Here is a 56,785-nt window from a genome sequence, read left to right as displayed (position 1 = left end):
GCCCTGCGGATCAGGTAGCCCACAACGATCAGCACGATGGACAGCAGGAACGGTACCCGCCAGCCCCAGGCGCCAAAGTCTTCCCTGGACATGCCCGAGTTCAGGAAGTACAGGAGTCCGGTGGCGAGGATCATCCCAATGGGAACTCCGATCTGGGGGTAGGCGCCGAACAGGCCGCGTTTGTTCAGGGGTGCGTGCTCCACTGCCATGAGTGCCGCACCGCCCCATTCACCGCCTGCGGAGAATCCCTGGACCACGCGGAGCGTGATCAGGAGGATCGGAGCCCAGACACCGATTTCGTTGTACGTGGGAAGCATGCCTATCAGGGCCGTCGCCGCACCCATCATCACCAGCGTGAACACCAGCATCGCCTTCCGGCCCAGCCTGTCGCCCAGGTGGCCGGCCACCACGGCGCCGAGGGGGCGGAAGAGGAAGCTGATGCCGATCAGGGCAAATGAGAGGATCTGCGCAAGCCCGGGGTTGGACGCCTGCAGCGGCGTCAGGAACAGGGGCGACAGCAGCGTGGCCGTGAGCTGGGCGAAAATAAAGAAGTCGTACCATTCGATGGTGGTGCCCACGAGCGTCCCGGCGAGGACCTTGCGTTCCTCTCTCCGGGTGCTGGGTCCGGCGACTGAATCCACCGCGGAGGGTGTGGTCATTGAAACTCCATTGTTTAAGGCAGCATGCTGCAGGTTGAAACGCCTTCATGATTACCGACAGAACGGTCAGTTAGTAAGTAGGGTACTACGGGATGTGAGTCAAAACACAGCTGATCGGGAATCTTCGTTCAATTTCCCTTGAAATACGGGCTCCGGAGACAGAGCGAATGGCTCTTTATCAGTCCTCGCGGGCAAGGAACTCCCGGACCCTGGCGCGGACAGGCCCGCGGTCATAGGAGTTCACCAGGGCACCGGCCATGCGTACGGGATCGCCGAAGAAGAAGTACTCATACAACCCCTGGCGCCCTGAGAACGATGAGATGCTGGCGTCGAAGGCCAACTTGAACAGGCGCACGCGTTCGGGGCCCGTGAGGGTCTTGGCCTGCAGGTACAGCTCAATGTCCGGGAGTGCCTCGCCGGCCACATCGGCCTCGCCCGGCAGGGCCATGAGGCCGGAGGCGGAGAATTTCCGGATGATCTGCGGAAACCGCTGGGCCACTTTGGGATACCAGTTGCGGGCGGCATTGAGCGTTGACCACTTGGGCAGCATCACGCCGTCGTCATTGACAGCCGCTTCAGCCTCCGACGCCGCCATGAGCGCCTTGCCGATCTCAACGGTCTGGATCAGCTCGGCAAGGTCCTCCTGGATATGCTGGAATCCGTCGATGCCGATCGAATCCGCAATTTCGGACGCGAGACCCAGGTAGAACTCGCTCTTGGCGATGGTTCGTGTGACCACCTGGTGCGTCATCAGGGCGCCGGCACCGGTTTCGGAGTAGAAGCCGTTGCAGAGTTCGGGATGGCCCAACATGAAGATGCGCTCGTTCGGGACAAAGACGTTGTCAAAAACCACGACGGCGTCCATCTCCTCGAAGCGGCTGGCGAGCGGTTCGTCGTGCCTGCTTCCGCCGTGATGCAGCGATGTCCTGCAGAGGTAGCGCACACCGTCGGCATCATTCGGCACCGCGAACGCATAGGAGTAGGGCGCATCCTCCGGCGTTCCGCGCAGGAGTGTGGACGGGAATACCAGCAGCTCATCGGCGATGGGGGCGATGGTGGCCAGCATGCGGGCGCCCTGGACCACGATGCCGTCTTCGCGCTCCTCTACCACGCGGGCCGAGAGCTGGCCGCCCATCTGCTGCGAGCCGGACACTGAGCGGTTTGCCTGCGGCGGGATCAGGGTGTGCGTGGCCAGCAGGTCATTCTCGCGGCAGTGTTCGTAGTACCGGCGGATGTTCTCGCCGAACATCGGATCCGCCTGCGCAAACCATTTTTCCGCTGCGGCCAGCGCCGTGAGCGCGCTGTTCATGTAGTCTCCGGTGCGGCCGAGGAATCCGTGGGAGTACTCCGCCCAGGTCCGGATCGCTGCCCTGCGGTGCGCCAGGTCCTCCTTGGTGCGTGGAACCAGGAAGGATGCACTGACCTTGTCCCCCGTGGTGGGCGAGTCATACGTCAGCGCGGCGGCATGCTCGGGCTCGTGCTGCATGTCGAAGAGCCTGGCGTACGTCCGGGCAACGTTGGCAAACGACGGATGGTCGGCGATATTTTCGCTGACCATCTCGCCATCGATCATGACATGGGGTTTCATGGAATTTAGCTTGTCCAGATACTGCTGGCCGGTACGGATGCCCATCGTGTTTTCTCCAGTCGTCTCGAGCTGATGTGGGTGGGTGCTGCGGTGAGCGGGGAACGGGCATCACAGAAGGTCCTCGATGCCCAGCTGACTCTCCGGAATGGTTGTGAAGCCGCTGTTGGCGAAGGCCAGGGCATCGCCGTTGCGGTAGTTGAAGTCGGCCACCTCGCCGAGGTACAGGGTGTGGTCTCCGCCGTCGTAGGCCGCCCAGGGGGTGCACTCGAAGTAGGCCAGGACGCCGGCGAGGCGCGGCGCCGTCTCGCCTTCCACCCACGCGGGGTCCTGACCGGGCCGGCCGGCAAAGTGCATTGCCAGCTGGCGCTGCTCGGCGCCCAGGATGTTGACGGTGAAGGGCCGGCCAGCCAGTTCGTCGTGGGCCTTGGTGTTGCGCGCGATGCTGACCAGCACCAGCGGCGGTTCCATGGACACCGACGTAAAGGAATTGACGGTGATGCCGCGGCGCTTGGTGGCGCCGTCAAAAGTCACAATCGCCACACCCGTGGCGAATCTGCCCAGACTGCCGCGGAAGTGGTGGGACCGAGGAGCTGAGGTCCGGCTGGCGACAGCGGGCCCGGCCTGGCTCCGGGGCTTGGAATTCATCGTTGATCCTCCACCTCGGGTGCGTGGCCACCTTGAGTTCTGGACTCACGACCCGACGTAGTTCTATATTTGAACTATCAATTCGTATATAGGACGCTACTCGGATGTGAGAGACAACACAAGACCCGCCAGCTGCCATGGCGCAGCCGCCTAGGATGGACTCCATGAACCCCACCGCCGCCGCCCCCGCAGGAGCAGCGCCAACGCAGGCTTCGCCGTCGCAGACCCTTTCCCGGGGAATCCGCGCCCTTGAAATCCTGGCCGCTGCCCAGAACCCGCTCACGATTGCCGAGCTCGCCGACGCCATGGGCGTGCATCGCTCAGTGGCGTACCGGATCCTGCGCACGCTGGAAGACCATTCACTGCTGGTGCGGGACGATGCAGGCCGGGTGCAGCCCGGACCGGGGCTCGCCGTGCTGGCGCGGGGCGTCTCCCGGAACCTGCAGACCGCGGCCCTGCCTGAGCTCACCCAGCTGGCCAACTCGCTGGACATGACGGCCTTCGTCACCGTTTGGGACCACCAGGACTGCATCACCCTGGTCACCGTGGAACCGCGGCATTCCGGGGCCACAGTGGCCCAGCATCCGGGCACGCGGCATCCGATCAACGCCGGCGCCCCCGGCATCGCCATCCAGTCCGCGCTGACCGAAGCTGAATGGAACCTGCTGGCCACCGGCATCCCCTACCGGCCCGAAGCCGCAGAAGCGCGCCGGACAGGGTACTCCTCCAGCCATGATGAGGTCATTGCAGGGGTTTCATCGCTGGCAGCGCCTGTGCGGGTTCCGGGCGGACGGCCTGCTGCGCTCGCCGTCGTCTATATCCGTTCGGTACATGACCCCGCCACGGTGGGCGCGGCCCTGGCCGAATGCGCGGCCAGGATCGAACGCCAACTGGCCTAGCGGCCATGGTGGCCCAGGTTCTGTTCTTAAGTCACGTTCCTCAGCCGCGGTTCCGGCGGATTACGACGGCGGATGCCACACCCAGCACTGCCAGGGCATTGAGGACGGCCGCGACGACGAGGACCGGGCGCTATGACTGTTCGCCTGGATCAGGACAGCGGTGATACGGCGTCGGAGATGTGGAGCGTGGACCCGCTGCGGCCCTTGACCACTTGAAGCTGGGCTCCGATGCGCTGTTTCATCTCACCCACGTGGCTGACCAGTCCCACGACCCGGCCGCCGTCACGCAGGCCTTCGAGCGCGTCCATCACCTGTTCGAGGGACTGCTCGTCCAGGCTTCCGAAACCTTCATCCACGAACAGCGTTTCGATCTGGATTCCCCCCGATTCGTGCTGAACAACGTCGGCCAGTCCAAGCGCCAGGGAAAGCGACGCCATGAAGGATTCACCGCCGGAGAGTGTCGCCGTATCCCGGCGGTGCCCTGTCCATTGGTCCACCACTTCCAGGCCCAGCCCGGATTTGGCGCCGCGGGCAGCCCTGGCATCGGTGTGCTGAAGAAGGTACCGGCCGTCGCTCATGGCCACAAGGCGCTCTGAGGCCGCCAGGGCCACCTGTTCGAGCCGCGCCGCGAGGACATAGCTGTTCAGGCTCATGCGGTAGTTGTTGTCTCCCCGTCCGCCGACAGCATCGGCCAAGGCGGTGAGCATTTGCGCGCGCTCCCGCGGCCTCCGTCCAGACTCGGCCAGTTGCTCGTAGTCCTGCATGATGGCGCTCAGCGTCTCCAGGCACCGCGCAGCCATGCCCGCCGCCAGCCCCGCCTCGCGGGCGTGCTGTTCGGCCTGTTCGGCATCTGCACGGACCTCTGCCAGCCGGATGTCACTTGGAACAAGGTTTGCCGCCTGTTCCTCCAGCGCCAGTATGAGCTCTTCGGAAGTGAAGAGTTCCGCAACACGGGCCTGCTCATCGTGGCCTGCCCGGATCTTGGCCTCAAGGGAGGCCGCTTCGGCCGTTCCCAGCAGCTGGGCCCGGGCGTCCTCCGCCGTTTCGAAGCCGGCCTCAGGCAGGGCCGCGTCCAGCTGTTTCCGCGCTTCGGCGGCCCGCGCCCCGGCCTTGTCCAGCTGTGTCTGTGCCTCTACAGTCTTCTGGAGCGTGCCCGCGGCCTCCTGCAGGGACCGCAGCCGCTGTGCGAGGCTACGCCGGCCGCCCCGGAGCCCGGACAGGGACTCGTCCAGGCTGGCAATCTGGTCCAGTACCTCAGAGAGCGTGGACTTCACCTGGGCGAGCTCAGCTTCGGCAGCGGTCCTGGCTGAGCCGACGGCGGCGATGCGGGTCTCAACGTCCTCGAGCCGGAACCGTACTCCGGTCAGCTCTTCGGCTGCCTGTTCCGAACGTGCGGCGGCCTGGCGGGCAGCGCCGGCGGCCTGGAGCGCTTCCTGCTCCGGAGTGTCGCCCCCTTGAGTGGCCAGTACGGCGACCAACTGGTTTGCCTCGGCCAGGTCCGTGCTGTGCCTGGCCAGCTGTGCCTCTGCGGCTTCGAATGCCTGGTGGGCGGCTTTTTCCGCCTGGCCCAGTCCCAGGGCTGAAGGAGCTGCCGCGGCCGGAGCCGGGTGCTCCTGGCTTCCGCAGACGGGACACCGCCCGCCGTCTGTCAGCTGCGCGGCAAGTTCAGCCGCGGCATTCGCGAGCCTTTCTTCCCGCAGGTCAAGCCAGTGGCGCTTGCTGTCCAGATGCTCCTCGCGGGACACCTCATGGCGTTTCCGGGCCAGTTCCAGTGTTGTCATGGCTGATTGGTGGCGACGGACAACGTCCAGCAGCTCATCGGCTGCGGCGGCTTCCTTGGTGTGCAGGACAGCGGCCGTTGCCAGCTCCGCCAGTGGCGCCAGGGCGTCGCAAAGGGCATCACGCTCCGCATGCAGGGCACTGAGGCGGTCAGCAAGTTCAATGTCGCTCTTCGCGAGTTCTTCCTGCTTTTTACCAAGGGTGACGCGTCGGGCGGACAGCGAGTGGAGCCGCTCTTCGTCCGGCAGCCTCGCTTCAACGACGGCCAGCAGTGACCGGAGACGGTTCAGTTCAGAGGCGGCGTCCAGGTCTACATCCAGCTGGCCCAGTTCGGAGTCCTCCTCCGCCGCCATCCGCAGCAGGGTGTAGGCCGATTCCATGGCTTCGTGTGCAGTGCGCAGCTGGGCATCACTATTTTCCACAGCGCGCAGCTGCCCGCCCAGCACTTCCGCCTGGCGGTGCCGTGCAAGACGGGCTCCGTGTGCTTCGAGGACGGGGGCCGCCGCTTCGGCCGCGGCCTTCCTCGTCGTGGCGGCCGCCAGCCGTCGGTGCCGGTCCGTCCGCGCCATCTCGCTCTGGAGCTGCCGTGTACGGGCCAGGCTCAGGGCCGATGCCGTATCTGCACTGCCGGCCAGTTCCGCGGCGCGGCCGCTCACAGCTGCTTGCAGCCACCCGATCCGGCTGAGAGCGTCATCCAGGGGCGGTGCCCCTGATTCGTCGAGGCCCAGAGCTGATGCCTCGGCCTCGGCCCTGGCTGCCAGCAGCTCCAGTTGCCTGTTGAGCCGTGATACATCATTCCTGGCCGCCTGGGCCAGGAGTGCCAACTCCTGTTCCACTGCTTCAAAGCGCTGAGTACCGAAAAGTTTCTGCAACAGCTCCAGACGGTCCGTTGCCTTGGACCGGAGGAAGGCCGCAAAATCACCCTGCGGCAGCATCACCACCCGGGTGAATTGCTCCCGGTCCATACCCAGGAGGCCGGTGATCTCCGCGCCGGCCTCATCGTTGCGGCCGGATTTTTCGATCCAGTCCCCGGCCACCCGTTCCCGGAGGAGGGTCTTGGCCTGCTGTGTGGTGAAACCATTCTTGCCCCGGGCACTGGGTTTCTCCCAGGCAGGAGAACGCGTGACTTCGAAGTGACGTCCCTGAGCCGAAAACTCGCAGCTGACAGCGGGCTCAAGGCCGGGCTCCGCATGATCGCTGCGAAGCCGTTTGCCGTCCTGGCGCGCACCGGGAACGGAGCCGTAGAGTGCGTAGCAGATGGCATCCAGCACGCTGGTCTTGCCGGCGCCGGTGGGCCCGTTGAGAAGGAAGAGGCCATGGGCGCTGAGTCTGTCGAAGTCGATTTCCTGCGTACTCGCGAAAGGTCCGAAAGCGGTGATCTTCAGCCGGTGGATCCTCATAGTGACGCCTCCTGGAGGCGGACGTTCTCCAGGGCCGCGGCCAGGGCCGCCCGTTCCGAACCATCAGGCTCCCGCCCGCGAACGTGTTCCAGGAATCCGCAGCACACGGACAGGTCATCCTCGGCTTCGGCCAGCCTGCTGCTGTAACTCGATGCAGCCTTCACAGCCCCGCCCTGCGGATCGAACCCGAGGACCAAGGTATCCGGGAAACGGGCCCGCAGGCGTTCCATGGCCTGGGCCGGCCGCTGGGCATCAGTCAGCGTGACCTGGCAGTAGGCGTCCTCCGCCCAGGCGTAGTCGCTTGATTCCAGCAGCTCTGCGATATTTCCACGCAGCACTGCCAGTTTCCGGGGTGCTTCCCAGAGGAGTTCGGCCACCTGGGTGACCCCGTCCGGGCCGACGTCGATAAGCCAGCTGCCTTTCTGGTGCTTGGCTTCGGAAAAGGAATACGCCAGCGGAGAACCGGAATACCGCACTTGGGGTGACAGGGACTGCCGGCCGTGAAGATGGCCCAGCGCGGTGTAGCTAAAGCCGTCGAACAGATCGAGCGGCACTGCCCCCACTCCCCCGATGCTGAGGTCCCGTTCGCTGTCGGAGCTGATGCCGCCGCTCGCAAAGGTGTGGGCCAGGACCACGGAATGGACGGCGCCATGGACGGCGCGCCGCTGCAGGTCCGCACGGATGAGATCCGTGGCTGCCCGCGTGACGTCGAAGTGGCTGGCTGTGTCCACACCCAGCTGTTCTGCCACCAGCCGGGGTTCAAGCCAGGGAATGCCGTAGATGGCCAGAACGGCACCGGGAACGGCATCACCCGATGGGGATTCCTCCAGTGGCAGCAGCAGCGGCTGGTCCAGGTCAGCCAGTCTGGTGCGCAGAAGCACACCGCCCCGCTCCAGGAGGCGGGAGGCAAAGCCCAGCCTGATGGCGGAGTCGTGGTTGCCGCTGGTCAGCACCACTTTGGCACCCGCGGCGGTCAGTCGGACCAGGGCATCGTCCAGCAGACCGACCACGTCCACGCCCGGCAGCGCACGGTCGTAGACGTCGCCGGCGATCAGGACCACATCAATGGCGTGCTCGGAGATAGAGCCGACGAGCTGGTCAACGAATGACCGCTGCGCGTCCAACATCCCGACGCCGTGGAACGACCGGCCCAGATGCCAGTCCGATGTGTGCAATAACCGCATATTCCTACGCTATCGGCAGCCACTGACAGTTTGGGCAACCGCCGCAGCAGGCAGTCTCAGTTGCGCTTTCCGTCGAAGAAATCCTGCGCCTCGTTGCGGCCACCCTTGCGGTCGGCGTCCGGCGCATCCGCGGGAAGGTCGGCCGTGGGCGCCGCGCTGCCGTCAGGACCGGCCGCAGGCACGGAGGTATCATCATCGTCGTCGGACTCCTCGTCAGCGCCCCCATCGGCAAAGTCTTCGGTGACGGCGACAGGGCCCGGAGTTTCGGCAAATCCGCGGAAGACCAGGCCGGCAATGGCTGCACCCACCACCGGAGCCACCCAGAACACCCACAGCTGCTCCAGTGACCAGCTCGAGCTGAACAAGGCAGACGCAGTGGCACGGGCAGGATTGAACGGGGCATTGCCCACCGACTGGCCCAGCTGCAGCAGCACCGCAAACGCGAGGCCCACGGCAACCGGTGCGGCGGCTTTGTTCACGTTGTTCCGCGCCGTGCTGCCCAGGAATACCGCCACCAGTACGGCGGCGCCGAGTACTTCCAGCAGGAGGACCCCGGCGAGTGGAGCCTGGATGACGGAATGCTCACCGAAACCAGCGGTCACGGTATCGAAGGCTGTCCGGCTGTCCTGAATGCTGGGCAGGGTACGCAGGATGCCGAAGAGCGCCAGGGCGCCCAGCAGCCCGCCCAGCAGCTGGGCACCGACGTAGGCCGCTGCATCACCAAGGCCGATCCTGCCGGCGATGGCGTTGCCCACGGTCACGGCGGGGTTGAAGTGGCCGCCGGAAACGTGGCCAAAGGCCAGCATGGCGGCGGTGACGGCCAGGCCTGCGGCGAGCGCGGCCGGCAAGGGACTGGACTGCGGAATCGTGAACAGCGGCACTCCCAGCCCCGCGACCACCAGGAACAGGCTGCCGAACGCTTCTGCCGACAGCCTGGACACCAGTCCGTGGCGGGCGTCGGCAGCACTGCCGGATAACAGCTCGGCATTGTGTGCGGGGTGGTCGGGCAAAGGCGTGGTCATATTCGGGCGGTCCTTTTCGTAGGGGGTGGCACAGACGAGGACGAAAATGCTCACCTGCAGCCTTGCATTCTGCCAGCGGAGTCTGGGCGTTGGCTGATCCGAGCTTATCGCCCGGTTCGGGCGGTGGTGCCCGCCACGGTAAATTTACTGTCATGAGCATTGATCCGGGCGCCGTTGGCGTCCCTTCGCTGGAGTCCCGCATCCATGGCTGTCTCCTGGGCGGGGCCTTGGGAGACTCGCTCGGCTACGCCGTCGAGTTCGATTCGATCGAGGCAATCCGTCGCCGCTTCGGCGCCAGCGGGCTGACGGACTTTTCAGCGCTCGACGGCGGCAGCCACTTTTCGGACGACACCCAGATGACGCTATACACGGTGGACGGTCTGGTGGAGGCGCTCGAGTGGGCGAACTCCGGCGTCGGTGCGGACGTCAACGCCTGCCTGTGGCTGGCCTATCTTCGCTGGCTGGCCACCCAAGGTGTGGCCGCGCCGCCCTCAGCTCCCGTACCGCAGCCCCGGTGGATCGACAGCCATGAGGTGCTCAGGCACCGCCGGGCCCCGGGTAACGCCTGCCTCAGCGGACTGGCCACCGGCGAAATGGGCACGCTCTACCGTCCGGTGAATCCGGAGTCCAAGGGCTGCGGCACTGTGATGCGGTCCGCACCGTTCGGGCTGGTCCCGCACATTACGCCCGACGCCGTCTACAAGTTGAGTGCGGATGCCGCCTCGCTGACGCACGGACATCCGTCCGCCCGGCAGAGCGCCGGCAGTTTCAGCCTGCTGATCCACCGCCTGGTGTCCGGCGACAGCCTTCAGGGGGCCGCGGCGGCGGTCCTGGCGGAAGTCCACAGCCTCGACGGCGTCGCTCCCGAACTGCCGGAACGGCTGGAGGCTGCGGTCCGCCTCGCTGGTGCGCAGGTCCTGGGCCCGGAGGAGCTGGTGCGGGAGCTCGGTGAGGGCTGGGTCGCAGAGGAGGCGTTCGCCGTCGGGCTTTACGCCGTCCTGGCCACAGCATCCGGTCCCGATGCCGCAGCGACCGCAGCTGCTGCGGAAGAGCACTTCCGGGCGGCCGTTACCCTGGCCGTCAACCACAGCGGGGACAGCGACTCCACCGCTTCCATCGCCGGAAACATTTTGGGAGCGTTTTACGGCGAATCGTGCCTGCCGGCCGCCTGGCTGGACGCACTGGAAGCGCCGGACGTCATCCGGGGCATGGGAGATCTGCTGGTGGGTGTTACGACTTCCTGAGTGAGACGTTGTTGCAGGCCTCGCAGACATCGTCGGGAATCAGTCCCCGGCGCTGCAGCAGGCCGAAAATGACACAGCCCAGGCAGAAGCCGGCAAATGCCTCCAGCGACGCCGCAGCGATCAGCACCGCCAGCACGATCCAGGCAGCCGGAACAGCCCCTGCAATAAAAAGGACCAAGGCCGTGGTGGAAACAAACGCCCCCATTCCCTGGGCAAAGCGCTTGGGCGGTCCCGGAACCAGGCGTGTCCGTCCCAGGCGTGGTGCCAGGACTTTGACTGAGAGCAGTGCCAGAGGCGATACCCGCGGCCCGAACAGCACCCGCAGCCAGAATCCTGCAGCAATTACCAGCAGCCCCCAGCCGGAACCGGATAAGAGCGTGGCCGCCGCCAGCAGCACCACCAGGCCCGCGGTAATCCGTGCGGCATATTCGTTGACCGGATTGGGAAAGGCAAACACGGCGCGCCAATCCACGCCGGAGCGGACCGGCGCGGGACTGTCCTTGACGTCGGCTGGTTGGAGGCTGGTGGATTCGCTCATCTTGCAAGGCTAGGAGCCTGCCTCCCGACTGGGAAGGATTGTTGCGCCAGATGAATAGGGGCAACGTTCGCAGTGCGGTGGCCCTAGGCGCTCCCGGCGGCGGCGTAACCGCCCACCATCTGCAGGAACTCCCCTTCTGAGAGGACCTCGATGGGCTGGCCGCGGTCGTGGAGTTCCAGGACGCGCCGTGCCTTGCCCGTCAGTCTCCCGGAGCGGAGATCCGAGGCCACAAACCCGTCGCCCACCACCAGCACGGTGGTGCGGGCGGTGACCCGGCTTTCCGGGCGGGCGCCCACTTCGGCCGAGCGGACTTTCGCTTCGGGCCGCGCCATGGAGAGCTGTCCGGTGAAGACAACCGTCTGGCCATACAGCGGATGGCCAGGCTCGGCGTCGGCGTTGGGCAGGGGGTTGGACCCTTCCTCAGGCCAGCCGGACTGGAAGGCCCGGACCGGGGCACTGTTGGCGCCGACGGCGGCACCGGCAAGAGCCGTGAGGCTGGACTTGGACAGGGCATCACGCGCCGGATCAAAGGCCTGCTGATGGGGCAATGCCAGGCCAAGCGACAGGTACAGCTCCGCAATGCTGTTGGCACCGTTTCTCCCAGCAATGTCGACCAGGATGCCGGCGCACGCACGGGCGTCCTCGGCGGCGTCGTGGTGGTTTACCAGCGGGACGCCGGCTTCCTCGGCGGCAAACGGCAGGGAATTGGAAACCAGCGAGTAGCAGCGCCGGGAAAGCATCACCGTGCAGACGTAGTCGTAGGCCGGACCGGGCAGGCCGGAGACTTCAAGACCGGAACGGATGACGCCCAGATCGAAAGCGGCGTTGTGGGGCCGCCAGGATGTCATTCCCAATGAAGGCGCCGATCTCGGGAAAGAGTTCGCCGAACCGGGGACGGCCCGCAACGTCCTCGGCCCTGATGCCGTGGATCCTGACGTTGTGGTGGTCAAAGTGGTCGTGGTTCCGGGGTGGCCGCATCAGCCAGGATGCTTCCTCCACCACCCGTCCGCCACGGACCTTGGTCAGGCCCACCGCGCACGGTGAACCCCGGAAGCCATTGGCGGTCTCAAAGTCGATCGCCGTAAAGTCCAAACCCACGGCCCACACTTTACCGCCGAAAAGCGCCCACCCCGGTCAAGTACCCTAGGTAAGTGAACTTTCTTGCGATCAGCGACCTTGCCGTGCCCATGCTGGGCGGCGCAGGACCGGTCCAGCCGCAGCTGGCCTCCTTCCTGCCCGACTGGCTGAACCCCCAGGTCTTCCTGGCCGACCCCGCACTGGCACCCTGGGTGGTGCTGCTGGTGTGCGGCATCGTCTTTGCCGAGACGGGACTGCTGGTGGGGTTCTTCCTCCCCGGTGATTCGATGCTATTTACAGCTGGCCTGCTGGTGGCAACGGACACCATCAAATTCAACGTCTGGCTGCTGTCACTGCTGATCATCGTCGCGGCCATCATCGGCAACCAGACCGGCTACCTGATCGGATCAAAGGCCGGCCCTGCGATTTTCAACAAGCCGAACTCCCGCCTGTTCAAGCGCGAAAATGTCGAAAATGCACATGCCTTCTTCGAAAAGCACGGCGGCAAGGCCCTGATCCTGGCCCGCTTCGTCCCGATCATCCGGACCTTCGTTCCGGTGATCGTCGGCGTTGCCCAGATGAACAAGAAAAAGTTCTTCCTCTTCAACGTTATCGGCGCGGTCCTGTGGGGCGGCGGTGTCACACTCCTCGGGTACCTCCTGGGCGACAGGGTGCCGTGGGTCCGGGAGAACCTGGACATCATTTTCATCGCGATTGTGCTGGTCTCCGTGATTCCGATCGGCATCGAGGTGCTTCGAGGCATTTCGGCCAAGCGCCAGGCGGCCGCCTTCGGAACAGATCCTGTTGAGGAGTTCATCGAGGAGCACGAACCCGAGGCCGAGCGGAAGACCCCCCGGGACAACTGATTCCCCCAAGAGTCTTTGTCCAGATATCGCCCTCTAAGGCCGCTTTTGGCCGCGATATCTGGACAAAAACTCCAGGTTGGCGGGGCTTGCTACGTGAGGGCCTCCACGATCGCAGGGAGGAGCGCCCTGAAGGCTTTGCCGCGATGGCTGATGGCGTTCTTCTCAGCCGGTGACAGCTCAGCGCAGCTGCGGACATCACCCGCCGGCTGCAGCACCGGATCGTAGCCAAAGCCGCCGTCGCCGCGCGGTTCCCGCAGGAGCATCCCCTCAAGCTGGCCGTACTCCACCACCTCGCGGCCAGCGCCGCCGTCGCCGTGCGCGGGAACGGCCAGCGCCGCCGCGCAGACAAAGGCAGCGCCCCGGTGCGCATCCGGTACATCGGAGAGCTGGTCCAGCAGGAGCCTGAGGTTGGCGGCATCGTCACCGTGCCTGCCGGCCCACCTTGCGGAGAAGATTCCGGGGGCTCCGCCCAGGACGTCGACCGCCAGCCCCGAATCGTCGGCGATCGCAACCAGTCCCGTGGCGTCGGCCACGGCACGGGCCTTCAGGAGCGAGTTTTCGGCGAACGTCACGCCCGTTTCGACGACGTCCGGCGCACCGGCCGCCGCGGCATCCACCACCTGGGTGTCGACGTCGAGCCCGGGGACCTGCCCGCGCAGGAGTTCACGCAGTTCCTTTAGCTTGCCCTTGTTGTGAGTGGCGAGGACCAGGCGGGGAGCCGTAAGGCCCTGAACCGCCCCTTCCGGCGCGGGCAGGTTCACAGGGCGTCCGCAAGGGTTTCGCGCTGGATGGCGGCCAACTGGGTGGTTCCCAGCAGGGCGAGGTCCAGGAGTTTGTTGAGCTCGTCCCGGTCGAAGGGCGCCCCCTCGGCGGTGCCCTGCACTTCCACGAACTTTCCGGAACCGGTGACAACCACGTTCATGTCCGTCTCGGCACGCACGTCCTCGACGTACGGCAGGTCCAGCATGGGGACGCCGTCGATGATGCCCACGGATACAGCCGCGATGGTGTCGATAAGGGGTTGGGCGCTCTTGGCGATCAGCTTGTTGTCCCGCGCAAACCGGATGGCATCGGCCAAGGCAACGTAGGCCCCTGTGATGGCCGCCGTGCGTGTGCCGCCGTCGGCCTGGAGGACGTCGCAGTCCAGCACAATCGTGTTCTCACCCAAGGCCTTGGTGTCAATGATGGAGCGCAGGGAGCGTCCGATCAACCGGGAGATCTCGTGGGTGCGGCCACCGATTTTCCCCCTGACCGATTCACGGTCGGACCGTGTGTTCGTGGCCCGGGGCAGCATCGCGTATTCGGCGGTAACCCAGCCGCGGCCTTCGCCCTTGAGCCAGCGCGGCACACCTGCGGTGAGGGAAGCCGTGCACAGGACCCGGGTATTGCCGAACTCGATCAGGGCCGATCCCTCGGCCTGCTTGGACCATCCGCGTGTGATGCTGATGGGGCGGAGCTGGTCGGGGGCCCGGCCGTCGCCGCGCACTACGGGAACTGCGGTTGCTTCAGAAGTCATGCCTTTAGCTTATCGACTCACTGGCCGCCGGCAGCCCCGGCCGCTCGGATGGAGCCGCTCAGATCGTGTAGTGCACCCCGGCCACGGCAACTGCAACGTCGCCTGGGAACACCGGCCGGGCCTCGGCCATGACCTTCGCCTGTGATGTCCAGACGGGAATGTGGGTAAGAAGCAGCCTCCTTGCACCGGCCGCTGCTGCCGCCTCCCCCGCCCGCTTGCCCGTCAGGTGCACGTCCTTGATGTCGTCGTCCCGGCCTTCCTCAAAGGCGGCCTCGCAGAGGAAAAGGTCCGAATCCTTGGCGGCTTCCTCCAGCCCTGTGCAGGAGTCAGTGTCCCCCGAATACGTCAGGACACGCGTCACCCGGTTGCCGTCCTTGTCGGGCTCTGTGACTTCCACACGGAGGGCGTAGGCCTCCTCCACCGGATGGTTCACCGCGAACGGGGTCACGGTGAACGGGCCAAACGCCACGGATTCCCGCTCGGCCCAGTTGGTGAAGTCGAATTCCTCGTGCATGCCAGGATCGAGTTCCAGGCCGTAGGCGGTGGCCATTCGGTCTGCCGTTGCCGCTGGTCCCCATACCGGGATCCTGCCGCGCCCCCAGCCGCCGGGCTTCCAGCGGACGGCCACGTGCAGGCCGCAGAGGTCCATGCAGTGGTCCGGGTGCAGGTGCGTCAGGAAGATGGCGTCAATGTCCTCAAGATCCGTGTATCTCTGGATCGCCCCCAGAGCACCGCTGCCCAGGTCCATCACGATCTTCCAGGTCCGCTCCCCGTCGTCGGCCGTCAGGAGATAACACGACGCCGGCGAGCCCGGGCCAGGGAAGGAGCCCGTGCAGCCCACGACGGTGAGCTTCACAGGACAGGACCCCCGGACCGGTTACCGCCCACGAAATTGGAGATCCGCGGCCCCGCCGCGGCGTTCCGGGCTGTTGCGCCTTGCGCGGCGGCGATCATTTCGGGGGTGATCCGGGCCAGACTGCCGGTGGGGTACTGGGCGGAGACATGGTCCACGTGCCTGACGGACAGGACCTCGGGCCCCAGGAAGCGGCGCGCGAGGGCCTCGAACTGGGAGGCGTCGCCGGTCGCGATGAAGTGATACTCCGGCGGCGTTGCCGTGGTGCGCTGCAGGTCGTGGGTGGCGAGGGCCCGGTAGACATCCTTCGCTGTCTCCTCAGCGCTCGAAACCAGCGTCACGTCCTCGCCCATCACGTAGGAGATGACCCCTGTCAGCAGCGGATAGTGCGTACAGCCCAGCACCACCGTGTCCACTCCGGCGGCCTTCAAGGGGGCCAGGTATCCCTCCGCTACGGCCAGCAGCTCCGGCCCCGTGGTGATCCCGGCCTCCACGTAGCTCACGAATTCCGGACAGGCCACGGACGTGATCTCCAGGTCCGGAGCTGCTGCAAAAGTGTCTTCATAAGCCCTGGAACCCACTGTGGCGGATGTCCCGATGACCCCCACCCGGCCGCTCCGCGTGGCCGCGACGGCCCGCCTGACGGCCGGCTGGATCACTTCTATCACCGGGATCCCGTACCGCGCGGTATACCGTTCGCGGGCGTCCCGCAGGACAGCGGCCGACGCCGAGTTGCAGGCGATGGTGAGCAGCTTGACTCCGGAATCGACCAGTTCGTCCATCACTCCCAGGGCGTTCGCCCGGACTTCCGCAATGGGCAATGGGCCGTATGGCCCGTGGGCGGTGTCCCCCACGTACAGTATTGACTCGTTGGGGAGTTGGTCGATGATGGACCGGGCAACAGTCAGCCCGCCAACGCCCGAATCAAAGACGCCGATTGGCCGGGATCCCATGTGGCCGCCGGTGGTGGTGCTGGTTGCGGACTCCGCTGCAGCTGCCGCTGACGGATCCATGCTCGAGGCTGTTGTCATGATTATTCGAGGATAGGTCTTCCCTGTGGCCGCAGCCATCACATTGTGGCGCCCGACTCATGTCAAATTTGTCACAGTGCGCAACGGCCCGAAGGGTCAAGCACAGGTCAGGGCCGGGACAACGGCCGGAGTCAGGCGCGTGAATCCAATGACTGGAGCATCGCCTGGACCAATGACTCCTGCAGCCAGGTGGCAAAGTTGTAGACCAGTGCGAGGTAGCTTTCCACGTCCTCGGCCTGGGACCAGTCCTGCATGAGGTGGACGTGTTCGGCGTCCTCTTCATCCTGGATGTCCAGGCGCTCCGCGAGCACCAGGCGGACGTCGTTGAGGGCCATGGACCAATGCCTGGCGCCCTCGGGACTGAGGATGATTTCGTCCTTGTCGAGGTCCAGCGCGGCTGCCCGCAGGGCGCCGATCTTTGTTTCCCGCAGCGAGCGTTCGGTGAGCTGGCGGAACTCCAGGGACGCGCCGTCGTCGTTTTTCACGACGTTGGGCAGGAGGCGTTTAAGCGCCCGGTCTGAAGGCTCGCGGACATCCATGTCCAACCCGATCATGGCCGCCAGCGGATCCTGGTTGGCCCGTTCCTCCGGCTGGAGCATGGAGATGACGTCGTGGATGAGGCTGCGGAGCAGTTCGCGCTCGGCAGGTTCGAGGAAGCCGGTGATGCCCTTGAGTCCGTTTTTGAATGCCTTAGCCACGTTTCCCATTGCCCTGCCCGGGTCCGCCGGACTTGCCGGAGTTGCCGCCCGGCCCGCCGCTTGCTTTCTCCACCGTTGCCCACAGGCCGAAGCCGTGCATGGCGACGGCATGCCGTTCAACCTGCTCCTTGCTGCCATGGGAAACAATGGACCGGCCCTTCTTGTGGACCTCCATCATGAGCTTGTTGGCCTTGCTCTCGGAATAGCCGAAGTAGCTCTGGAACACGTAGCTAACGTAGCTCATCAGATTGACGGGATCGTTCCAGATCACCAGGTTCCAAGGGATGTCCGGTGCGGTCAGGGAGTCCGTGGACGTCTCTGTTCCGGTCCGGGTACCCTCCTGTGTATCGGGGCCGAGCGCAACGCTTAAGGTCATCTGTCCATTCTATGGGGATGCGCACTAGAGTGAATTTGTGAGTACCTCTGCCGGCTGGGAGCATCCCCGCGCGTCCTTTTATACAGACCACTATGAGCTGACCATGCTGCAGGCCTCGCTCCACTCCGGCGCCGCGCACCGCAGGTCGGTCTTCGAAGCGTTTGCCCGCCGCCTGCCCGACGGTCGGCGGTACGGGATAGTGGCCGGTACGGGCCGGCTGTTGGAAGGCATCGCCGATTTCCGTTTCGGCGAAGCCGAGCTGGACTTCCTGGGACGGACGGGAGTGGTCAACCAGGACACCCTGGACTATCTGGCGGGCTACCGGTTCTCCGGGGATATCTGGGGGTACCCGGAGGGTGAAGCGTACTTTCCCAATTCGCCCATCCTGATTGTGGAGTCCACGTTCGCGGAGGCCTGCATGCTGGAGACCTACCTGCTTTCCGTCCTGAACCACGACAGCGCCATCGCGTCGGCCGCGTCACGGATGATCACTGCCGCTGGCAACCGGCCCTGCATCGAAATGGGCTCCCGCAGGACACACGAAGAGGCAGCACCGGCCGCCGCCAGGGCCGCCGTCATCGCCGGATTCGACAGCACATCCAACCTTGAGGCGGGCATCCGGTACGGCATCAAAACGGTGGGCACCGCCGCGCACTCCTTCACCCTCCTGCACGATACCGAGCAGGACGCCTTTGAGGCGCAACTCGCCTCGCTGGGGAAAGGGACATCATTGCTGGTGGACACTTACGACGTCGAGGCAGCGGTCCGGTCGGCCGTGGGGCTGGCCGGCCCCAAGCTCGGCGCGGTGCGCCTTGACTCCGGCGACCTGGTGGCCCAGGCCCAGTGGGTCCGCCAGCTCCTGGACCAGCTGGGCAATGAGAACACCAAGATTGTGGTGACATCGGATCTGGACGAATTCGCCATCGCGGCGCTCCAGGCCGCGCCGGTTGACTCCTACGGCGTTGGCACATCGCTGGTTACCGGCTCCGGTGCCCCCACGGCCAGCATGGTCTACAAGCTCGTGAGCCGGACCGACGACGCCGGCAACTTCGTCTCGGTCGCGAAGACCGCCAAGAACAAAGCCAGCATGGGCGGCCGCAAATACGCGCTTCGCCGGCTCAACGAGCACGGCATCGCCACCCAGGAAATCGTGGGAATCGGCCGCCCGCCGGAAGACGACGGCAATGACCGGCCCCTGCTGCAGCAGTTCATCAAGAACGGTGAGCTGTTGCCGGGCTGGACCGGCCATGAAGGCGTGGTCCGTGCACGCCAACGGCATGCGGACACCATGGCGGAACTGCCCTCCGTGGTCAACCGGCTCCAGCGCGGCGACGCCGCCATCCCCACCATCTATGAGGAGAACTGATGTCCCGTGCCCTGATCATCGTTGACGTCCAGAACGACTTTTGTGAAGGCGGTTCCCTTGCCGTAGCAGGGGGCGCCGACGTCGCCGGGGCGATCAGTGAGTATGTTGACGCCCACCACCTTGAGTTTGACCACATTGTTGCGACCCAGGACTGGCACATCGATCCCGGCGCGCATTTTTCGGACACCCCCGATTTCACCGACAGCTGGCCTCGGCACTGCGTGGCAGGCACCCGTGGCGCGGAGCTCCACCCGGACCTGGACACCGAATACATCCAGGCCTATTTCCGGAAGGGACAGTTCGCCGCGGCCTATTCGGGCTTCGAGGGCCTTCTGGCCCCGGAGGATGCCGTTCCCACCGGAGACCGCCAGCCGGGAGTCCTCCCTGCTGGAGGTGACCCCGCGGTCACAGCCGATAGCGCCGAAACCTATGCGCCCTCCGATGACGCTATCGGCCTGGACGACTGGCTGCAGAGCCACGATGTCGAAGACGTGGTGGTGGTGGGCATCGCCACGGACTACTGCGTGATGGCGACGTCCCTTGATGCAGTCCAGGCCGGCTATTCGGTGACCGTCATCCGCTCACTCACGGCCGGAATAGCCGACGACCTGGAAGATGCCATTGCCGAGATGGAACTCGGCGGAGTGGACATCACCTGATGGATCCTTCGGCCTACTTCCGCCCGATGAACCAGTCCTGGAGCTTCCGCAGCCTGGACTGGAGCTGCTCTTCATTGGCCTGAGCCACGGGAGGACCGCCGCAGACCGTCCGCAGCTTGGTGTGGACCACACCATGCGGAGTCCCGGTCCTCGCGGACCAGGCCGCAACATTCTTGGCCAGCTCGTTGCGCAGGTCCATGAGCATCCGGTGGTCCGGTACGGCGGGTGCTGCGCTGAGAGGAGCAGCGGCCGGGGATCTCCGGTTCTTCCTGTTGAGCTGCTCATGCTGACGTTGCCGTAGCAGGGTGCCCACCTGCTCGGCATCCAGCAGCCCCGGAATGCCAAGGAAGTCCAGCTCGTCCTCGGAGCCCACTTCTCCCCCGGTGCCGAACTCGCCGCCGTCGAACAGCACCCGGTCGAAGGAAGCCTGCGAGTCGAGTGCCTCGAACTTGCCCTTCGTCAGGCTGTCTGAAGCCTTGTCCTCCCGGTTGGCCTCTGCCATGAGCGAATCTTCGGGGTTGAAGAGGCCGTCCCCGTCCTCTTTCTCGGGACGGTCCAGTGCGTGGTCGCGTTCGGCCTCCATCGAGTTGGCCAGGGCCATCAGCTGCGGCACGGACGGAAGAAACACAGAGGCCGTTTCACCCCGCTTGCGGGCACGCACAAAGCGGCCCACGGCCTGGGCGAAGAACAGCGGCGTGGACGTTGACGTGGCGTAAACCCCCACCGACAGCCGGGGAACGTCCACCCCTTCGGAAACCATGCGGACGGCAACCATCCAGCGTTTGTCGCTCGCCGTGAACTCCTCGATCTTGCTGGAGGCCTTGGTGTCGTCGGAGAGGATCACCGTGGGAGACTCGCCGGTGATCCTTTTCAGCTGTCCGGCGTAGGCCCTGGCGTCGTCGTGATCCGTGGCGATGACCAGCCCTCCCGCGTCCGGCACGGTCCGGCGGACCTCGCTGAGGCGCCTGTCAGCCCCGGCCAGGACGGCAGGTATCCACTCGCCCGTGGGATTCAGTGCCGTCCGCCACGCCTGTGACGTGACGTCCTTGGTGACCGCCGCCTCGCCAAGGGACGCAGCCATCTCCTCCCCCGCGCTGGTCCGCCAGCGCATCTGCCCCGAATAGGCCATAAACATCACCGGCCGCACCACGTGGTCCCGCAGCGCGTTGCCGTATCCGTAGGTGTAGTCGGCCCTGGACCGCCTGATGCCGTCCCTGTCCTCGGCGTATTCAACGAATGGAATGGGTGAAGTGTCCGAGCGGAACGGCGTGCCGGTGAGCGAGAGCCGCCGGACGGCAGGCTCAAAGGCCTCCCGCAGACCGTCGCCCCAGGACAGGGCCTCGCCGCCGTGGTGGATCTCATCGAGGATGACCAGGGTGCGTGCCGCCTCAGTTTTCGCACGGTGCAGCATGGGTTTGCTGGCAACCTGCGCATACGTCACGGCTACGCCGATAAAGCCCCGGCCGTGCTGCCCGTCAGAGTTTTTGAAGTTGGGGTCAATGGCGATACCCACCCGCGCGGCCGCGTCTGCCCACTGCCGCTTGAGGTGGTCTGTAGGCGCCACGATGGTGACCCGGTTCACTGCACCGGACTCGATGAGCATGGTGGCTGCCCGCAGGGCGAAGGTGGTCTTGCCGGCGCCGGGCGTGGCTACCGCCAGGAAGTCCCTGGGACCGGTCCGAAAATAGAGGTCAAGCGCTTCCTGTTGCCAGGCACGCAGTTTCTGGGCGGTTCCCCAGGCTGCACGTTCCGGAAACGCCGGAGGCAGGGTGGGACCGCCAAAGAGTGTTTCCGGCACTACTTGTTGTTGCCCGAGTCCCCTCCGGGACCCTTGCCGCCGTCGTTGCCCGGGCGGAGGCCTTCATAAACCTCTTTGCACATCGGGCACACCGGGAACTTCTGGGGGTCCCGGCCCGGCGTCCACACTTTGCCGCAAAGGGCAATGACGGGATCACCCGTCAGCGCGGATTCCATGATCTTTTCCTTGCGCACGTAGTGCGAGAAGCGCTCCCGGTCACCGGGCTCAACTTCCTGGCGCAGTTCCTCGCGCTCAATGGTGGCCGTGGACGTTCCAGCCCCGGAAAGCTCGCGCATCGGGTCGTTTTCGAGAGGGTCCGTCATGCTAGTCATGCCATCCATCTTAGCCTTTCCGGACTGGTGACGTTCGACGGCGGGAGGACCGTTTTGCGGCTGGCGCGCCTGCCGGCGGCTCAGCCCGGTCGGCTCAGACCGGCTCCCGGAAGCAGCTACAGGCCCTGCCAGCCCGGTTTGTTGTCATATGTGTGCCGGTAGAAATCGGCGAGTTTCAGCGACGACGCCGCGGCCTCGTCCAGCAGGACGGTGGCGTGCGGGTGGAACTGCAGGACCGAAGCCGGGCAAATGGCCGAAACCGGACCTTCCACGAAGTCGCGGACGGCCTGCGCCTTCTGCGCTCCGGTGGCCACCAGCATCACATGCCTGGCCTCCATGATGGTGCCCAGGCCCTGCGTCACCACGTGGTGCGGTACTTCCGCCATGCTGTTGAAGAACCGGGCATTATCCCGCCGGGTCTGTTCGATCAAGCTCTTGATGCGGGTCCGGGAGGCCAGCGACGAACCAGGCTCGTTGAAACCGATGTGGCCGTCAGTTCCCACCCCCAGGATCTGGAGGTCCACGCCGCCGAGCGCGTGCATCGCTTCCTCGTACGAACTGCACGCCGCCGGGATGTCCGCCGCGCTCCCATCCGGGTTGTGGACATTCTCCGGGGTAATGTTCACCCGGCTGGTGAATTCGCGGCGGATGACCTCCCGATAGGATTCCGGGTGGCCCCGCTCCAGGCCGACGTATTCGTCCAGGGCAAAGGCATGGGCCTGGCTGAAATCCAGCCCGTCACGTTCGTGCCTGGCCGCCAGCTCGTCGTAGATGGGCAAGGGTGATGATCCTGTGGCCAGCCCCAGGACAGCCTGCGGCTTGCGGCGCAGCAGGGCCTCGATGGCATCGGCCGCGAGCTTTCCGATCTGTTTGCTGCCCGGAACAATGACAACTTCCATGGTCAATCCCCTTTCTGGTGCCCGGCTTTCATGCGGTGAGTCAGCGGTTGACGGTCAGCTGGGCCAGGAGTTCAGGCCCGCGCGCATCGAGCCATCGTCCGCCGAGCCTGACGCCGGCGCCAAACAATGCCAGTCCCAGCATCAGGCCCACCGCAAGATTGACCCATCCGAAAAGGGGGTTGCCGGTAACCCCCTGCGCGATAAGCAATGCGACTTCGGGCAGTACCAGGAGCGCCAGGATCCCCATGCCGGCAAACTGCACCGCCATGGTCTGGCCAACACTGCCCGGCGGCTTCTTGAACGGGCTGTCTCCAGGCAGTGGAACGGCAACGGTGTAGCGGGCAGATACCACCGACGACAACCCCAGCCCCGTGAACAGGATTCCGAGGCTGAGTCCCAGCTGTCCGGGCAATCCCTCCCATCCCCCGGTAAAAACAGGGTGTCCCACCGCGAAAATGAGCACCACAGGCAGGGCGAAGGCCAGGCAGGCGAGGGCCCTGCCCAGGCGGTCATCCACGCCGCGCACCCCGGTTGCAAGATGCAGGGCAAAGGCCGTGTTGTCGTACGAGACATCGGCCGAGATGGACCAGGCCAGCAGGAAGGCAGCCAACGGAGCGGTGAACGCCAGGCTGCCGTAGTCACCGGACTGGCTTCCCTGGAACAGCAGCAGGATGGGCAACAAGGGAATGACCACCAGGGAGCCGGCATAGCGCGGATCCCGGAGCCAATAGGTCAACGACCGTGCTGTCACCGCGCCGGCCGGCGTTGCGGGCAGGAGACCGAAAAGTCCCATTTTCCCGCCCTTCCTGCTTCCGCTTCCCGCGTACGGCGGATTAACCAGGGCCCGTTCCAGGAGGACCTTCCAGCACCAGGCAAGGCCGGCCAGCGTGGCCAGTGCGACGAGCAACTTGGCAGCCGCATCACCTGGCCGTCCTGCCGCGATGTCACCGCCGAGGGACCACGCCGCGCCCAGCGGCGTCCAGGCCAGAGTCCGGGCAAGCTCCGGCAGAAAGCCGGCGGAGGCTGAGATCCCCCGGGACACTCCTGCCACGATGGGCCCCATCAGGACCAAAGGAACCATAAAGGCAATGGCGCTGACATCCTTGAAACGGCGGGACGCGGCAAGGCTGGCCGTTGCCGTCGTCACCACCTTGGACAGGACAATGCAGCTAAGGACCCCCAGGGCGGCCCCGACGAGCGCCGCCAGTCCGGGGAACACGCCGCGGGACCAGGTCCAGACGGTGGCGAGCGCCACGAGCGCCGTGGCCAGGCCCGGAATGCCAATGAGGCCCCCGAGGGCCAGCCCGGCCAACAGCTGCCGCATCGGGATGGCGGACGTTGTAAAGCGGGACGGATCGAGGGTCAGGTCTGCCGCCGAGGCCACCACCGGGATGATGCCCCAGCCCAGGATGGCCGCCGAACCGCCCAGCACCACGGCAGTCTGCGCGAGCTCACTGTCTTCTTGGCGGAGCAGCACAAGCGCCAGCACCAGCGCCCCCACCAGCCCCAGCGCATACAGTCCGCCGAAGGCCATGCCAACCAGCTGCCAGGGGCTCCGCCGCAGGCCGTTGCGGAGCAGGGTCAGCTTGAGCCTCAGAAGGTGCGCAACCATTCCAGGCCTTCCGTATGGTTCCGGCCGCCCACCAGATCGACGAACCTGTCCTCGAGGGAAGCACCCGCGCGTACCTCATCCACCGTCCCGGCCGCCAGCAGCCTGCCGGCCGCCACCACCGCCACGTGGTCGCACATACGCTGGACCAGGTCCATGACGTGGCTGGAGACGATGACCGTGCCGCCGGAGGCCACATAGCGGTCCAGGATGGCGCGGATATTGGACGCCGAAACGGGGTCCACAGATTCGAACGGCTCATCCAGCACCAGGAGCCGCGGAGCGTGGATCAGGGCAGAAGCGAGCGCGATCTTCTTGGTCATGCCTGCCGAATAATCCACCACGAGTGTGCCGGCATCCTGGCTGAGGTCCAGGGCGGACAGGAGCTCCGCTACCCGCGGGGAGACCACATCCTTGTCCATCCCCCGGAGCAGTCCCGCATAGGTCACCAGTTGTTCGCCGGTGAGCCGGTCAAAGAGGCGGACTCCGTCAGGGAGTATGCCCATCAGCCTTTTGGCCTCCAGCGGCCTGGACCAGACATCCACTCCGTGGACCACGGCAGTGCCGAAGTCGGGACGCAGAAGACCCGTTGCCATTGACAGGGTGGTGGTTTTGCCGGCGCCATTGGGGCCTACGATGCCAAAAAACGAGCCAGCCGGCACGTCGAGGCTGATGCCGTCCACGGCGATTTTTCCGCCGAATCTCTTGGCGAGGCCACGGATGGACAGGGCTGGAACCGTGCCGGCGTGCGCCACCGGATCAGCATGCGGAGCAGTCATACTGCCACCCTAGACCTACCGCACACCTGAGGGGGTCGTCCCCGAGGAGTAGGGACAAAGGCGTACGGACTGACTCACTAAGGACTAAAACGCATGCCGTGGCAGGGCGCGTTCGTATTGGGGCGGCCAGCTAATGTCATGGCCCAGTTCAAAGGCGGCACGCAGCCACCAATGCGGGTCGCGCAGGGCGGCCCTGGCGATGAACACACCGTCTGCCTGCCCGGTGGCCAGGGCGTGCTCGGCCTGTCCTGCGGAGGTAAGCAGGCCTACGGTTCCGGTGGGAACACCGGCTTCCCGCCGGATCCGTGCGGAGAATCCTGTCTGATAGCCGGGGCCGGGCTTGATCTGCTGGTGGGCGACGGCTCCCCCGCTGGAAACGTCCACCAGGTCCACGCCATGCTCTGCCGCCTGCTCAACCAGGCGCACCGAGGCCTCAATATCAATCCCGCCCTCTGCCCAGTCCGTGGCCGAAATCCTGAGCAGCAGCGGCATGGATTCAGGGATGGCATCGCGGACAGCATCTATCACGGCGAGCATCAGGCGGTTCCGCCCGGTTTCATCACCGCCCCATGCATCCGTCCGGGTGTTAGCCAGCGGACTCTGGAACTGGTGCAGCAGATAGCCGTGCGCACCATGGACTTCAAGCGTGTCAAACCCGGCGTCAACGGCACGGACGGCGGCGGCAGCGAAATCGGCAACCACACCGTTGATCTGGTCCTCACTCATCCCGGCGGGCTCTGCATAGCCGTCAAAGGCCAACGGGGACGGTCCCACGGTGGTCCAGCCGCCGTCGGACTCAGGCACGCTGCCCCGCTGGCCGGAGAACGGCCAGTACGTAGAGGCCTTCCGGCCGGCGTGGGCAAGCTGGGCACCGATCTTCGCCTCTGCTGCGCCGTGCTTGTGCACAAACGAGGTTATCCGTTGCCATGCTTCGGCCTGCTCGTCGTTGTACAGCCCGGCGTCACGCGGGCTGATCCGGCCCTCCGCGTTCACGGCCGCAGCTTCGGTGAGGATCAGCGCGGCGCCGCCAGCGGCGAAGGATCCCAAATGCATCAGGTGCCAGTCGTTCGGAAGTCCGGGGGCGGCGTCGGGACTGCAGCTGTACTGGCACATGGGTGACACCCAGCCGCGATGCTGGAGCTCCAATGAGCGCAGCTTGAGCGGCTGGAAGAGAGCCGGCACTAAAACAGCACTCTCGCCAGGCCTTGGCGGGCTTTGGCAACGCGCTCGTCCGAGGTGCCAACCACCTCGAAGAGTTCAAGGAGCCGGATGCGCGCAGTTTCGCGTTCCGGGCCGAAGTTGCGCCCGATAAAGCTGACAAGGCGGTTCAGGCCGTCTTCTACATGTCCGCCGCCGACGTCCAGGTCCGCAACGCTCAGCTGGGCATCCAGGTTGTCCGGTTCGTCGGCCGCCAGTGTGCGCAGCTCCTCGGTGTCCTGGACGGACAGCGGCTGAAGCCGTGCCATCAGTTCCACCTGGGCAAGGCCGGTCTTGGCCTCCGCATCTGCGGGCATTTCCAGGAGCGCCTGGCGGTAGGCTGCGGCGGCGGCTTCATAGTCCCCCGCTTCGATGGCGTCGAAGGCTGCCTGGTGCAGCGGGGGAAGCGGCGCGGGGTCTGCGTCCTCCGGCGCCTTGCCGCCGAGGCTTCCGGTGACCCCGTTGGCAGCGGCCACCTTCAGCAGTTCCTCAAGCAGGCTGCGCATTTGGGCTTCGTCGGCGCCGCCTTGGAACAGCGGCACGGGCTGGCCCTTGAGGACGGCCACCGCGGTGGGTACGGCCTGCACCTGGAAAGCCTGCGCGAGCTGCGGGAATGCGTCGATGTCCGCTGCAGCAAGCACCAGGCGGCCGGCGTAGCTGCCCACCACGCGCTCGAGGGTGTCCAGCATTTGGGCAGATTCCGGTGAATAGCCGGCCCACAGCGCGAAGACCACCGGCACCTGGGCGGAAAGCTCCACCAGCTCCTGGAAATTTCCCTCCGTGACGTTGACCCGCAGCGGAGGCGCGCCGGCATCAGGGGCCCCTGACTCCGCGGCGCCGCCCGGGCCGCCGCCTGGAGCGGCGCTTCCCGGACTGCGTTCCGCCGGCGCAGGCGGCGCGGGGCGCTGTTTCAGCGCGGAAAGGTCGACGGCGCCTCGCAAGTTAAGCGGGCTGGCAGCGGCTGGAGGGACTGGGCGGGAAGCAGGCGAACTCATGCTTTCCACTCTAGCCACTCCGACCGCTGCCCGGGGTAATCCGTAGTTGGCGCCGTCTTGGCGGCGGCCGCCCTACTTGAAGCTTGCGCCAACCAGCCCGCGGGTTGCGGCCACCAGCTTCATGGGATCACTTGAACCGGCAGGCGGAATATAGACAGCCATCGACTCAGCGAAACTCAGGACCATTCCGGTGGTGGTCTCCTTGCCGCCGGCAAGCGCGGCGGCGTCGTCACCGATGGTCAGTTTGTCGCCGGATGCCTTGGGCGTGCCGTCAAACCCGAAGTTGATGCGGCCCAGGACCAGTGCCCCGCCGTCGGCTGTGCGGAACACCACGGTGCTTTCGGGCACTACTTTGTGGGTGAAGGAAAAGTTGCCGTTCTCGCCTGACTTCACCACTTCAGCCTGGTAGGACAGGGTATCGGCGATGTACGGCGAGGATTCGCCTTCCACCAGCTTGTCCTTGAAGCTTGAATCTGCCGTGCTCAGGCGGTCGGCGAGACCGGCCAGGGCCTCCTCGCCGCTGTAAGCCAGGCCTGACTTGTCATTGGCCGCCAGCGTTTGGGTTCCGCCCCGGGCGATCGATGGGAATGTGGTTCCCGGCTGAAGCGGCGTGGTCTCCACCAGTTTGTAGTTCTCACGCGGCGACGGCTGGACCAGCGTCAGCAGCTGCGGAACAACGTTCCCCTCGCCCTGGGTGACAGCCATGACAGACCTCGGCCATGCGCGTCCGCTGGTCACCACAGTGGTGAGGAGCTTCGTCGAGCGCACCGGCATGCGGGCCTCGTACGATCCCACCTCTGACCGGATCTTGTAGTTCTGGGTGCGGACCTCCAGCTCAGTTCCAGCCACGCGGTCGGCAAGCTTGCTGGCGTCCTTGGCCGCATCTCCGGCATCGGTGGCACTTGATACCTGCTCCAGGATGCGCCGGAACTGGGAGTCAATGAGGACGGGTGACGCTGGGGCGGCGCCGGCAGCGGACTCCGTGGACGGAGCCGGGGCAGGCGTTGTGGTGGCGTTGGCCGCAGCACCCGTTCCGGCCAGAACCGCGGCCGTGACAGCGGCGGTGAGAATGCCGGTGGCGGTGGCTCCGCCGGGCGTCACCCTGGGCAGCCGTGCCGCAGCGCGGGCCTCAGCCTTGGCCCGTGCCCGCTTGGCGAAGAGGCTTCCCTGGCCGCTGCCGCCCCCGCTCTCACCGTTCGGCTTCCGCGCAGAGAGAACAGCCAGGGCAATACCGGCGAGGACCAGCAGTCCGCCAATAACCATCAGGGGAACGGCCCACGGCGTGGCCGTATCGTTCGGGAACGTCATGGAGATGGAAGACGGGGCGGGCTTTGTGCCGTCGGAGGCGAGCAACAGCGACCAGTCACCATCTGCGGGAGGAGTCCAGGAGTAGTCCAGTTCGCCGCTAGCATTTTCGCTGGAAACCCACAGATCGGACCCGGCGGGGCTGGGCGCAGTGGCTTCGCCGCCCGCGTGCTCCACCTGAAGCGACTTCTGGTCTTCGGAAACACCCGTGACGGTGTTATGGGCCGTCTGGCCCACCCACGCGTCCACATCATCCGGGCGGCCGGCCGCAAGGATGAAGTTGCCGTCACCCTTGATGTTGATTTTCACCGTCCCGCCATGGAGCGAACGGAGATTCTGGTCAATGACGGTCAGCGGCGCCTCGGCGGCGTCTGTGGGAGCCGAGGCCGTAAAGGTCTCGGACGGGGCCCAGATGGTCTTCTGGCCGATACCGGCCAGAAGTGTCAGGAGGCCGAGCAGCACGAGTGCGACTGCAGTCTTGAAACGCAAAGGAAACACCTATCATCAGCGGGGGTTTACCTTCAATAGTAACCAGTTTGTTACCAATAGCTCAGTTCAGGGCGGCAGAAGGCCCCGCTCGGGGCAACGGCTCGGGCGTCCCACCCTGCTGTTCACAAGGCTGCTGATAGTGTTTGCGATGATCATCACACCGGCCCGCAGCGACGGCGCCACGCACGGAACAGGCCCCAAAACGCAGTGACTGACAAGACGGAAGAGTTCCCAGCGGGACAGGAGAATCCAGCGTCCGCTGACCCCCTGCCGGCTAAGCCGGAGCGGCAGGCGAGGCCGGGGCGGGCCACGCGGGCAGGGTCCGCCGCAGCCGCTCTGGGATCTGTCCTGCGCCGCCTCCGCCAGCCGCTGCCCGGGGCACAGCCGCGGCTACGTTTTGAGATGCCGCCGGAATATTCGCAGCACGAAGCTGACACAGATGCCTCCGGCCAGCCGGCCGCGCCGTTCGGCAACCCGGGGCCCAGAATGTCCGCCCAGCACCCGCTCTATCTGGGGTTCATGGGCACAGTGGGCGTTGGACTGGCCCTCCTGTTGTACTGGATCGGCTCCAACAACACGCAGCTCCTGCTGTGGATCGTTGCGGCCCTCTTTATCGCCCTGGGACTGGATCCGGTGGTGCGGTGGCTGGAAGGCCGGAGGATTCCGCGCCCGGCCGGCATCCTTGTTGCCGTGACAGTGCTGATCACTGCAGTGACAGGTTTTTTTGCCACCCTGATCCCCACCATCGTGGAACAGGTCACCGAAATTGTGCAGCAGGCGCCAGTCTGGATTCGCGACTTCATCGACTCCGAGTTCTTCCGCAGCCTGGATGACCAGTTTGGCGTGCGCGACCGCATCAGCGAAGAGCTGAACAAGTTCGTCAACGATCCTGCGGCGATGAGCGGCATTTTCGGCGGGGTGCTGGGCTTCGGCTCTACCCTGGCCAACGGGCTGTTCGGTACCTTGATCGTCCTGGTGCTTAGCCTCTACTTCCTGGCGGCTCTGCCTGCCATGAAGAAGTGGGGCTACCGCCTGGCAGCCCGCTCACGGCGGGCCCGGGTGGAGGCACTCTCCGAGGAAATCACGCGCTCCGTGGGCAACTACGTGATCGGGCAAGCCTGCGTGGCACTGTTGAACGCTACGTTCGCATTCATCGTCATGACCATCCTGGGCATCCCGTTCGCCGTCCTGCTGGCGTTCGTGGTGGCCCTGCTTGCCTTCATTCCGCTGGTGGGAGGCCTGATCGCAGCTGTTGTGGTGCTCCTGGTCTCACTGACCGAAGGGTGGCAGACCGCGGCCGTCTACGCGGTCTGCTACTTCGCCTACCTGCAGTTTGAGGCCTATTTCATCTCGCCGCGCATCATGCAGAAGGCGGTTGCGGTGCCCGGTGCCGTGGCTGTCATCTCCGTCATTGCCGGCGGCAGCCTGCTGGGCGTCCTCGGCGCGCTGATCGCCATACCCACGGCCGCCGCCATCCTGCTGCTGGTCAAGGAGATCTATATTGTCCGCCAGGACAAACACTAGGCAGGACAGGCACTAGCCAACTGCTGTCGCTACCGGGCCGTCCCATTCCTGCGGAAGCCCGCCCGGACCGGCGCCGGCTTCGGTCACCTCATCCACAATCTCGTTGAGTGCCCGGCCGGCGTATTTCTCACCCACCCAAAGGTGTTTGGCGCCGTCGACCCCTGTAACGCGGGCCTGGGGCACCAGGCGGAAGCGTTCGGCCGCCGCCGCAGGGCGGAGGTAGTCATCGTGTTCGGGCACCAGCACCGCCAGCGGTTTGCCGCTCTCCGCCCATTGCCCCAGGTGGGCGTCAGTGGCCCGGTGCAGCGGGGGCGAGAGCAGGACGGCTCCTTCCACCTGGGAGGCCACAGGCTCCACCGCCCCGTACATCAGCGCCAGCTCCGTGCCGAAGGACCACCCCACCAGCCACCGGTTGGGCAGCCGCCGCTCTACTGCAAATCGGACGGCAGCCTCTACGTCGAACCGTTCGCCGATCCCTTCCTCAAAAGAGCCGTCGCTGGTTCCGCGGGGAGAGGCCGTTCCCCGGGTGTTGAACCTCAGCACGGCGATGCCGGCAAGGGCAGGAAGCCTGTAGGACGCCTTGCGGTACACGTGCGAATCCATAAATCCGCCGTGGGTGGGAAGCGGGTGCAGGGTAATGAGGGTGGCGCGGATCGATCCCGATTCCGGCAGCGCGAGCTCACCCACCAGCGTGTGACCGTCCTCTGTATGCAGTTCCACATTCTCGCGCCGGGCCGGAAGGACCGTGGAGGCACGGATGGGCGAAGGACCTGTGGGCTGGTTGAATTCGTACGACGCCGGATCAAAAGTCATGCCTGCCAGCTTAGCGACTTGCGCGGCACCGGATGGTCTTATCAGCGGTAGCGGTAACTCCGTGACATCCAGCAGTTGGTGTGCCAGTGGCGGCGATCCGCGAGTCCGGCGGCGGCACCGAACAGGTGGTCGTCCTTCCACACCACCAGGTGGGCAACGCCAGGCAGGACGGCCGTTGAGCAGCCGGGGCAGATGTACGTCTTTTCGGCGTTCTTGGCGGTCATGGTCCTGACCATCCATTCGCCGTCGGGAGCACTTTCGCGGCGGGCGATTCCTGCCCGCGCCCGTTCCAGGTCCAGCTCGGGTATTTCTCCGCCGCCTTTCTTACCTGCGCCCTTGCCTGCGGGTCCCCCACCTTTTCCGGATGTGAGACGGCGGGGACGGTTGGAACGCGGCATGCCTCCATTCTGCCCCAGCCCAGGCGGCCTGCGCGCCCGGAACCGGCCCGGCCAGGCCGTCCGGCGACCGGGCCGGTGGCGAGACGGTAGTCTGTACGGCGTGCGACTTGTCATAGCCAGATGTTCCGTTGATTACGTTGGCCGGCTCAAAGCCCATCTCCCCCTTGCCACCCGGCTCCTCCTGGTCAAGGCAGACGGCTCGGTGCTGGTCCATTCCGACGGCGGTTCCTACAAGCCGCTGAACTGGATGAGCCCGCCAGCCACCCTCCGTGTGTCCTCGCCCGAAGATGTTGACCTGGAGCTGGGGGTCACCGAGCAGTGGACCGTGCAGTCTGCCAAGACCGACGACCGCCTCATCATTAACATCCACGAGCAGATCCACGAGTCCGCCCACGACCTGGGGATCGACCCTGGCCTCATTAAGGACGGCGTGGAAGCGGACCTGCAGCGGCTGCTGGCAGAACAGATCGAAACCCTGGGCTCGGGCTTCTCACTGATCCGGCGTGAGTACTTCACTGCCATCGGCCCAGTGGATATCCTGGCCCACGACGCCGACGGGGCCACGGTGGCCATCGAACTCAAGCGCAGGGGCGATATCGACGGCGTCGAACAGCTGACCCGCTACCTTGAGCTGCTGAACAGGGATCCGCTGCTGGCGCCGGTCCGTGGGATTTTTGCGGCCCAGCAGATCAAACCACAGGCCAAAGTTTTGGCGGCCGACCGCGGAATCGACTGCATCACTCTGGATTACGATGCGATGCGCGGCGTGGACGACAGCGAATCCCGCCTGTTCTGACTCCGTCCTGGTCCGTTGAACCACCCCGGACCCGGCGCCATATGCCGCTGACGAGGGCGTTCACCCGCTTTTTACCCAAATTTTGTCGGATTGGCCGTTTAGACCGTTGACCTGACGGAACTGTCGTGAAATTCTTATATGAGTCTTTGTGTAGGTGTTTTTCATGCTCGCAAGACATGTTGCGAGCGCGAAGCTCCTGCAGCGCCGATTCCCCAGGAACCGGCAATCCAGGATTCTTCTCGCGGAGTGACCAAGTCCAGCACGAGGTGTGCTGGACTTAGACAAGTTCCATAATGAGGAGAAATAAATGGCACAGGGAACCGTCAAGTGGTTCAACGCTGAAAAGGGCTTCGGCTTCATCACCCCGGATGACTCCGATGGCGATGTCTTCGTTCACTACTCTGAGATCCAGACCGGTGGCTTCAAGACCCTCGACGAGAACCAGCGCGTTCAGTTCGAGATCGGTCAGGGCGCCAAGGGCCCCCAGGCTACCGGTGTAACGCTGGTCTAGTCCCTCGTGGGACGGCCGCACAAGCGGCCATCTGCGAAAAAGTGGTCCCCGGCATTCGTGCCGGGGACCACTTTTTGTCCTGCAGCTTTCTCCCCAGAGAGTAAAGCGACTATCCAACAGGTCGCCGGTAACAGGGCGTCGGATTGACCACCGATTTTGCGGAAGACTTTATCGGTCACAAATGTTTCAGTTCCTGAATTATCAGGATCCCGTTAGCTTACGAGTTCCCGCAGCAACCGGGCACCCTGCCGAAGCGAGAGCCCTGGCAGATAAGCCCGGGTGAGGGCCCTGCCGATCGCAGGCAGCTGCAGCGGATCCTGGTAATAGAGGTACAACGTGCGGTAATCAGGTCTGAAGCGTGACTTGAAGGCCGCCAGCGAGCGGAACCCATAGACCGGTTCCAATGCGTGGCCCACGACGTCGAGGATGCGCGCAAAGTTCTCGGCCGGCATGGGCTCGGGTGCCTCCCCCGCTTCCTGGTCGTTAACAGTGTCGGCGTCAGTGTCCCCAGGACGACGCGCCAGCGGCGATCCGGACAGGGAGATGAACTCCACCGATTTCCGAAGTTCCAGGACTGCGGAGGCGATCAGGAATTCCATCACCCCGGGAAATCCCTCAGCACCCCGGCGCATGACGTCCAGCGTACGGCTGACCAGCCTCCCGCCGTCGTACACGGGGAGCCAGCTGGTGACCCCGTGGACGATGCCGTCCCCGTCCACGGCGAGGCAGCACAACACCTCATCGTCCATCAGTTCATCTATGCCGCCCAGGGTAAAACCCATTTCCGGAACCGACTTGCCGGCCGCCCACTCTTCAGACACCTCGCTGAGCTGGGCACGAAGGCCGGCGGGCAACCCTTCGTAGGTCCCCCAGACTGCCTTCACTCCGGTCTTGGCCGCCCGATTCAGGGCGGTGCGCACGTTTTGCCATTCCTTACCCTTGAATTCGAGCTCCCTCACGGCAAGCCTCGTCTCCTGAGCTACCGCCACCCGGTGAAATCCCCGGTCCCGCAGAAGCGGCCACAGCCTGTCTTCGCATGAGTAGAACGCCGGAATGAGGGCATGGCCGCTGCAATAGGCCAGGAAACCCTCAGCCACGGCCGGATGGCCTTGCCTCGCGCCAAACGGGCCGGCCAGCGTCAGCGCCACGCTGCCGTGCTGCTGGTACGCCACAGCGCCGCGGCCATCCGGGCTGAACCAGTAGCGGTTGGGTTCCCAAAGTGCCATCCAGGACAGCGAATCGCCCCCTTGATGCAGGAGACTGCGCACCGCAGCCCTGTCGTTGCTGCCGGAATCGTGGCCGTGGTGCCGGCCCAGGAGGACCGACCAGACGCCCACCAGGGTGATGATCCAGAAGACCGGCCCGGAGTAGGCAAAGATGAACGATTCCAGGCTGTTGCGTTCCGCAAACACACGTTGATAAAGGTTGGGAATCGGTACCGGAAGGTATTGCCGGGACAGTTCCGCCAGCAGGCCGAGCAGCCCTCCATCCCGGGCCATTCCGCCGGCCCCGAGCCAGGCCAGCGTGTAGCTTCCCGTCAGGGCCAGCCAGACACCGCCAACCACGGCTGCCAGTTTCCTTCTGGCAGAAGGGGACGTCTCCACCCTGAACTGCCGCCGGTTGAGCCACAACAGGATTGTCAGCAGCAGCGGTACTGTCACCAGGGGCAGGATGTGGGCAAAACCCGACCCCATCGCCGCGGTGTGCGGCCGGGACGGATAATGCGGGATCAGTGCGAACAGGGCCAGGTAGACGGCTGCCAAGGCCGTGACCGCCAGCTGGAGGGTGAGGGCGATGCGCAGCGCCATCCGGCGGCCACGGCGCATTCCGTCGGCGCAGATGAGCAGCAGGACCACCGGCACGATGGCCAACGCAAGTCCGAAAGGTCCGGCGAAGCCCTGCCTCCCGGCCTCCAAACAGGAAGCCTCCACTGTGGCACCGCAGTTGAATTCAAGCTGGCCCAGTGTAGGCAACGGGTTCAGGACAACGTCGCGCAGCAGTGCAAGCGGACCGGTAGGTGTCCGGGCCACCGCCGTGAGGATGGGGCCAACCGCAAAGACGGCAACAGTCAGGGCAAGGAGGTTCCTGGTCTCACGGCCGGTGGAGCGGTGGCGGTGAGGCTGGCCGGATTCGGCCTGGATCCATCCACCGGCAGCGAGGCCAAGGAGTGCCCCCAGCAGGCCGATCACGGTCTCCGCGTGTCCGACGTAAAGAACCAGCAAGAGCGACACGGACAGCAGCACTGTCCGAAGCCTGCGCTGCCACAGGACCGGAAGCCTGCCGCTCGCCGCCAGGGAAACGGTCAGGACGGCTCCGTAGGGTCCGATCAGCGCACTGTCTGCCATGAGGCCCAGCCAGCCGTCCCCTGCATACCGGGCAAGCTGGGTGAGCAGCAGGAACACCGTGACGGAGGCAAACTGGCCGCCGAAGAACAACGCGGCAGCGGCCAGCGTTCCGAGTTTCCTCTCAGCCAGGCCCAGCAGCAGGAGGATCATCAGGGATGCCGTGAGGTAGGCCACGGGGTTGGTGGCAAAGAACAGCGACGTGAAGAGTGACCACCAGCTGCCGGACTTCAACCCCGGGCCGCTGACTCCGGCAACGTCCAGCATTGACTCCGGCGGCCCGCTGAGGAAGCTCCCGGTGATGGCACCCGTCAGGAGAAAGACAACCAGAACAGCCAAGGTGAACGGCACCGACGCGAGGCGGCCCATGATCCTCTTCCACGTGGGCCGTCCCACCGTCGCCCAAGCCAGGGCAGCCGTGCGGATGCCAGTGCCCGCGCTCATGGCTTCAGTCCCCAGCGTGCGGCCAGGAAGTCCAGCCCGCCTGCCATTCCCTTGGACGGTGTGGCCCAGGAGTGGCCGGCAGACTGCACCTGTTTGGCTTCGACGCTGAAGCCTGACTTTCGGGCAGCCTCGGCAAGCTTGTCCATGTAGCCCACAAACTCCGGATCACGCTCGCCGGCTGCAAAGTAGATCCCGCTGGAGTCGAACCTGGTCCGTTCCATCATGGACAGCGGCGTCTGGCGGTCGAAGGCCGCTGTGTCACCGGGGAACGAGGCGTCGATCGTCTTCTCCCTCTCCTTGGCCAGGGCCGGCTCGAGTTCGCTGGAGAACGCCAGCACCGAGCTGAAGATGTCCGGATGCCGGGTGCCCATCTGGAGGGCGCACGTCGCACCGAACGAGAACCCGCCCACAGCCCATTTCCGGTGGTTGGGATCAACGTCCAGTGTGGCGCTGATCCAGCGGGGAACGTCGTCGGACAGGTAGGTGTCAGCCTGCGCTATCCGGCTGTCCATGCAGAGGGTGTTCGCCGACTGGGAACCATTGGGATCCGCGACCACCACAACCGGCGCCACCCCGCCATGGGCCGCTGCGAAGCTGTCCATGTGGACACGCAGGGCCCCCCCGGTGAGCCAATCGGAGGGCCCGCCCGGCTGGCCGGAGAAAAGAAGCAGCACCGGAAGGGCGGGACGGTTAGCGGCAAAGTAGGCCGGTGGCAGATAGACGTAGGCCTCGCGGGTGGCCATCCCGGATGCCAGTCCGGGGATCGCCGCCTTGCGCAGGACGCCCTCGCCCGGAAGGTCCCCCTGCGGCCGCCATCCTTCGAGGAGCACAGGGGCCGCGGCCTCGGCCTGCCGCGTCAGTGCAGGTTCCAAGGTGGCTACCCGCGCGACGGCCGTGCCCATGACGTCGCTGACTGTGCGGTTGAGGCCGAAGTAGGCGTTGATCTGGACGGCAGAGAGCAGCAGCACCAAAAGGAACGCTGCGCATCCTGCGCTTCGCTGGCGCCACGAGCTTCGCGGCAGGCGGACCACCAGCAGAATCAGCGCGGAAACGGCCAGGACCGTCCAGATCAGGACCTCGACCGGAAGATCGTCGGGGAAGGTGGAAAAGACATCAATCAATGCCCAGTGCACCGCGGCAACAACTACGAGGCCGGCGACAAGGGAGAAAGTGAGGGCCTTCAGCCAACGGCGGGTACCGGAAGCGGGGGGACGCCACACGAGATAGAGTGCTGCGGCCGCGCCGAGGACGCACACGGTCCAGAAAACCGGGCCGTCTGTCAGGCGCACGTCGGCGACAAAATCCACGATGGCTAGCGCCAGGTGCCCACGCCGATGACCGGACCGGCCTCAAGCCAGGATGACAGCCCCGCGTAGGCATCGAACTTCATGGCCAGCCTCAGGTCGTGGCCTTCGTACCTCAGCTCCACGATCACGACGTCGGGCTGGACCTTGACTGCCTCAGCCTCGGTCGGCTTCCGGCGGCCCAGGAGTTCAAGGGAACTGCGCTTGAACCTGTGCTTGGGACGGACGCTCAGCGAGAGCAGCCGGAACCATTCAAGGTCGTTGTCCTGATAACGACAAACCCCCATCTGCCAGCTGTTTCCAGCCATGCAAATGGAGGCGTCCACCGTGCCCAGGGCGCGCCGTAAATTGAAGCGGCGCACCCCGGAAAGACACAGTGCAAAGATCAGCAATCCAAAAACGACTGCCATGGCGATGAACGGAAGACTCGGAGCGTCCATCAAGGTCGTGCTAGCGGATCCCAGCAGTAGCCGCGTCACCCAACTGGGCGTTGTCAGCAACAATAACCACGCGGTTGTTGTCGACGGAGAAGAATCCGCCGTCAACAACTACGGCAATGCGGTCACCGGAAACCGGCTGAATCGCCAGTTCACCTTCGGCCAGGATCGCCAGCAGGGGCGCGTGGCCGGGCAGGATTCCGATTTCACCATCGCTGGTGCGGGCCTTGACCATCTTGGCCGCTCCGGACCACACGAAATGGTCCGCTGCGACAATCTCAACCTCAAGCTCAGCCATATTACTTGGTCTGTTCCTGGATCTTGGCCCACTGGCGCTCAACGTCATCCAGGCCGCCGACGTTGAAGAACGCCTGCTCTGCAATGTGGTCAAGCTCGCCGTCGCAGATGGCGGTGAAGCCTTCCACGGTATCCTTGATGGAAACCGTGGAGCCCTCGACGCCGGTGAACTGCTTGGCGGTGTAGGTATTCTGCGACAGGAACTGCTGGATGCGGCGTGCACGGGACACGACGATCTTGTCCTCTTCCGAGAGCTCGTCAACGCCGAGGATGGCGATGATGTCCTGGAGTTCCTTGTTCTTCTGCAGGATCTGCTTAACACGGACAGCCGTGTTGTAGTGGTCCTTGCCGATGTACTGGGGATCCAGGATTCGGGAGGTGGAGGTCAGCGGATCCACGGCCGGGTACAGGCCACGCGATGCGATTTCACGGGAGAGCTCCGTGGTGGCATCGAGGTGGGCGAACGTGGTGGCCGGAGCCGGGTCGGTGTAGTCATCCGCGGGAACGTAGATGGCCTGCATCGAGGTGATGGAGTGGCCCTTGGTGGACGTGATGCGCTCCTGGAGGAGACCCATCTCGTCTGCAAGGTTGGGCTGGTAGCCCACAGCCGACGGCATGCGGCCGAGGAGGGTGGAGACCTCGGAGCCTGCCTGCGTGAAGCGGAAGATGTTGTCGATGAACAGCAGCACGTCCTGGTTCTGCACATCGCGGAAGTACTCCGCCATGGTCAGGGCAGACAGTGCCACGCGCAGGCGCGTTCCCGGCGGTTCATCCATCTGGCCGAATACAAGGGCGGTGTCCTTGAGGACGCCGGCCTCTTCCATTTCGACCCAGAGGTCGTTACCTTCACGGGTACGCTCGCCAACACCGGCGAATACCGATGTACCACCGAAGTTGCGGGCAACACGGGTGATCATTTCCTGGATCAGAACGGTCTTGCCGACACCGGCACCGCCGAAGAGGCCAATCTTTCCACCCTTGATGTAGGGGGTGAGAAGGTCGATGACCTTGATGCCGGTCTCCAGCATCTCGGTGGAGCCCTCAAGCGTCGCGAAGGCGGGAGCCTTGCGGTGGATCGGCCAGCGTTCGCTGATGTCCAGTTCAGATTCGGCAACGTCGAGCGGCTGTCCGAGGACGTTGAAGATGTGGCCCTTGACGCCGTCGCCTACGGGCACGGAGATCGGGGAACCGCTGTCCACCACGGACGTGCCACGGACAAGTCCGTCAGTGGCCTGCAGGGCGATGGCGCGAACGAGGTTGTCGCCCAGGTGCTGGGAGGTCTCGAACGTGATGGTCTTGGTCTCACCGTTGAGAGTAATCTCGGTGGTGAGTGCGTTGTAAATCGACGGGATTGCGTCAGCCGGGAATTCGACGTCGACAACCGGGCCAATAACACGTGCGATACGGCCGGTGGCACCGGACGTTGCGGCTACGTGTTCGGTAGCAGTGGCAGTCATCTCTCTCACTTCACTCAGTAGATGGCGTGGGGTTAAGTTTATCTGTTGTGGTGCAGGTCCAGCTGGAACCGAGGCGCAACAGGCTAGGACGCGAGAGCGTCTGCGCCGGCAACGATTTCGGAAAGCTCCTGCGTAATTTCAGCCTGGCGGGCGGTGTTGCGCAGACGCGTGTACTTCTTGATGAGGTCCGTCGCGTTATCGCCTGCGGACTTCATCGCCCGCTGGCGCGCAGCGAGCTCGGAAGCTGCTGCCTGCAACATGGCTGCGAAGATACGGGATTCGATATAGCGCGGCAGCAAGGCATCAAGGACCTGCTCCGTTTCCGGCTCGAACTCGTACAGCGGCAAGAGCTCCGATTCCGAAGCGGCCTGCTCTTCAACTACTTCAAGCGGGAGGAGACGGATGACCGTCGGCTCCTGCGTGACCATGGATTTGAAGCGGGTGTAGACGACGTGGATCTCGTCCACGCCACCCTCTTCGAACTCCGTTGCGAACTCGGCCAGCAGTGTTTCGCCGACTTCACGCGCAGTCTCGAACTCAGGTGCGTCCGTGCCCCCGGTCCAGACCCGTTCATACTGCCGGTTCCGGAATTCGAAGTACGCCTGCGCCTTGCGGCCGACGAGGTAGGTCTTGACTTCCTTGCCTTCAGCGTGGAGCAGCTCATTGAGACCTTCCGCCTGCTTGAGCACACTGGCCGAATAAGAACCTGCCAGGCCACGGTCCGAGGTGATTACCAGGACTGCGGCACGGCGGATCTGCTCCGGCTCAGTGGTCAGCGGGTGGTCGATTTCGCTTTGGCTGGCGACAGCAGAAACGGCGCGTGTGATCGCGTTCGCGTAAGGCAGTGAAGCTGCTACGCGCGCACGGGCCTTGCCGATGCGCGAGGTAGCGATCAGTTCCATCGCCTTGAAGATCTTGCGCATCGACGTGGTCGAGCTGATCTTCTGGCGGTAGACCCGGATCTGGGCTCCCATACTTATCCTTTCCTAAGATTCCGTTGATCGGGGGTGCCGGACCGCTCGGGCCCGGCACCCCCGCCCAGCGAAACTAGCGCTTCTGCTTGACGATTTTTTCCTGGTCAACGTCAGCCCCGGAGATAGCGTCGTGCTCCTCGTGGCCGGCTCCTACCAGGTGGTTGTCACCCTCGCCGAAGAAACCCTTTTTGAAGTCCACGATGGCAGTCTTCAGTGCTTCTGCGGTGTCGTCTTCCATCTTGTTGGTCTGGGCCAGCGTGGTGAGGATAGATGACTTGTGCTTGAGGTGTTCCAGGAACTCGGTCTCGAAACGGTTGATGTCCTCAACCGGAACGTCGTCCAGGTGTCCGTTGGTGCCGGCCCAGATGGACACAACCTGGTCCTCGACCGGGAACGGTGAGTACTGGCCCTGCTTGAGCAGTTCCATCAGGCGGGCGCCACGGGTCAGCTGCTGGCGGGAGGCGGCATCCAGGTCCGAGGCAAACATGGCGAAGGCCTGCATGTCGCGGTACTGGGCCAGATCCAGCTTCAACGTGCCGGAGACCTTCTTCATGGACTTGACCTGGGCAGCACCACCGACGCGGGACACGGAGACACCCACGTCAACAGCGGGACGCTGGTTGGCGTTGAAGAGGTCGGACTGGAGGAAGATCTGGCCATCGGTGATCGAGATCACGTTGGTCGGAATGTAGGCGGAGACGTCGTTCGCCTTGGTTTCAACGATCGGCAGGCCGGTCATTGAGCCCGCGCCGAGCTCGTCGGAGAGCTTGGCACAGCGTTCGAGCAGGCGGGAGTGCAAGTAGAAGACGTCGCCCGGGTAGGCTTCGCGTCCCGGCGGGCGACGCAGCAGCAGTGACACTGCACGGTATGCCTCGGCCTGCTTGGACAGGTCATCAAAGATCACCAGCACGTGCTTGCCGCCGTACATCCAGTGCTGGCCAATGGCCGAGCCGGCGTAGGGCGCCAGGTACTTAAAGCCTGCGGGGTCGGAAGCCGGAGACGCCACGATGGTGGTGTACTCCAGTGCTCCGTGGTCCTCCAGGGTCTGGCGGACGGCCGCAATGGTGGAAGCCTTCTGGCCAACACCGACGTAGACGCAGCGCACCTGCTTGGAGACATCTCCTGAAGCCCAGTTGGCCTTCTGGTTGATGATGGTGTCCACGGCAATGGCGGTCTTGCCCGTCTGGCGGTCGCCGATGATCAGCTGACGCTGGCCGCGGCCGATCGGGATCATGGCGTCGATGGCCTTGAGTCCGGTCTGCATCGGTTCGTGGACCGATTTGCGCTGGGTCACGCCGGGAGCCTGAAGCTCCAGCGCACGGGTGGTCTCGGCCTTGATTTCGCCGAGGTCGTCGATCGGCTGTCCCAGCGGGTCAACAACGCGTCCGAGGAACGCGTCGCCTACCGGCACGGACAGGATTTCGCCGGTGCGGTGTACTTCCTGGCCTTCTTCGATTCCGGTGAAGTCGCCGAGGATGATGACGCCGATTTCGCGGACGTCGAGGTTCTGGGCCAGGCCCAGTGTGCCGTCTTCAAAGCGAAGCAGCTCGTTCGCCATGACCGAGGGAAGGCCCTCAACACGGGCGATACCGTCACTCGCGGCGGTTACGCGGCCAACCTCTACGCGCTCTGCGTTTCCGGGTTCGTAGGACGCCGCGAACTCGTTCAACGCATTACGGACGTCGTCGGCGTTGATGGTCAATTCGGCCATCTGCAGTCCCTGCTCTCCTGTTTTCGTGATCATCGTTGCTCACGATGACCGGGGTTTCTATCAGTTAAGTTGTGCTTGTCCGGCTAACCGGCCAGTTGGCGGTGAAGCTGGCCCAGACGGGAGACAACAGAAGCGTCAAGCACTTCGTCACCCACCTGGACACGGATTCCACCGATCAGTGCAGGGTCAACATTGATGTTGACCTTGAGCTCGCGCCCGTACAGGGCGTTGAGCCCCGCCTGGAGGCGGCTTGCCTGCGTCTCCGTCAAGGGACGGGTCACGCTGACTGTTGCGATCCAGCGCTGCTGCCGCTTAGCTGCCAGCTCGGCGAACCGGGCCACCAGCCTGGTGGGCCTGATGCCCCGGGGCTGTGACGCTGCCTGGCCGATGAGGACCTTGGCTTCGTCACTCGCGCCGGGAACCAGCTTCTCAGCCAGCGTGATCTTTGCTGCAGCACTGGCCTGCGGTTCAGACAGAGCACGTTGTGCCTCATGGCTGGAGGCAACGGTCTGGTTGAAGGAGAACAGATCGTTCTCCAGCTCTTCCAGTCCAGAGATTCCGGAGGCAGAAACGGCCGACTTGTTTTCAGCAACGGCAATAACGACCGTTGCGGCAAGAGTCTCGAGTGCATCGCCGATGTCTCGGGCCGATGCCCAGCGTGAACTGGCCAGTCCGCCCGCGATTTCCGCAGCATCAGCGGAGACTTTCCCGCCAACCAACTGCTTGACCAGCGCCGACTTTTCGTCACCGCTGCGGGACGGGTCAGTCAGGGCGCGGCGCAAGCCAGCCGAGCTGTCCACCGTTCCCAGGATTCCGAAGAGTTCCTTAGCCAACTGCAGCGAGGCCGTCGGAAGCTTGGCTTCCAATGCGGTCAGGGCCGTGGTCAGCGATTCGCTCGATACACCTGCCATTATTTAGCTGCACCTGCGTTCTGGGACTCCAGATCTGCCAGGAAGCGGTCAACCACGCGGGCCGAACGCTCGTCATCGTTGAGCGCTTCGCCAACGATGCGGCCTGCCAGCGTGGTGGCCAGTGTGCCGACCTCAGAACGCAGGGACACTACTGCCGCCTGGCGCTCAGACTCGATCTGCACGTGTGCCTGGGCAGTGATTCGGGCGGACTCTGCAGCCGCCTTCTCCTTCAGATCGGCAAGGATCTGAGCGCCTTCTGCACGTGCTTCCTCGCGGATGCGGTTGGCCTCTGCGCGGGCATCAGTCAGCTGCTGCTTGTATTCCTCGAGGGCAGCGGAAGCTTCTGCCTGGGCCTTTTCAGCCTTGGCAATGCCGCCTTCAATAGCCTCGGCACGCTCTGCGAAAGTCTTCTCGAACATCGGGACAATAAACTTGACCACGATGAACATGAGGAGAGCAAAGCCGGCGAGGACGACGCCCATTTCCCAGACGTTGGGAACCAGAGGGTTAGTACCCTCCGTGGCGGCTGAGATGATCAGCTGATTCATAATTCACCCGTCCTTATCTACTCGGTTCTGGATGTTCGCTTGGTTCTGAAGTTTCAGACTAGAGAACGAAAGCGAAGACCAGGCCGAGGATGGCGAGAGCTTCAGTCAGCGCGAGGCCGAGGAATGCGATCGGCTGGAGCACGCGCTGTGCTTCCGGCTGACGTGCCACGCCGTTGATGTAAGCGGCGAACACGAGACCAACACCGATACCACCTCCGATTGCGGACAGACCGTAACCTACGAGGTTGAGATTGCCTTCCATTTTTTTCCTTTCAAGATGCCATCTGTGTGGCAGGTTGTTTGGTTTGCTTCATCCCCGAGGGGAAGTTTGTGGGTGCCTAGTGGCTGTCCGCGTGCAGGGCGCCTTCAATATAGATGGCTGTAAGCAGCGTGAACACGTAAGCCTGCAACGCCATGATCAGCGCTTCGAGCATGTACATGGCAATCGCGCCGCCGAGCACCAGGACCGAGGTGCCCTTGAGGAGCACATTCTCCTGCATGATGAGGTACTCGATGCCGGAACCGGCGATCATCACGATCAGGTGGCCGGCCAGCATCGTCGCGAACAGACGGAGGCTGTGCGTAACGGGGCGGACCAGGAAGTTGGAGATGATCTCGATCGGAATGACGATCGGGAGGATGTAGAACGGTACCCCGGACGGCACGGTGGCCAGCTTGAAGTATTTGATGCCGTTCTTCTTGATGCCAATGGCAATCCAGGTGACGTACACGATGCCCGCGAGGACATAGGCACCGCCAACATGCGAGAAACTCGGAAGCTGGAGTACGGGGATGGCGCCGTAAATGTTGTTCACCAGGATAAAGAAGAAGAGGCTGAACAACAGCGGGACGTACTTCATAAAGTCTTTGCCGCCGATAATGTCCTTGGCGATGCTGTTACGCACAAAGCCATAAGCCATTTCACCAGCGAACTGGAGCTTGCCGGGGACAAGCTGCTGCTTCCGTGCAGCTAGCAGAAAGAATGCGGCGATAATGACGACCGACAGGATTACCAGCAGCATCTGCTTGGAGAATCCGTCTGCCGCCCCCCACGGCAGGATTGCCGGCAGGTGCATTTGTTCAATTCCAGGAGGCGTAAAAGGTCCTGAATCTTGGGCCGGGAGCGCAAGCGCGATCAACGCGTTTCCTCTCTGCAGTGTCCATCATTGGGCGTTGGTCGGGGACCCGCGGATTTGCGTTCCGCTGTTCCCCGTGTGAAATTATTTGGCATTAGTGTTTCCGTCCGCGGACGGGCCGCTGTCCGCGCCGCTCTTACCGGCTGTGTTTCTGTGACTGGTAAGACCGTGCATGTGGGAAAGATAAAATCCTCCGGCAGCTCCAAGCAGAGCGCCTGCGAGCACGATCCAGCGGGTTCCCCACAGATAATCCAGACCCCACCCTATCAAACTCCAGACGATGATTCCGCCAATAATGTAGCTGAAGACGGCCATCCCGGCGTTGTATCCGCCGTCGCTGTTGTCCGCCGAAACCCCCGGTGCGGAACCGGTTGCTGAGGGCTTGCCGGCACCCGTCCTGCCGTTTCGTTTCCGGTCAGCCATGGTGCGGTTCCTTGGTCTCGGGGTCGTTGTAGATCTGCAGCCTCGCCTTGCTGAACCCGTAGACCTCAGCGACCTGCCAGAGAACTACCGTGGCAACGGCGCCGATCACGAACCAACGGCCATGAAGCCACGCGGGTGCCCCGACAACAAAGAGGACCACCGCGAAACCCACAACCTTCACGAAGTAGGTGGCGACGAAGAGACCAATCGCGCCGGACGGATTATTGCGTCCCATGAAGTGGCCGACCAGGAGGCTGATCGCGAAGAACAGCATCACCAGCAGGCCGCCAAAGGTACTGGATAGGACACCGTTGGCCCCATCAAGGACCAGCGCCGGAACACCGGCCAGGACGATCGCCCCGGCGCCCGCGACTGAGCTGAGCAGCAGGAGGCGGAGCCACAATGACCTGGTGGGACCGGAGACGCCAACGGATCCGTTGCCGGACGGGGGTCCGGAGTCGGCGTTGGAGGTCATAGGATCCCAATCGTCGCGGGTTTGGTGTTGACAGGAATGCGGCGATAAGCCGCACCTGAATTCTACACGAGATAGAAGATGGCTAGACCACCGGGGCCCGGGTGACTTTCATACGGCGCCGGAAACGCCGGATCAGGGCGGGGGAAGCCACGTACAGGCCCAACACGGCAAGGCTTCCGGCAACGCAGAGCGCCACAGTGGGCAGGGGGGCTGTGGCGGCGATGAAGCCAAGGACAATGACGGCGACGGTGCAAAGCGTGACCACGGCAGCGGATTGCAGGTGTGAGAATCCGACGTCGGTGAGCCGCTGGTAGACGTGCTCGCGATGGGACGCGTACCAACGCTCCCCCGCTTTGATCCTGCGCAGCAGCGTGAAGCCCGTGTCCGCGACATAGACCAGGATCGGTGAAAGGACGTATTCAACATAGACGCCGCTCAGGAAGCCGGCCACGGCAAGCGCCGCAACCGAGGCGCCGAGGAGATAACTGCCCACGTCGCCCAGGAACACCGTGCCACGGCCGAGGTTCCATGGCAGGAAGCCAAGGAAGGCCATCGCCAGCACCGCTCCGCCGGCGGTGAGCCAGGGTTGCCCGGCCAGTACTCCTGCCACCGCATAGGCGGCGCCTGCGGTGACACCGTGCAAGCCGGAGATCCCGTTGATGCCATCCATGAAGTTGGCAATGTTGACGTAGGCAGCGATGGCCAGGGCCGCCAGCGGCAACCACCAGAAGGACTGCGCGGTCAGCACCAGCAGCGCTGCGGAGCCCGCGGCGCCGATCCCCAGTTGGGCGGCGGCACGGCCACGGATGGAAAGGCCCCGGAGATCCTCGATCCAGCCTACGGCGGCACTCGCGGCGATGATCCCGAGGACCACGCCGAAGACGGAACGGTCTACCGTGACGGCACCGAGGAATACTGCGGCCAGATAGCCGACGGCGGTGGCCAGGGCGGCGGCCACGCCCATGCCGCGGATGGTCGTCTTGCCATGGGAGGAGCGGGCCGACGGAACGTCGACGACTCCCATCCGGACCAGCCACGGCTTGACGGCCAGGGGAAGCAGAAGGCTGGCGAGCAGGGTGATCCCGGCCGCGAGGGCAAGCGGCATCATGACGCCACCCTGATGTCGCCGGATTCATCAGCCTCGTCGTCGGGGATGTCCGCGATGTAGGAGGCGCCCTGTTCGGCTTCGCAGCGGGCGAGCCAGACGTCGAGGTCCAGCTTGGCCGGATCCTGCTCGGAGGCCCTGGTGTGGGCGATCTTCGGGTGCAATGGCCGCTGATCCAGCTCGCCGTTGCCCACGAGCTCCTCGTGCAGCTTCTCCCCCGGCCGCAGCCCGGTATAGATGATCTCCACCTGCTTGCCGGACATGGCGATCATGCGCTGGGCCACGTCCAGGATCCTCACCGGCTCGCCCATGTCCAGGATCAGGACTTCGCCGCCTGTGCCGATCGCTCCGGCCTGGATTACCAGTTGGCAGGCTTCGGGAATCGTCATAAAGAAGCGTGTGACGTCGGGATCCGTGACAGTGACAGGTCCGCCGACGCGGATCTGCTCGGTGAAGAGAGGCAGCATCGAGCCGCGGCTTCCCATTACGTTGCCGAAGCGGACGGAGACAAACTTGCGGCCGGTCTGCCCGGCCATCCAGGCGGTCAGCTTTTCGGCCACGCGCTTGGAGTGGCCGAGGGCTGTTGTGGGGTTGGCGGCCTTATCGGTGGAAATGTTGACAAAGTGTGAAACCTCCGCCCCTTCCGCCGCCCGAAGGACATTGAGCGTGCCGCAGACGTTGGTTTTCCAGGCCTCGACGGGATATTGCTGGAGCAACGGTGCGTGCTTCAGAGCAGCCGCGTGGAAGACAACCTCGGGGCGGCGGTCCGTGAAGATGTCCCGCAGGGCTGCCCCGTCGCGGATGTTGGCAAGGACCGTGTCGCGGCCGGCGAGCAGTCCGCGGCCGGTGATGGAAATCTGGGTTTGCTGCAGGCCGGTTTCGTCGTGATCGAGCATGATCAGTTCCGCAGGTGAGAACTGGACGATCTGGCGGCAGAGTTCGGAGCCGATGGATCCGCCAGCGCCGGTGACCAGCACCCGCTTGCCTTTGATGTAGCCGGCAATTTCATCGACCTTGATGTCCACTGGCCGGCGGCCGATCAGGTCTTCGACCGCGACGTCACGGAAATCGGAGAACCCGTCGGGGGCACCGCTGCCGAGCATGTCCCTCAATGGGGGAAGCACCAGCACCCTGACGTTCAGGCCGGCAACGGCGTCGGAGATCCGGCGCACGACGGACGCCTCCACATGGGCGAAGGCCAGCACCAGGACGGTTGCGCGGGTCCGGCGGATGATGGCCGGGAGATCGTCTCCCCGGCCGAGGACCTGCACTCCGGTCAGCCTCAGGTGCTTCTTGGAGGGGTCATCGTCGATCAGGCCCACGGGGACGTAAGGCGAATCAGGGTCCTGCATCATCCGGGTCAGGAGCGAATTACCGAGGAAGCCTGCCCCGTAGATCAGGGTGTTCTGGGCGCCGTCTCCGGGCCGGAACTTGCCCTCGACGTAGAGCCGCTTGACGTAGCGGGCGGCGCCCATGAACAGGCAGGCGAAGGGAAAGGCGATGAGGCCGACGCTGCGGCCGATTCCGATCTCTTCGTAGAGCACCAGCAGGCTCACGGTGATCGAGGCTGCGACAATCACGGTTACAAAGACAAGGGCCCTGGCTTCCTGGAAACTGCCGAAGGGGTGCCTGCCCCGGTACAGGGCGAGGGCGTAGCCGGCCACCGCCTGGACAACCACGGCAATTCCGGCGATGGCCATGGCACCGACCAACTGGTCTGCGCGGATTCCCAGTTCATAGCGCAGCAGCAGCGCGAGGGCGATCGCCACGACCCAGGACACGGAGTCGAAGAACAGTTGGATCCAGATCCAGAGGAGGGGCTTCTCGTCCCGTACTGCGGCGGGTTCGCGCGCTTCAGATTTCGTAGTCAACAGAGATTGCAACCGACTTCCACTACCACGGCGGCCATGCGCCTGTTTCAAGAAATACCCCGGGGCGCAACTGTCGGACAGCACCGGGTCCTAAAACGATACTAATCGCAATCGACCCGGTTCCCCGTTTCGGTGGCCGCAGGTGGACTCGTATTCTGCCTTTTATCCCCGTCCGGTGAGCCGCTAGGCGGTGTCCCGGCCTGCCTGCGCAGGCACCGGCGGCATCGGCTCCCAGCCTTGGTCGGCGAGGATGGCGCGCGATTCCCGCCAGCCGCGCCATAAGGCACCGAACCCCTTCGGGGTGCGTTCAACCAGTGCGAGGCGAAAGATTTCCTTCAGGAACGTCAGGGCAGTCCCTGTGCCGAAGCCGATCCGGTTAAACTTTCCGTGCGCCCGAAGATACTGCGCCACGTGGCCACGGTTCCGCATGACGTAGCGGCGACTCAGGTCGCTGGAGTCGTTGAGGTGCCGCAGGCCGAGGTCCACCTGGCGCTGGGCGCGGACTTTTTGGATGACGAAGGCGTTGACGTAGACAACCGGCGTCCTTTGCGCGGCGAGCCAGCCGTAGATGACGTCATCCCAGGTGATAAAGAATCGTGGATCCGGCAGCCCGATAGACCGGGCCAGTGGAGCCTTGATGAGCATTCCTTCGAAGTTGCCCACGTTGGTCCGGAACACATCGGAATGCTTGAAGACGCCGTGGGAGACGGGGAGGAAGATTCCGAGTGCCTCGACAAAATGGTGCTGCCAGAAGAACGGGTTGCCGTTGGCGTCGTAGCGGCGTCCGATAATGCAGGAGTAGTCGGGCGTGAAGCGGTCCAGTTCATCCACCGCCCCCGGAAGCACCTCCACATCGTCGTCCATCAGCCACAGCCATCCGGCGCCGGCTTCGAGAGCAAGCTCCACGCCGCGGGAGAACCCGCCGGAGCCGCCCAGGTTCTCCGGCAGCCGTTCGTAACGGATGGGCAGGTCGCCGGCGGAAATGGCCCGGGAGGCGACGTCGGCAGTGTGGTCGCTGCTGGCGTTGTCCACCACGATGATCCCTTCGGGGCGCATGTCCAGGCGGCCTAAGGAATCCAGCAGATTCTCCAGGAAGTCGGCACGGTTGTAGGTGACGACGACGACGAACAGGTTCTCCACGGCGGCCTAGCTGGCGCTGGACATCAGTTGCGCGGGCGAGCCGAAGCCCTTGCCGCGGAAACCAGCGGAGTAGGCGCCGAACCACTGCGCCAGTCCCTTCAAGTCACCGGTCTTCAAGAAGTAGTACGGGAACCCGACGATGTCAGCGCCGAACCAGCGCAGATTGCGGTACTTCCGGGTGAGGTAACCCCGGTTGCGGAAGTAGCAGTAACGCTTGAACTCGCCCTCCGGGACAACGGGGGTGATGAACCCGCCGAACACGGATTTCATCTCCGTCCAGGTGGCTGGGTGCTGCACGGCCACGGTGGCGAGCGTTCCGTACTTGAGGCCAGCTTTCTTGACCCGGGAGAGGAAATCGACTTCGTCACCACGGATGAAGAACTTCACGTCCGGGATTCCGATTTTATAGAAGACTTCGGTGCGGATCAGGGCGCCGTTGAAGAAGTGCACCATGTCCGGGAGGTAGCCCATGGGCGCCAGCCTGGATCGGTCGTTGGTCAGGAGGCCGTTGATCCGGAAGTTGAAGGAGAGCCGGTTGGGATCTGCAGTGGCGGCCACGAGAGGGCTCACGATATCGAGGCGGTGCTCTTCTGCGGTCTTGAGGAGTTCCGCGAGGCAGCTGCCGTCCTCGGGATGGCCGTCGTCGTCCATCAGCCAGATCCATTCGGCTCCGCTGGCCATCGCGGCCATGATGGCGTAGGCGAAGCCGCCGGCACCGCCGAGATTGGCTTCGGAGCGCAGATAGTTGATGTTGTCCCCGCCGGCGCTCACTACCTCCGTAGCAGGCACGGTCCCCGAGTCCACAAGTGCGATGGAGTGGATGGGCGCCGTCTGGGCCGCCAGCCCGCTGAGGAGCAGGGCCAGTTCCTCATGGCGGTCAAAGGTTACTGCCGCGACGGCGACTTTGGGCTGCATGTCAGTTCCTTGGTGAATCGTCGACGGCGGTTGTGCCGTTATTTTCAGCGGTGGGCGTTTCAGCGGTGGTGTCATCAGCGGGAACTTCCGCCGCCGGTTCCTCGGCCATCGGGACTTCGCCCAGGCCGAGGACACCGGGAACATGCTCACGCAACTGCTCCAGCGTCACTGCGCCGTTGCGGACAACCCGCAGGCGGGGGCCGGTGGCATCCACGATCGTGGAGGGCACGGCGTCCGTTCCTGCGACCGGACGGAAGCCGCCCTCTAAGTAGACCTCCACCGATTCAGCGAGCTGCGAGCGGGCCTCCACCGCGGTCTGCGCAGGCGCCTGGCCGGTCCGGTTGGCCGACGAGACTGCCAGCGGCCCGGTCAGGGTGAGCAGCTCCTGGGCTATCTCGTCCGCCGGCATGCGCAGGGCCACCGTTCCCTTGGTCTCGCCGAGGTCCCAGTCCAAGGAGGGCTGGGCGTGCAGGATGAGGGTCAGCCCACCGGGCCAGAAGGCTTCGGCCAGCCTCCGGGCATCCGCGGAAACGTCAGTGGCCAGCCCGTCCAGGGCGTTAAGCCGCGGGATGAGCACGGGCGGCGGCATGGTGCGGCTGCGTCCCTTGGAGACCAGCAGCATGGTGACGGCCTGGGGTGAGAAAGCGTCCGCAGCGATCCCGTACACCGTGTCGGTCGGGAACACCACGCACTTCTTTTCGCTGATGGCACGCTGGGCATGTTCCAGTCCCAGGGCGCGCTGATCGTCGGAGGTGCAGTCGTAGGTTGTGGTCACTGGCCTATTCTTTCATCACTCGCGGTCCGGACCGGCACGCCCGTCGCTGGTGGCGCGGTCCGGACCGGCACGCCCGTCGCTGGTGGCGCGTTCCCTGCCGTTGAGATCGAGGTGCGTGCTGATCCCGGTCAGACACCGGCCCGATTCATCATGGCGGCGATATACGGGTCGCGGGATGAGTCCCCTTGGCCCGACGGCCAGCTCCGGGTGCCGGTAGTGTCCAAGCGATAGGATGAGCTCCGAACACCGGTGGTTTAGCTTAACCCGGCTACTTCCCGCGCGAGGGCAGCGCCCCGTTCCATGGCGCTGCCCTCCGGACGTAAAGATCTAAGGATGCATTGGCGTGAAATGTGCAGTAGTAGGTGCCAGCGGTTTCGTCGGCAGCGCCGTCGTTGCGCGGCTGTCCGCTGACGGGCTGGAAGTTGTCCGGGTCAGTGCGCCTCGCCTGGCCTGGTCCGGTGCGGACTCGGCGGACATTTTGTTGCAGACGGAACTGCTGCCCGTTGCCGATCTGCTGGCCCATGCGATTGCCGGCGCGGACGTAGTGGTCAATGCCGCTGGCCTCGCGTCTCCCGATGCAGGCGGCGAAACCTCTCTCTTGGGGGCCAACGCCCTCCTGCCCGCCGTCATTGCCCGAGCCTGCGAACGTGCCGGGGTGCGCCGCCTGGTCCACATCAGCAGTGCCGCGGTCCAGGGCAGGCGGCAGCGCCTGGACGAGTCCGCCAGTGTTGAACCCTTCTCGTCGTATTCACGTTCCAAGGCCTTGGGCGAGGAAGCGCTCCGGGTGCGGCAGCCGGACCCGGCAGCACGGCTGGATATCGTCATCCTGCGCGCCACCTCGGTGCAGGGTCCGGGGCGGGCCACCACGCGGAAGCTCCAACGCATTGCGGCGTCCGTGCTCTCAAGCGTGGCCGGCCCGGGCCAGCGGCCCACTCCGGTGACCTCCGTCCTGGGTCTTGCCGAGCTGGTGTCGGCGCTCGCAACCTTTCCCGGGACGGTGTCGACGACGGTGCTGCAGCCCGCGGAGGGGCTCACCACGTCCGAGGTCCTTGAACTGGCGGGGGGCCGCCCGCCACGCCACCTTCCCGAATGGCTCTGCCGGGGCGCCCTGGGTCTCGGTTTTGGGTTGTCCCGGCTTGCGGGCAGCCGCTTCCACGGGGCTCTAAGGCGCCTGGAGGTGATGTGGTTCGGTCAGGACCAGGTGCTTGGCTGGGCCGCCGCCCACGGTGTCGCTGTCCGCGGCAACGTCCGGGAAGTGCTTACCCGCCGCTGATCGTCGGAGGTGCAGTCATAGGTTTGTAACTGGCCTAGTCTTTCATCACTCGTGGTCCGGAGCGTCAAGCAGGGCGCTGGTGGCGCGTTCCTTGCCGTTGAGATCCAGGTGTGTGGTGATCCCGGTCCAAACACCGGCCCGCCTCATCATGGCGGCGATCCACGTGGCCTGGACCTCGGCGTGTTCCATCACGAAGTAGCCCCCGGGTACAAGCAGCCGCGCAGCCGAGCCTGCCGCCGCCGTCGGAAGTTCCATGCCGTCCGCTCCCCCGCCGTACAACGCCTCGGGCGGATCGTGCAGGGCCACTTCGGCTTCGTTCGGGACGGCTTCCGCCGGGATGTACGGCGGGTTGGAAACTACGACGTCGAACATTCCGTTGAGTTCCGGAAGTGCATTCCGCAGGTCCCCGAGCACCAGATGGACGCCCAGGGGCGCCAGATTCTTCCCTGCCCAGGCGTGGGCAAACGGGCTGAACTCCACGGCGTGGACTTCGGCGCCGGGCACCTCATGGGCGATTGAACCCGCAATTGCCCCGGAGCCGGTGCCCAGATCGACAATCCTGGGGTGGGCCATCCCTTTGACATGGTCGATGACCAGTTGGACGACGGATTCGGTTTCAGGGCGCGGGATAAAGACGCCGGGCCCCACGGCAAGCTCCAGATACCGGAAATGCGCAACTCCGGTGATGTGCTGCAGCGGAATCCGTTGAGCTCTTTCGGCCACGAGTTCGGCATAACCTTCCGGCGCCGCCGCATCCCCTAGCATCATGGCGCGCAGCCGGCCCAGGCCCACACCCAGCAGATGCTCCGCCAGCAGTTCCGCATCGACGCGCGGGCTGGGAACTCCGGCGTCCTTGAGGATGGCCGTGGCCTCGCTGACGGCAGCCGCTAGGGACTGTCCCGACCTGATTGTCATGGGATCCGGCGGCTATTCGCCGATGGCGTCCAGGCGGGCCTGTTCGTCCATCTCGATGGCGGACTGGATCACCGGTTCCAGATCCCCGTTCATGACCTGGTCCAGGTTGTATGCCTTGTAGCCGGTGCGGTGGTCAGCGATCCGGTTTTCCGGGTAGTTGTAGGTGCGGATGCGCTCAGAGCGGTCCATGGTACGGATCTGGGACTTCCGCTGGGCCGAGTTCTCGGCGTCGATCTGCTCCTGCTGGTGCGCCAGGATGCGGGCTCGCAGGACGCGCATGCCGGCTTCGCGGTTCTGCAGCTGCGACTTTTCGTTTTGCATGGCCACCACGATCCCGGTGGGAAGGTGCGTGATGCGCACTGCCGAGTCGGTGGTGTTCACGGACTGGCCGCCGGGTCCCGACGAACGGTAGACATCGATCTTGAGGTCGTTCTGGCTGATCTCAAGCTCTTCGGGCTCATCCACTTCGGGAAGCACCAGCACGCCGGCGGCCGAGGTGTGGATGCGTCCCTGCGACTCCGTGACAGGCACACGCTGGACGCGGTGCACGCCGCCTTCGAACTTCAGCCGCGCGTAAACACCTTCGGCGGGATCGTTGGAGCTGCCCTTGACTGCCATCTGCACGTCCTTGTAGCCGCCAAGGTCCGATTCGGTGGCCGAGATGAGTTCAGTCTTCCAGCCGCGTGATTCCGCGTACCGGGTGTACATCCGCAGCAGGTCGCCGGCGAAAAGAGCAGCCTCATCGCCGCCTTCACCGCCCTTGACCTCAAGGATCACATTGCGGGCATCGTCCGGGTCGCGGGGAATAAGCAACCGGCGCAGCTTGGCAGCAGCCTCCTCCAAGGCAGCCTCCAGCACCGGTACCTCGGCTGCAAACTCAGGATCCTCCCCGGCCATCTCCCTGGCCGCAGCGAGGTCATCCTCAATGGCATGCCACTTGTTGTAAGCCTCCACAATGCCGTTGAGCTGGGCAGACCGCCGCCCCAGCTTCCGGGCCAGCCGCTGGTCAGCATAAACAGCGGGATCACCAAGCTGCGCCTGGATAGCATCATGCTCATCAAGCAGGCCCTGTACGGACTCAAACATTTTCAGAAACCTTTCAACGCTTGCGTTCCAGTTTAGTAACGCAAGGCAGCGGGAGGTGACGCCGCGAACGGCGGCGCATATTTTTGCCGGCAGCGTGACGCCGGGCGAAGGTGGGCAAACAGCAAAGCCGTTCGGTTCTTGCCGCCCCGGGAGTGGCATCGGGCCTGCCGGAGCTGGGAGGCAAACGATCGAAGATCGTAAGCCTCCCAGCGTAGGGGCGGGGGCGGCAAGAACCGAACGGCCAGGTGAGCAGCAGAATCAGCGGCTCACCAGAGCGCTATTTGTCGTTATCGGACTTTGCACCAAGCGTCGTCTTCTGGACCTGCATGAGGAACTCGACGTTGCTCTGGGTTTCCCGGATCTTGTTGGTCAGCAGCTCAAGGCTCTGCTGCGTTTCGAGTCCGGAGAGGACGCGGCGCAGCTTCCACATGATCTTGACTTCCTCGGGGGAAAGCAGGTTCTCTTCGCGGCGCGTACCGGATGCGTTGACATCCACGGCCGGGAAGATGCGCTTGTCCGCCAGCTGGCGGGACAGGCGGAGCTCCATGTTGCCGGTGCCCTTGAACTCTTCGAAGATGACCTCGTCCATCTTGGAACCGGTCTCGACGAGGGCCGTTGCAAGGATGGTCAGGGAGCCGCCGTTTTCGATGTTGCGGGCTGCACCGAAGAACCGCTTCGGCGGGTACAGCGCCGCGGAGTCCACACCACCGGAGAGGATACGGCCGGAGGCGGGAGCCGCCAGGTTGTAGGCGCGGCCCAGACGGGTCATGGAGTCCAGGAGCACCACAACGTCCATGCCCATCTCCACGAGGCGCTTGGCGCGTTCGATGGAGAGCTCGGCCACAGTGGTGTGGTCGTCGGCGGGACGGTCGAAGGTTGAGGCAATGACCTCGCCCTTGACGGTGCGCTGCATGTCCGTAACTTCTTCAGGGCGTTCGTCAACCAGCACCATCATGAGGTGGACCTCAGGATTGTTGGTGGTGATGGCGTTCGCGATGGACTGCAGGATGAGCGTTTTGCCGGCCTTCGGAGGCGAGACGATCAGGCCGCGCTGGCCCTTGCCGATCGGGGCGACCAGGTCAATGACACGGGGACCGATCTTCTTGGGGTCGGTCTCCAGGCGCAGGCGCTCGGACGGGTAGAGCGGAACCAGCTTGGCGAACTCAACACGGTCCTTCAGCTCTTCACCGGTCTTGCCGTTCACGGACGTGACACGGACCAGTGCGTTGAACTTCTGGCGGGCGGACTGCTGGCTGCGGTCTTCGCCGTCACGCGGTGCCCGGATGGCGCCGACGACGGCGTCACCCTTGCGCAAGTTGTACTTCTTGACCTGTGCCAGGGACACGTACACATCGTTCGGGCCCGGCAGGTAGCCGGAAGTACGGATGAATGCGTAGTTCTCCAGCACGTCGAGGATGCCAGCGACCGGCAGCAGGACGTCGTCATCGGTGACCTCGACGTCGTCAACGTCCGGTCCCTGTGCGCGTCCGCGACGGCGGTCGTTGCGATCGCGGAAACGGTCGTTGCGTGAATTGTTGTCCCGGCCGTCCTGACCGCCTGAGCGGTCGTTACGGTCGTTACGGTCGCGCCGGTTCCGGCGGTTCCGGCGGCTGCCGCCGTCTGAATCGTCGCTGTCGCGGTTATCGCGGCCGGCCTCCCGTGTGTCGTCCCGGCGGTTGCCTTCGCGCTGTCCGGCGTCACGGCTGCCAGCGTTATCGCGGCTGCTGTCCCCGTTGTCGCGGGTATTTTCCCGTGGAGCGTTGTCCCGTGCACCGCGGGTACGGCCGCCTTCGCGGCGGTCGGAACGCTGGCCGGCGTCACCGGTCTCGCTGCCCTGGGTCTCAGTGCGCTGGGTCGTCTCAGTGCGCTGGGTCTCGGTGCGTTCAGCGGTTCGCTGCTCAGCGGCGGGCTCCTCGGCCGGTGCTTCAACGGCCTCCGTCGCCTGCGGAGCCGCTGCTGCTGCTTCGCCGCGGCGGCGGTTGCGGGTGCGCGGCTGGCGACGCTCGCCGGCGCCGTCGGCGGCGGCTTCACCGGCTCCTTCAGCGGTTGGGGCCTCTACGGCGGGGGCCGCCGGTGCGTCCGCGGCAGCGGATTCCGAGCCGGGTGCGGCAACTACGCCGTCACTTCCGGCCCGGCGGCTGCGGCCACGGCCACGTGCCCGTGTTCCCTCGGCGGCGGGAGCCTCCGAGGTTTCGCTGGCTGCAGCAGCGGGTGCGGCAGCTTCGGCAGCGACGTGGTTTTGGCTCGCCTTTTCAGCAGCCCTGGCCGGGGCCTTGGGGGCTGACGTGCCGGCGCGGTGGGCGGAAATGGCCGAGACCAGGTCCCCTTTGCGCATGCGGGATCCGCCGGAAATACCCAACTGGCTGGCAAGTGCCTGCAGCTGGGCGAGCTTAAGGCCGGC

General features: G+C 64.8%; 53 protein-coding genes and 1 pseudogene (2 of these 54 only partly in view). 9 read left to right on the top strand and 45 right to left on the bottom strand.

What is annotated here, in order from left to right:
• The 3 genes from QFZ30_RS06390 to QFZ30_RS06380 all read right to left on the bottom strand — a co-directional run.
• On the bottom strand, positions 1 to 659 hold the start of the coding sequence (locus QFZ30_RS06390) for an MFS transporter (protein WP_307074530.1). Its footprint begins 673 nt before the window's first position; the window shows 659 of its 1,332 coding nt (coding positions 1-659); it begins with the start codon at positions 657 to 659; its stop codon lies off the left edge, out of view.
• Positions 660 to 837: 178 nt separating this feature from the next.
• Positions 838 to 2,292, bottom strand: coding sequence for a 4-hydroxyphenylacetate 3-monooxygenase, oxygenase component (gene hpaB / locus QFZ30_RS06385; RefSeq protein ID WP_307074528.1), 1,455 nt, complete (start codon positions 2,290 to 2,292; stop codon positions 838 to 840).
• A 63-nt stretch (positions 2,293 to 2,355) separates the two neighbouring features.
• Positions 2,356 to 2,892, bottom strand: coding sequence for a flavin reductase family protein (locus QFZ30_RS06380; protein WP_307074526.1), 537 nt, complete (start codon positions 2,890 to 2,892; stop codon positions 2,356 to 2,358).
• Positions 2,893 to 3,056: 164 nt separating this feature from the next.
• Between QFZ30_RS06380 and QFZ30_RS06375 the strand changes: the two genes are divergently transcribed.
• Positions 3,057 to 3,791 carry an IclR family transcriptional regulator gene (locus tag QFZ30_RS06375; protein WP_307074524.1) on the top strand — a complete coding sequence of 245 codons (735 nt, stop codon included), beginning with the start codon at positions 3,057 to 3,059 and terminating at the stop codon, positions 3,789 to 3,791.
• 149 nt (positions 3,792 to 3,940) lie between these two features.
• Here QFZ30_RS06375 and QFZ30_RS06370 read toward each other — a convergent pair whose 3' ends face one another.
• From QFZ30_RS06370 to QFZ30_RS06360, 3 genes are read right to left on the bottom strand one after another with little or no spacing between them, the layout of a single operon-like run.
• A complete protein-coding gene (locus QFZ30_RS06370; protein WP_307074522.1) occupies positions 3,941 to 6,970 on the bottom strand; it encodes an AAA family ATPase in 3,030 nt (1,009 codons plus the stop codon).
• On the bottom strand, positions 6,967 to 8,154 hold the full coding sequence (locus tag QFZ30_RS06365; RefSeq protein ID WP_307074520.1) for an exonuclease SbcCD subunit D: 1,188 nt from the start codon (positions 8,152 to 8,154) through the stop codon (positions 6,967 to 6,969). Before QFZ30_RS06365 ends, QFZ30_RS06370 begins: the two co-directional genes overlap by 4 nt.
• A gap of 56 nt (positions 8,155 to 8,210) precedes the next feature.
• Positions 8,211 to 9,176 (bottom strand): aquaporin, encoded by a 966-nt coding sequence (locus tag QFZ30_RS06360; RefSeq protein WP_307080089.1) that lies wholly within the window; start codon positions 9,174 to 9,176, stop codon positions 8,211 to 8,213.
• A 152-nt stretch (positions 9,177 to 9,328) separates the two neighbouring features.
• On the opposite strand from QFZ30_RS06360, the gene QFZ30_RS06355 reads away from it, so the two are divergent.
• On the top strand, positions 9,329 to 10,420 hold the full coding sequence (locus tag QFZ30_RS06355; RefSeq protein ID WP_307074518.1) for an ADP-ribosylglycohydrolase family protein: 1,092 nt from the start codon (positions 9,329 to 9,331) through the stop codon (positions 10,418 to 10,420).
• Here QFZ30_RS06355 and QFZ30_RS06350 read toward each other — a convergent pair.
• A complete protein-coding gene (locus QFZ30_RS06350; RefSeq protein ID WP_307074516.1) occupies positions 10,407 to 10,958 on the bottom strand; it encodes a DUF4395 domain-containing protein in 552 nt (183 codons plus the stop codon). The two genes, QFZ30_RS06355 and QFZ30_RS06350, sit on opposite strands and share 14 nt — an antisense overlap.
• An 83-nt stretch (positions 10,959 to 11,041) precedes the next feature.
• Positions 11,042 to 12,056 (bottom strand): annotated as a pseudogene (locus tag QFZ30_RS06345) (exonuclease domain-containing protein).
• Between the two features lie 68 nt (positions 12,057 to 12,124).
• On the opposite strand from QFZ30_RS06345, the gene QFZ30_RS06340 reads away from it, so the two are divergent.
• Positions 12,125 to 12,901: a VTT domain-containing protein gene (locus QFZ30_RS06340; protein WP_307080087.1), complete on the top strand. Its 777-nt coding sequence runs from the start codon at positions 12,125 to 12,127 to the stop codon at positions 12,899 to 12,901.
• 89 nt (positions 12,902 to 12,990) lie between these two features.
• Here QFZ30_RS06340 and rdgB read toward each other — a convergent pair whose 3' ends face one another.
• The 6 genes from rdgB to clpS form a co-directional block, all read right to left on the bottom strand.
• Positions 12,991 to 13,662 carry an RdgB/HAM1 family non-canonical purine NTP pyrophosphatase gene (gene rdgB / locus QFZ30_RS06335; RefSeq protein WP_307074515.1) on the bottom strand — a complete coding sequence of 224 codons (672 nt, stop codon included), beginning with the start codon at positions 13,660 to 13,662 and terminating at the stop codon, positions 12,991 to 12,993.
• A complete protein-coding gene (rph, locus tag QFZ30_RS06330) occupies positions 13,659 to 14,417 on the bottom strand; it encodes a ribonuclease PH (RefSeq protein WP_307074513.1) in 759 nt (252 codons plus the stop codon). The genes rdgB and rph overlap by 4 nt, the downstream gene beginning before the upstream one ends.
• 58 nt (positions 14,418 to 14,475) lie before the next feature.
• Positions 14,476 to 15,273 (bottom strand): MBL fold metallo-hydrolase, encoded by a 798-nt coding sequence (locus QFZ30_RS06325; RefSeq protein WP_307074511.1) that lies wholly within the window; start codon positions 15,271 to 15,273, stop codon positions 14,476 to 14,478.
• Positions 15,270 to 16,340 carry a glutamate racemase gene (gene murI, locus QFZ30_RS06320; RefSeq protein ID WP_307074508.1) on the bottom strand — a complete coding sequence of 357 codons (1,071 nt, stop codon included), beginning with the start codon at positions 16,338 to 16,340 and terminating at the stop codon, positions 15,270 to 15,272. Before murI ends, QFZ30_RS06325 begins: the two co-directional genes overlap by 4 nt.
• Positions 16,341 to 16,432: 92 nt before the next feature.
• Positions 16,433 to 16,999, bottom strand: coding sequence for a DUF2017 domain-containing protein (locus tag QFZ30_RS06315; protein WP_307074506.1), 567 nt, complete (start codon positions 16,997 to 16,999; stop codon positions 16,433 to 16,435).
• Entirely contained in the window at positions 16,992 to 17,375 is a 384-nt protein-coding gene (clpS, locus tag QFZ30_RS06310) for an ATP-dependent Clp protease adapter ClpS (RefSeq protein ID WP_307074504.1), read from the bottom strand. Before clpS ends, QFZ30_RS06315 begins: the two co-directional genes overlap by 8 nt.
• A gap of 37 nt (positions 17,376 to 17,412) precedes the next feature.
• Here clpS and QFZ30_RS06305 point away from each other — a divergent pair, with 37 nt between their 5' ends.
• Entirely contained in the window at positions 17,413 to 18,741 is a 1,329-nt protein-coding gene (locus QFZ30_RS06305) for a nicotinate phosphoribosyltransferase (RefSeq protein ID WP_307074501.1), read from the top strand.
• Complete coding sequence (locus tag QFZ30_RS06300; RefSeq protein ID WP_307074498.1) at positions 18,741 to 19,400, top strand: isochorismatase family protein; 660 nt, start codon at positions 18,741 to 18,743, stop codon at positions 19,398 to 19,400. Before QFZ30_RS06305 ends, QFZ30_RS06300 begins: the two co-directional genes overlap by 1 nt.
• Positions 19,401 to 19,413: 13 nt before the next feature.
• On the opposite strand, the gene QFZ30_RS06295 is transcribed toward QFZ30_RS06300, so the two are convergent.
• The 8 genes from QFZ30_RS06295 to QFZ30_RS06260 form a co-directional block, all read right to left on the bottom strand.
• On the bottom strand, positions 19,414 to 21,198 hold the full coding sequence (locus QFZ30_RS06295) for a DEAD/DEAH box helicase (protein WP_307074496.1): 1,785 nt from the start codon (positions 21,196 to 21,198) through the stop codon (positions 19,414 to 19,416).
• Positions 21,198 to 21,539, bottom strand: coding sequence for a DUF3039 domain-containing protein (locus QFZ30_RS06290; protein WP_307074495.1), 342 nt, complete (start codon positions 21,537 to 21,539; stop codon positions 21,198 to 21,200). Before QFZ30_RS06290 ends, QFZ30_RS06295 begins: the two co-directional genes overlap by 1 nt.
• A gap of 107 nt (positions 21,540 to 21,646) precedes the next feature.
• Positions 21,647 to 22,429, bottom strand: coding sequence for a glucosamine-6-phosphate deaminase (gene nagB, locus QFZ30_RS06285; RefSeq protein ID WP_307074493.1), 783 nt, complete (start codon positions 22,427 to 22,429; stop codon positions 21,647 to 21,649).
• Positions 22,430 to 22,469: 40 nt separating this feature from the next.
• The gene (locus QFZ30_RS06280) at positions 22,470 to 24,041 is read right to left on the bottom strand and encodes a transporter (protein ID WP_307074491.1); all 1,572 of its coding nucleotides are present in this window, start codon (positions 24,039 to 24,041) and stop codon (positions 22,470 to 22,472) included.
• Positions 24,023 to 24,817, bottom strand: a complete 795-nt coding sequence (locus tag QFZ30_RS06275) for an ABC transporter ATP-binding protein (protein ID WP_307074489.1) — start codon at positions 24,815 to 24,817, stop codon at positions 24,023 to 24,025. The genes QFZ30_RS06280 and QFZ30_RS06275 overlap by 19 nt, the downstream gene beginning before the upstream one ends.
• A gap of 84 nt (positions 24,818 to 24,901) precedes the next feature.
• Positions 24,902 to 25,999 carry an NADH:flavin oxidoreductase/NADH oxidase gene (locus tag QFZ30_RS06270; protein WP_307074487.1) on the bottom strand — a complete coding sequence of 366 codons (1,098 nt, stop codon included), beginning with the start codon at positions 25,997 to 25,999 and terminating at the stop codon, positions 24,902 to 24,904.
• Entirely contained in the window at positions 25,999 to 27,009 is a 1,011-nt protein-coding gene (locus QFZ30_RS06265; RefSeq protein WP_307074486.1) for a tetratricopeptide repeat protein, read from the bottom strand. The genes QFZ30_RS06270 and QFZ30_RS06265 overlap by 1 nt, the downstream gene beginning before the upstream one ends.
• A gap of 72 nt (positions 27,010 to 27,081) precedes the next feature.
• Positions 27,082 to 28,803 carry a hypothetical protein gene (locus tag QFZ30_RS06260; protein ID WP_307074484.1) on the bottom strand — a complete coding sequence of 574 codons (1,722 nt, stop codon included), beginning with the start codon at positions 28,801 to 28,803 and terminating at the stop codon, positions 27,082 to 27,084.
• 207 nt (positions 28,804 to 29,010) lie between these two features.
• On the opposite strand from QFZ30_RS06260, the gene QFZ30_RS06255 reads away from it, so the two are divergent.
• Positions 29,011 to 30,327: an AI-2E family transporter gene (locus QFZ30_RS06255; RefSeq protein ID WP_373462817.1), complete on the top strand. Its 1,317-nt coding sequence runs from the start codon at positions 29,011 to 29,013 to the stop codon at positions 30,325 to 30,327.
• Positions 30,328 to 30,339: 12 nt separating this feature from the next.
• Here QFZ30_RS06255 and QFZ30_RS06250 read toward each other — a convergent pair whose 3' ends face one another.
• Positions 30,340 to 31,140, bottom strand: coding sequence for an alpha/beta hydrolase (locus tag QFZ30_RS06250; RefSeq protein ID WP_307074482.1), 801 nt, complete (start codon positions 31,138 to 31,140; stop codon positions 30,340 to 30,342).
• 41 nt (positions 31,141 to 31,181) lie between these two features.
• Positions 31,182 to 31,538 (bottom strand): ATP/GTP-binding protein, encoded by a 357-nt coding sequence (locus tag QFZ30_RS06245; protein WP_307074480.1) that lies wholly within the window; start codon positions 31,536 to 31,538, stop codon positions 31,182 to 31,184.
• A 100-nt stretch (positions 31,539 to 31,638) separates the two neighbouring features.
• Here QFZ30_RS06245 and nucS point away from each other — a divergent pair, with 100 nt between their 5' ends.
• Entirely contained in the window at positions 31,639 to 32,334 is a 696-nt protein-coding gene (gene nucS, locus QFZ30_RS06240; RefSeq protein WP_307074478.1) for an endonuclease NucS, read from the top strand.
• Positions 32,335 to 32,641: 307 nt separating this feature from the next.
• On the top strand, positions 32,642 to 32,845 hold the full coding sequence (locus tag QFZ30_RS06235) for a cold-shock protein (RefSeq protein ID WP_011692441.1): 204 nt from the start codon (positions 32,642 to 32,644) through the stop codon (positions 32,843 to 32,845).
• A 212-nt stretch (positions 32,846 to 33,057) separates the two neighbouring features.
• Here QFZ30_RS06235 and QFZ30_RS06230 read toward each other — a convergent pair whose 3' ends face one another.
• The 18 genes from QFZ30_RS06230 to QFZ30_RS06145 form a co-directional block, all read right to left on the bottom strand.
• Positions 33,058 to 35,631, bottom strand: coding sequence for a bifunctional lysylphosphatidylglycerol flippase/synthetase MprF (locus tag QFZ30_RS06230; protein ID WP_307074475.1), 2,574 nt, complete (start codon positions 35,629 to 35,631; stop codon positions 33,058 to 33,060).
• Positions 35,628 to 36,938 carry an alpha/beta hydrolase gene (locus QFZ30_RS06225; protein ID WP_307074473.1) on the bottom strand — a complete coding sequence of 437 codons (1,311 nt, stop codon included), beginning with the start codon at positions 36,936 to 36,938 and terminating at the stop codon, positions 35,628 to 35,630. The genes QFZ30_RS06230 and QFZ30_RS06225 overlap by 4 nt, the downstream gene beginning before the upstream one ends.
• A 5-nt stretch (positions 36,939 to 36,943) precedes the next feature.
• Complete coding sequence (locus tag QFZ30_RS06220) at positions 36,944 to 37,375, bottom strand: DUF2550 domain-containing protein (protein WP_307074471.1); 432 nt, start codon at positions 37,373 to 37,375, stop codon at positions 36,944 to 36,946.
• A gap of 10 nt (positions 37,376 to 37,385) precedes the next feature.
• A complete protein-coding gene (locus QFZ30_RS06215) occupies positions 37,386 to 37,670 on the bottom strand; it encodes a F0F1 ATP synthase subunit epsilon (RefSeq protein WP_307074469.1) in 285 nt (94 codons plus the stop codon).
• 1 nt (position 37,671) lies between these two features.
• On the bottom strand, positions 37,672 to 39,126 hold the full coding sequence (gene atpD / locus QFZ30_RS06210; protein WP_307074466.1) for a F0F1 ATP synthase subunit beta: 1,455 nt from the start codon (positions 39,124 to 39,126) through the stop codon (positions 37,672 to 37,674).
• An 83-nt stretch (positions 39,127 to 39,209) separates the two neighbouring features.
• A complete protein-coding gene (locus QFZ30_RS06205) occupies positions 39,210 to 40,100 on the bottom strand; it encodes a F0F1 ATP synthase subunit gamma (RefSeq protein ID WP_307074464.1) in 891 nt (296 codons plus the stop codon).
• 73 nt (positions 40,101 to 40,173) lie between these two features.
• Positions 40,174 to 41,811, bottom strand: coding sequence for a F0F1 ATP synthase subunit alpha (gene atpA / locus QFZ30_RS06200; protein ID WP_307080083.1), 1,638 nt, complete (start codon positions 41,809 to 41,811; stop codon positions 40,174 to 40,176).
• Positions 41,812 to 41,894: 83 nt separating this feature from the next.
• Positions 41,895 to 42,722 (bottom strand): F0F1 ATP synthase subunit delta, encoded by an 828-nt coding sequence (locus tag QFZ30_RS06195; RefSeq protein WP_307074463.1) that lies wholly within the window; start codon positions 42,720 to 42,722, stop codon positions 41,895 to 41,897.
• Positions 42,722 to 43,270 (bottom strand): F0F1 ATP synthase subunit B, encoded by a 549-nt coding sequence (locus QFZ30_RS06190; protein WP_307074461.1) that lies wholly within the window; start codon positions 43,268 to 43,270, stop codon positions 42,722 to 42,724. Before QFZ30_RS06190 ends, QFZ30_RS06195 begins: the two co-directional genes overlap by 1 nt.
• 58 nt (positions 43,271 to 43,328) lie before the next feature.
• Positions 43,329 to 43,532 carry an ATP synthase F0 subunit C gene (gene atpE / locus QFZ30_RS06185; RefSeq protein ID WP_009356484.1) on the bottom strand — a complete coding sequence of 68 codons (204 nt, stop codon included), beginning with the start codon at positions 43,530 to 43,532 and terminating at the stop codon, positions 43,329 to 43,331.
• A 76-nt stretch (positions 43,533 to 43,608) separates the two neighbouring features.
• The gene (gene atpB / locus QFZ30_RS06180) at positions 43,609 to 44,409 is read right to left on the bottom strand and encodes a F0F1 ATP synthase subunit A (protein ID WP_307074459.1); all 801 of its coding nucleotides are present in this window, start codon (positions 44,407 to 44,409) and stop codon (positions 43,609 to 43,611) included.
• Positions 44,410 to 44,490: 81 nt separating this feature from the next.
• A complete protein-coding gene (locus tag QFZ30_RS06175) occupies positions 44,491 to 44,829 on the bottom strand; it encodes a hypothetical protein (RefSeq protein ID WP_307074458.1) in 339 nt (112 codons plus the stop codon).
• On the bottom strand, positions 44,822 to 45,304 hold the full coding sequence (locus QFZ30_RS06170; protein WP_307074456.1) for a hypothetical protein: 483 nt from the start codon (positions 45,302 to 45,304) through the stop codon (positions 44,822 to 44,824). Before QFZ30_RS06170 ends, QFZ30_RS06175 begins: the two co-directional genes overlap by 8 nt.
• Before the next feature lie 82 nt (positions 45,305 to 45,386).
• Positions 45,387 to 46,412, bottom strand: coding sequence for an MraY family glycosyltransferase (locus QFZ30_RS06165; protein WP_307074454.1), 1,026 nt, complete (start codon positions 46,410 to 46,412; stop codon positions 45,387 to 45,389).
• The gene (locus tag QFZ30_RS06160; protein ID WP_307074453.1) at positions 46,409 to 48,280 is read right to left on the bottom strand and encodes a nucleoside-diphosphate sugar epimerase/dehydratase; all 1,872 of its coding nucleotides are present in this window, start codon (positions 48,278 to 48,280) and stop codon (positions 46,409 to 46,411) included. The genes QFZ30_RS06165 and QFZ30_RS06160 overlap by 4 nt, the downstream gene beginning before the upstream one ends.
• Positions 48,281 to 48,463: 183 nt before the next feature.
• Positions 48,464 to 49,420, bottom strand: coding sequence for a glycosyltransferase (locus QFZ30_RS06155; protein WP_307074451.1), 957 nt, complete (start codon positions 49,418 to 49,420; stop codon positions 48,464 to 48,466).
• A gap of 6 nt (positions 49,421 to 49,426) precedes the next feature.
• On the bottom strand, positions 49,427 to 50,335 hold the full coding sequence (locus QFZ30_RS06150) for a glycosyltransferase (protein WP_307074449.1): 909 nt from the start codon (positions 50,333 to 50,335) through the stop codon (positions 49,427 to 49,429).
• 1 nt (position 50,336) lies between these two features.
• Positions 50,337 to 51,110, bottom strand: a complete 774-nt coding sequence (locus QFZ30_RS06145) for an L-threonylcarbamoyladenylate synthase (protein ID WP_307074447.1) — start codon at positions 51,108 to 51,110, stop codon at positions 50,337 to 50,339.
• Between the two features lie 343 nt (positions 51,111 to 51,453).
• Between QFZ30_RS06145 and QFZ30_RS06140 the strand changes: the two genes are divergently transcribed.
• On the top strand, positions 51,454 to 52,383 hold the full coding sequence (locus QFZ30_RS06140) for an NAD-dependent epimerase/dehydratase family protein (protein ID WP_307074445.1): 930 nt from the start codon (positions 51,454 to 51,456) through the stop codon (positions 52,381 to 52,383).
• Between the two features lie 45 nt (positions 52,384 to 52,428).
• Here QFZ30_RS06140 and prmC read toward each other — a convergent pair whose 3' ends face one another.
• From prmC to rho, 3 genes are all read right to left on the bottom strand, one after another.
• Positions 52,429 to 53,298 (bottom strand): peptide chain release factor N(5)-glutamine methyltransferase, encoded by an 870-nt coding sequence (gene prmC, locus QFZ30_RS06135; RefSeq protein ID WP_307074443.1) that lies wholly within the window; start codon positions 53,296 to 53,298, stop codon positions 52,429 to 52,431.
• A gap of 12 nt (positions 53,299 to 53,310) precedes the next feature.
• Positions 53,311 to 54,384, bottom strand: a complete 1,074-nt coding sequence (gene prfA, locus QFZ30_RS06130) for a peptide chain release factor 1 (protein WP_307074441.1) — start codon at positions 54,382 to 54,384, stop codon at positions 53,311 to 53,313.
• Positions 54,385 to 54,661: 277 nt separating this feature from the next.
• A protein-coding gene (rho, locus tag QFZ30_RS06125) for a transcription termination factor Rho (RefSeq protein WP_307074439.1) crosses the window boundary here: on the bottom strand, positions 54,662 to 56,785 show its 3' portion. It continues 93 nt past the right edge of the window; only the last 2,124 of its 2,217 coding nucleotides appear in the window; the start codon falls outside the window, past its right edge — the gene reads right to left on this strand; the stop codon is at positions 54,662 to 54,664.

It is taken from the genome of Arthrobacter pascens (assembly GCF_030815585.1).
GTDB classification, from domain to species: domain Bacteria; phylum Actinomycetota; class Actinomycetes; order Actinomycetales; family Micrococcaceae; genus Arthrobacter; species Arthrobacter pascens_A.
This window is presented reverse-complemented; position numbering and strand designations above follow the sequence as displayed.

Bases quoted from the DNA above. Each gene is read 5' to 3' on its own strand.
- nagB (WP_307074493.1), bottom strand. From the start codon at position 22,429: ATGGAAGTTGTCATTGTTCCGGGCAGCAAACAGATCGGAAAGCTCGCG.
- hpaB (WP_307074528.1), bottom strand. From the start codon at position 2,292: ATGGGCATCCGTACCGGCCAGCAGTATCTGGACAAGCTAAATTCCATG.
- QFZ30_RS06355 (WP_307074518.1), top strand. From the start codon at position 9,329: ATGAGCATTGATCCGGGCGCCGTTGGCGTCCCTTCGCTGGAGTCCCGC.
- prfA (WP_307074441.1), bottom strand. From the start codon at position 54,384: ATGTTTGAGTCCGTACAGGGCCTGCTTGATGAGCATGATGCTATCCAG.
- rph (WP_307074513.1), bottom strand. From the start codon at position 14,417: ATGACTTCTGAAGCAACCGCAGTTCCCGTAGTGCGCGGCGACGGCCGG.
- QFZ30_RS06300 (WP_307074498.1), top strand. From the start codon at position 18,741: ATGTCCCGTGCCCTGATCATCGTTGACGTCCAGAACGACTTTTGTGAA.
- QFZ30_RS06250 (WP_307074482.1), bottom strand. From the start codon at position 31,140: ATGACTTTTGATCCGGCGTCGTACGAATTCAACCAGCCCACAGGTCCT.
- QFZ30_RS06215 (WP_307074469.1), bottom strand. From the start codon at position 37,670: ATGGCTGAGCTTGAGGTTGAGATTGTCGCAGCGGACCATTTCGTGTGG.
- QFZ30_RS06365 (WP_307074520.1), bottom strand. From the start codon at position 8,154: ATGCGGTTATTGCACACATCGGACTGGCATCTGGGCCGGTCGTTCCAC.
- QFZ30_RS06290 (WP_307074495.1), bottom strand. From the start codon at position 21,539: ATGGATGGCATGACTAGCATGACGGACCCTCTCGAAAACGACCCGATG.
- QFZ30_RS06280 (WP_307074491.1), bottom strand. From the start codon at position 24,041: ATGGTTGCGCACCTTCTGAGGCTCAAGCTGACCCTGCTCCGCAACGGC.
- QFZ30_RS06245 (WP_307074480.1), bottom strand. From the start codon at position 31,538: ATGCCGCGTTCCAACCGTCCCCGCCGTCTCACATCCGGAAAAGGTGGG.
- QFZ30_RS06360 (WP_307080089.1), bottom strand. From the start codon at position 9,176: ATGACCACGCCTTTGCCCGACCACCCCGCACACAATGCCGAGCTGTTA.
- QFZ30_RS06150 (WP_307074449.1), bottom strand. From the start codon at position 50,335: ATGCAGCCCAAAGTCGCCGTCGCGGCAGTAACCTTTGACCGCCATGAG.
- QFZ30_RS06350 (WP_307074516.1), bottom strand. From the start codon at position 10,958: ATGAGCGAATCCACCAGCCTCCAACCAGCCGACGTCAAGGACAGTCCC.
- QFZ30_RS06195 (WP_307074463.1), bottom strand. From the start codon at position 42,722: ATGGCAGGTGTATCGAGCGAATCGCTGACCACGGCCCTGACCGCATTG.
- clpS (WP_307074504.1), bottom strand. From the start codon at position 17,375: ATGACCTTAAGCGTTGCGCTCGGCCCCGATACACAGGAGGGTACCCGG.
- QFZ30_RS06265 (WP_307074486.1), bottom strand. From the start codon at position 27,009: ATGAGTTCGCCTGCTTCCCGCCCAGTCCCTCCAGCCGCTGCCAGCCCG.
- atpE (WP_009356484.1), bottom strand. From the start codon at position 43,532: ATGGAAGGCAATCTCAACCTCGTAGGTTACGGTCTGTCCGCAATCGGA.
- QFZ30_RS06275 (WP_307074489.1), bottom strand. From the start codon at position 24,817: ATGACTGCTCCGCATGCTGATCCGGTGGCGCACGCCGGCACGGTTCCA.
- QFZ30_RS06230 (WP_307074475.1), bottom strand. From the start codon at position 35,631: ATGAGCGCGGGCACTGGCATCCGCACGGCTGCCCTGGCTTGGGCGACG.
- QFZ30_RS06175 (WP_307074458.1), bottom strand. From the start codon at position 44,829: ATGGCTGACCGGAAACGAAACGGCAGGACGGGTGCCGGCAAGCCCTCA.
- QFZ30_RS06370 (WP_307074522.1), bottom strand. From the start codon at position 6,970: ATGAGGATCCACCGGCTGAAGATCACCGCTTTCGGACCTTTCGCGAGT.
- QFZ30_RS06165 (WP_307074454.1), bottom strand. From the start codon at position 46,412: ATGATGCCGCTTGCCCTCGCGGCCGGGATCACCCTGCTCGCCAGCCTT.
- murI (WP_307074508.1), bottom strand. From the start codon at position 16,340: ATGGCTGCGGCCACAGGGAAGACCTATCCTCGAATAATCATGACAACA.
- QFZ30_RS06380 (WP_307074526.1), bottom strand. From the start codon at position 2,892: ATGAATTCCAAGCCCCGGAGCCAGGCCGGGCCCGCTGTCGCCAGCCGG.
- prmC (WP_307074443.1), bottom strand. From the start codon at position 53,298: ATGACAATCAGGTCGGGACAGTCCCTAGCGGCTGCCGTCAGCGAGGCC.
- atpA (WP_307080083.1), bottom strand. From the start codon at position 41,811: ATGGCCGAATTGACCATCAACGCCGACGACGTCCGTAATGCGTTGAAC.
- QFZ30_RS06170 (WP_307074456.1), bottom strand. From the start codon at position 45,304: ATGACCTCCAACGCCGACTCCGGACCCCCGTCCGGCAACGGATCCGTT.
- QFZ30_RS06205 (WP_307074464.1), bottom strand. From the start codon at position 40,100: ATGGGAGCCCAGATCCGGGTCTACCGCCAGAAGATCAGCTCGACCACG.
- QFZ30_RS06220 (WP_307074471.1), bottom strand. From the start codon at position 37,375: ATGGACGCTCCGAGTCTTCCGTTCATCGCCATGGCAGTCGTTTTTGGA.
- QFZ30_RS06235 (WP_011692441.1), top strand. From the start codon at position 32,642: ATGGCACAGGGAACCGTCAAGTGGTTCAACGCTGAAAAGGGCTTCGGC.
- atpD (WP_307074466.1), bottom strand. From the start codon at position 39,126: ATGACTGCCACTGCTACCGAACACGTAGCCGCAACGTCCGGTGCCACC.
- QFZ30_RS06375 (WP_307074524.1), top strand. From the start codon at position 3,057: ATGAACCCCACCGCCGCCGCCCCCGCAGGAGCAGCGCCAACGCAGGCT.
- QFZ30_RS06190 (WP_307074461.1), bottom strand. From the start codon at position 43,270: ATGAATCAGCTGATCATCTCAGCCGCCACGGAGGGTACTAACCCTCTG.